Genomic DNA, 57,671 nt, shown 5'->3' with positions numbered 1-57,671 from the left:
CAATTCACGAATCGGTACATCGCTGCGCTCATAGATGCCTTGCGGCTGCATCACTTCGACTAAAGCTGAGACAATCGCTTCGCGATGCACATCCATCCCTAGCGTTAGAATCTGCACGACAAGTACGTCTGCAAATCGATCCACAATCAAACCCGGCAAGAAATCGGCTTCACCATAGACAAGACGATAGGCGTTCGCTTCGCCAAGGAAACGTTCCCGATGAGCTAGACAATGTGTGAATTGCTTCACGAAAAACGCATGGTCCATCGCTTCCAAGGGCTGATAGGACACGACACGCACGGTGATCGTCGATGCTGGGTTATAATAACCAACCGCGAGGAACTTGCCTTTTTCGCTGACGACTTGTACGAGATCACCTGGCTTCGCTTCACCCTCCACCCGATCAATTTCATTATTAAAAATCCAAGGATGACCTTGTTCTACTCTTTTCTTGCGATTCTTCTGTAATATGACTGATGCCATTCGTTTGTTTTCTCCTCTCCCAGACAAAGATGCTTGTCATGGTCGTCCTATTCTGTTCATACCATTATAGAGTGGTTATTCCTATCCTTCTTTAAAGGAGTATTCTTATGTTCATATCGATTATTTTTCCGCTCTGTTACGGGTTTTCCTTGTTCCTCTTCGGCATGAAGCTGATGGAACTGGCGCTTCATCTCTGGGCTGGGCCTTATCTCACCAAAGCCATCGCCGTCTCGACCAAAACGCCGCTTCGCGGCTTATTATTCAGCACAGGTGTAACCGCACTCCTGCAGAGCAGTACAGCGATTACCGTCATCACAATTGGTCTTGTGAATGCCGGACTCTTGCCATTTGCAAGTTCACTCGGCATCATACTCGGCAGCAATATTGGAACTTGTCTAACGACCGAACTTATCGGTCTCAATCTGAACCAATATGCGCTACCGCTTCTGCTCGTCTCTCTTGGTATATGGGCTTTAGCTGTAACACTAGCCGAATACAAACCGCGTGCTCTTGATTCGATTGCATCCTGGATCCGAACCGCACAATACTTGTCCCTCGCCGTGGCCGGATTCTCCCTCATTCTCATCGGCATTGAGGAGATGAAATCGATCGCGCCCGCCTTACAAGCACGTGGACTATTCAACTGGTTCCTTGAACAGTCGGCGCAAAGTTTACTATGGGGACTTGCTGCAGGCGCCTGCATCACAGCCTTGATTCATAGCAGCGCAGCCATGATCGGATTAACGATGGGGCTCGCTACGATGAATGCCATTCCTGTAGAGCTTGGCATCGCCATCGTCATCGGTTCCAATATTGGGACCTGTGTAACAGCCCTTATCGCATCGCTTGGGGGCAGTCGATCCGGTCGGAACGTCGCTTGGACGCATGTGGTATTAAATGTTGGAGGTGCGATTCTCTTCTACCCTTTTCTCGCACAACTTCATACCGTATCGAGCTGGATGACGCCTGACCCAGCCGCTCAAATTGCACACGCCCAGACCATTTTCAATGTCGTGAGCTCCGTTGTCGCCCTCCCGCTATGCTACTTGCCCGTATGGCGTCGCATGCGAGCAGAATTTTAATCGAAGGGTTTAGTAGCTTCCACCTTCAGCAGGCTTGTCCCCCATTACAATCTGTATCCCTGCACTCGCGCCAATCCGCGTTGCTCCGGCTTCAATCATACGCAACGCGGTTTCTTGGTCCCGAACGCCACCAGACGCCTTCACGCCAATATGCGGCGATACATGCGCGCGCATTAAGCGTATATCTTCAACCGTAGCACCGCCCTTGCCAAAACCTGTCGAGGTCTTCACAAAATGCGCTCCAGCCTGCTCGGAGCATCTGCAAGCAGAAATTTTCTCATCATCGGTTAGGATGCCTGTCTCAAAAATCACTTTGACAATCGCTTTGCCTTGCACCATACGAACAACGTGGGCAATATCCTCTTGCACAGCATCAAGCTTACCAGCTTTGAGCAGACCAATCTGCAAGACCATATCAATCTCGGTTGCGCCGTCTTCCACCGCTTTCGCTGCTTCAAAAGCCTTCACGATACTCGAGTTCGCGCCAAGCGGGAATCCGACAACCGCTGCGATATGAACGTTCGATCCTTCGAGCAATTCACGGCATTTCGCAACCCATCGGCCATTGACACAAACGCTATAAAATTGATATTTCTTCGCTTCTTCACACAGCTGGATGATCTCTGTCTCATTGGCATCAGATTTTAATAGCGTATGATCGATATATTGCGCTAATTGTTCCGCATTTGTCATGAGAAATCCACCTCGGCCTGTAAGTACTCTAACGCTTTTCGCAAAATGCTATCGTTATTATCGTATCCTTGCTGTTTCTGTTGTAACCATGCCTCTTGCGGGGCGAACCAGGATACGCCGTTGATCTCTTCGACTTGCGCTTGAAGATCCCCCTCTAACGCCTCCACAACATAGTAATGCACGATTTTCTCCGTCTCCCCATGAACAGCGTGTGTATACGTATAGGAAATTTGATCGATAGGCGCCACAATACGCCCGATCATGCCTGTCTCTTCTTGGATTTCTCGTAGAGCCGTCTCTTCCACCGTCTCACCTGGCTCCATCTTACCCTTAGCCAGCGAAATCTTGCCGAACCGATCTCGAATTAATTGAATTTCTAATCCTTCGGGGCTTTTGCGGTAGACGACACCGCCTGCGCTAATCTCTTGCATGGCATAACTTCCTCTCTCGTTTCTTTATCTAAGATAAACTTTGGCCTCCCCCTAAATCCCCCTCCAGTGGAGGGGGACCCCAAGGGCTACGCCCTCTGGACTCCCAAAAGGGGCGAAGGAGGTACTGTTATATGTATCTACATCCTTTTAACGAATGAGCGCTTTCGTCCTTAACCTATTTGACCCTGCGGGCAAACAGGTTAAGGGCACGCTGTACTGTGCACGGACCTTGCTACTGAGCTTACTTTTTACTTTGATATTCTTCTTTGTTATTTTTGGAGTGATGAGGACCGAGAAGCCGCTATTTGGGCCAAAACATGTGATTCACGCGATAATACGGACACTTGAGACGCTATTCACGAGATAAACGGGCCAATATAGTTATTTCCTAGGCAATAAGCGCACTTGAGTCCATATAATGATCATAACTTACCTGTTACGAACAAATAACGGATTCTGTGTCCATCATCGATCTTTATTCTCTGCTCTACTAGTTATTTTACCCTGAATTAAGTACACACGCCATAAAGCGTGTTTAGCCGAGGTTCCCGGAGGGAATCTCGGCTAAACGAAAGCGATCCTTGCACATATTGACTCACAACCACAACCCTAAATCCCACGCTCAATTTCGGGACTCAGAGTGCTAGCCTTCTAGGGTCCCCCTGTGAGCTTTCCGAAGGAAAGCTGGCATCGTAAGCATAAGGGGGAGGGGGATTTAGGGGGTGGTAAAAAAGCATTTCTATGGAATAGGGGGATACAAGGAGGGATTACCCTACTTGTTGCTCCTCGATGACACGCAAGAGCGTACCCATGCACTCATTCACTCCCGCTTCCGTGACCTTCACGCGGCACAGCTTGCCGATCAAGGACTCGTCACCCTCAAAGATTACTTGCAGGTAGTTATCGGAGTAACCCATGACTTTACCTGTTCCTGGAGCACCTTTATAGTCACGCTCAGGGATAATATCAAGAACTTGGCCGACGAATTGCTCGGCATACGCTAATTGCATTTTCTCAGATAAGTCGATCAGTTCATGCACCCGTGCATGCTTCACTTCGTCATCCACTTGATCTTCCATTCGCGCAGCAGGTGTACCTGTACGCTTGGAGTAAGGGAAGACGTGCATCTCGGAGAATTTAATCTTCTCCATGAACTCGTACCCTTTACGGAACTGCTCGTCCGTCTCGCCAGGGAAACCAACAATCACGTCCGTCGTAATCGCAACATCCGGCATGACTTCTTGAATGCGCTCGATTTTCGTCGCGAACTCTTCAACCGTATATTTACGGCGCATGCGTTTCAGCACATCGTTTTCGCCTGCTTGAAGCGGAATATGCAAGTGACGACACATTTTCGAAGATTTCTTAAGCACTTCCAGCACTTCGTCCGTGATCTGGCTTGCTTCGATCGAACTGATACGGATCCGTTCCAGTCCTTCGACTTTATCCAGATCCCAAAGCAGATTTGCCAGACGGTAGTTCTCTAAGTCATCCCCATATCCGCCCGTATGAATCCCCGTGAGTACGATTTCTTTATAACCTGCAGCGACCAATTGCTTCGCTTGTTCAACGACGCTCTCCGGCGCACGGCTGCGAGACAATCCGCGGGACCATGGAATGATACAGAAGGTACAGAAGTTGTTGCAGCCCTCTTGAATTTTGAGGAACGCACGTGTACGCTCCGCGAAATCCGGCACATCCAATTCTTCGAACTCGCGTGTCTTCATAATATTGCGAACCGCATTTATCGGCTGACGCTCTTGTTGAAGCTGCTCGATATACGGCATGATTTTATCACGATCTTGCGTCCCGATCACGAGATCCACACCCGGAATATCCAGGATTTCTGCAGGTGAAGTCTGCGCATAGCAGCCTGTTACCGCAATGATGGCATCCGGATTCCGGCGTACCGCACGGCGAATAATTTGACGACTCTTCTTATCGCCCGTATTCGTTACGGTACATGTATTAATGAGGTATACGTCAGCAGTCTGTGTCTCGAAATCGACTTGTTCATAGCCTTCATTCTTGAACAACTGCCAGATTGCTTCCGTATCATAGAAGTTAACTTTACAGCCCAGGGTGTAAAATGCTACAGATGGCATTCTCTACACGCCTCCCATCTCTCCAGATTCATACAAAAGGCACGTGAGACCGACCATCGCGGCCGTCTCCGTGCGTAATATTCGTCTTCCAAGCCCAACAGACTTCGCACCGGCCGATTCCGCAGCCTCCATCTCTTGAACGGTAAAACCGCCTTCGGGACCGACCATCACCAGCACCTGTGCAGCACGGTTCCGGTCCATACCAGCAATGAACGGCTGTACGACATCACGTAGTTGAAGTCCTTCTTCCTTCTCATAGCAGAACAACACCAAATCGTACGAAGCTATCCGTGCAAGCATCTGCTTCCATGTGCTCGTCGATTCGACTTCAGGCACACGATTGCGATGCGCTTGCTCTGCAGCTTCCTTCGCAATTTTGCCCCAGCGTTCAATCCGTTTCGCTTCTTTCTTCGCATCGTATTGAACGATCGTACGCTCTGAAATGTAAGGAATGAACCGCACCGCGCCAATCTCTGTACACTTCTGAATGACCGTCTCCATCTTGTCGCCCTTTGGTAGACTTTGAGCAACCGTCACTTGCAGCCACGGCTCTTGGGTTAGTGCGATTCGCTCCACGATCACCGCTGTTACGCCGCTCGCTTCAATATCTGTAATTTCCACCAAGGCTTCTTGACTGGCACCGTCACTTACAATAAACTTCTCGCCAACGCGAGCACGCATAACTTTACTAATATGATGGGCATCATCGCCTGTAATCATAACCGAATGTTCGCCAAATTGCTCCGGCACTATAAAATATCTCTGCATATCTCATCGTTCCTAATTTCATATTTCGAAATGAACCAAAACATATCATACCTCTTTTACCCCGTAAAATCTACATCTGATCGAATTTACCAAGGATTAACCGAGTCCGATGACTTTGGCCCAAAATTTAATAAAACTTAAATACATCGGGCTGATCAGATCAAACAACGGCTTAATCGTAACCGCACGAACCGGCGGAAGAAATACGATGAGCATGAAAATAAATATCGACCACTTCTCAAACTGCTGAAGTTTGATCCGAATGCCTCTCGGCGCAAGGTCCTCGATAATCCGGTACCCGTCTAGCGGCGGAAGAGGAATCAAATTGAAGAGGAACAACAGAATATTATAATTGATCAAATATTTGAAGAAAATATCAATTGCTTCCCCAACACGTTCATTCGCAAAATCCCCCATCACATGGTACTTCAGCAAGACGATATACACAAGCGCACCGATAAAGGCGACTAAAAGATTGCTCAGCGGACCTACAGCCGAGACAACAATCCCCATCGCACGCGGGTTACGGAAATTCTCGCGGTTCACCGGCACAGGACGAGCCCAACCAAATCCAGCAATCAAGAACAATAACGTTCCGAATACATCCAGATGCCTACTCGGATTCAGTGTGACGCGGCCAAGAAGCTTCGCTGTCGGATCACCGAATACATTTGCAAAATAAGCATGCGCAAATTCATGCACTGTAAAAGAAATTAATAATACGAGCAAGACAAAGGGTAAATGTTCAACAGGAAAAACAATCAGTTTATCCAAAAAATCCATCCGTCACCTACAACTTTCTCGCTACGAAGGCTACCCAGTCATCCTCGCGATAGCGATCTACGATTGTGAATTTGGCCGCAAGCAGCGCTTGCTCCACCACTTCTTCTTTATTCTTATAAATGCCAGAAGTAATATAAGTGCCGCCTTCCGCTAAGGCATTGTATACATCATCAATGAACAGCAAGATTACTTCTGCAAGAATATTCGCAACCACAATCTGTACCGGAAGCGTCACGCCAAGTGGTGTGGACTCATTCTCTTCCTGGTTCCGATTAATCACTTGAAGCAAGTCACTAAGGTGAACGGTTATCTCATTCTCCAACTGATTCAATTGCGTATTCTCTTCAGCAATCGTGACCGCTACAGGATCAAGATCCAGTGCAAGGACATGCTTCGCACCTAACTTCACCGCACCGATGGCGAGGATCCCAGATCCCGTTCCAACATCGATAATTTCTTCTCCGCCCTGAATGACGGACTCTAGCGCACGTAGACACAATGATGTCGTTGGATGTGTACCCGTACCGAAAGCCATTCCCGGGTCAATTTCGATAATATGTTCGCCCGGTCCTGCTTCATAAGGCTCCCAGGTCGGCTTAATCGTTAACTTCTCCGATACGCGAATCGGTTTGAAGTATTGCTTCCAGGCATTTGCCCACTCTTCTTCGTTGACGACTCGTGTGTCCATGGTGTAAGACCCTGGATCAATGTCAAAGGTACGTAGCTCCTCAATACGCGGAGTAATCTCTGCTACCAGATCGCCTGGATTCGATACATCTGCGAAATATCCTTTGATCACCGCTTCTCCCTCAGGAATGTCATTGAACGGCTTATCGTATAGCTGCCCGTAGGTCGTATCTCTTTCTCTATTCAAGGAACCCGTTTCTTCGATGGAGACCCCGTCTGCTCCCATCTCATGCAAAAAGTTCGAAATCATTTCTACCGCTTCTTCTGTTGTATGTATCGTTAATTCATGCCATAACATTAATCGTACGTCCTCCCAAAAAAATCATTTACGATCTATTGTACTATAAGGAGACTTTTTTCACAAAAAAGAAATGACGTACAAGCTTCATCCGCCTGTACGCCCTATTCCACCTTTCAATCTCCTATTTGGATCCCGCAAGCTTCATAGCATCAATCAGAGACATCTTCTTATCCGTCTCTTCATGAATGAGATAACTATCTTGGACATGGTCGATGAATAACACACCGTTCAAATGGTCGATCTCATGCTGGATACAACGAGCAAGGAATCCCGAGGCTTCGAGCTCTACTGTCTCGCCTTCACGGTTCATGGTGGTGATCTTCACTTCATTGTAGCGTTTCACAATCCCAATATATCTTGGCAGTGACAAGCAGCCTTCATAACCTACTTGCTCGCCCGACTTCTCGATGATTTCCGGATTAATGAGTTCATAAAATGTATCATCAATATTCATAACAATGACTCTACGCAGCATTCCAATTTGCGGCGCTGCTAGTCCTGCTCCATACTCGGAATCCAACAATGTCGCCTTCATATCATCCAATAGACGAATGATTTTGGCATTGATTTCAGTTATCGGCTTAGCTACTTTACGTAGTACCGGATCCCCAAATGGAACGATGTCTTTCACTTGCATTACATGTTTCCTCCCCAATGAACATTTGTATCCCCTCAATATACTATATGCAAAATGCAAATGACAAGAACAAGCATAAACGACCTCGTCGTCCTTGTAAGGACGGGAAGCGTTTTAGCGAGAAATATAAGAACAGTTTATTCGTGAAACATATAAATACTTATATTTTGAAAAAGCATCCCATCTACAATGTAGATGGAGATGCTCTCACGATATTCAAGCTATTGTAACGATCCGCCTGCGGCTTCAATGACCATCTTGGCTTGATGATAGACGGAATCCGGTACGACTGCCGAGAGTTGAAATTGACGCGAAGCTTCGTTCATCGCATTATATCCTGCTGCATACAAACCTGTCATCATGGAAGTGGAATACGACATCATCGACATCGTGCTCAGATTCCCCAAGTTGAACCAAGCTGGATCTCCGTTATAACCTAGAAATCCCCCATCCCCTGCCGTATTCTCGTTAATAGCCGTATTCTCAATTCGAAGAGCGCGCAGTTTGTTCTGCGCCGCCTCTGCGTCCGCGGATCTGGTGAAATTTGCCTTAATCTCTATCGTCTGCATATCTACATCACCTTCACGAATTCTCTTGACGCGCATCTGCGGCTTCGGCGCGTGCTAGAGCATCCAGATCTGCCTGATCTGCTTCATCCATAGCGAATTCGACATCCTCATTCTTCGCAATGGGTAAGTTGTTCGCTTTCTTTTGGTTTTCTCGATGGTTGTCCATTTCGAGTCACTCCTTCTATAGGTTTCTGCAGCTATAGGATCGGCGTAATCGATAGAACCTATTCGTGCGAAGACGACAAAGAGCCTGAATAGCACGGTGATCCGTTACTATTCAGGCTCTATATTTCAGCTAGCTTGATTTTAGAGCATCAATCTCCACGAAATGCTTTCTTCATGCGATCGAAGAAGGACTGCTGCTGTTCATGCGTATTCTCACCATTTAAGCCTGCGAATTGACGCAGCAATTCACGCTGCTCGTCGGTCAACTTCGTCGGTGTCACAACAACGACTTTCACATGCTGATCACCTTGACCGATACCACGTAGACGTGGAACCCCTTTGCCTTTCAAGCGGAAGTAAGTACCTGTCTGCGTACCCGCAGGAATCTTCAGCTTCACTTTCTCCGTTAACGTTGGGATCTCAATTTCATCACCAAGCGCTGCCTGAGCAAAAGTCAGCGGAATTTCGCAATAAATATCGTCGTTCTCACGCTCAAAGAACTCATGCGATTTCACACGAATGACAATGTACAGATCGCCTGCTGGACCGCCGCGTAGGCCGCCTTCACCTTCGCCAGACATCCGCAATTGCGCGCCGTCATCGACACCCGCAGGAATTTTAACATGAATCTTACGCTGCTTCTTCACTTTACCTTGCCCGTTACATGTCGAGCAGCGCTCACGAATAATTTGTCCTTTACCGCCGCAAGTCTGACAAGCGCGGCGATTCACCATACGACCAAATGGCGTATTCTGAACCACTTCTTGTTGACCCGTACCATGACACGTCGAACATGTATCTGGCTTCGTACCCGGCTTCGCACCCGATCCGTGGCAAGTATCACAATTTTCCGTACGAGGAATCGTAATATCGGTTTCTTTACCGAATACCGCTTCCTTGAATTCAATCGTCATGGAATATTGAAGATCGTTACCGCGCTGAGGCGCATTCGGATCTCTTCTTCCACCGCCGCCGCCGAAGAACATATCGAAGATATCTCCGAACCCGCCGCTGAAATCCGCACCGCCGCCGCCAAATCCTTGATTTGGATCGACATGACCATATTGATCATATGTGGCACGTTTCTGATCGTCGCTTAACACTTCGTAAGCTTCTTTCACTTCTTTGAACTTGTCTTCGGCATCCGCAGCCTTGTTCACGTCTGGATGATATTGCCTTGCTAGCTTTCGATAAGCTTTCTTGACATCGTCATCAGACGCCCCCTTATCTACACCGAGAACCTCATAATAATCCCGCTTATTCGCCACTATTCCACCCCCATGCTGGTATACATTGTACTGTGTTCGACAACAAAAGGAAAGTCAAAGGGAGGGAAATCCCCTCTCTTTGACTTGTTGTTTCACAATGTGAAACGTTCATCGCTCACGAACGATTACTTTTTCTCGTTGTCGTCAACAACTTCGTAATCTGCATCCACGACGTTGTCTCTGCCTGGAGCTGCACCTTCTTGCGCCGCACCTTCAGCACCTTGCCCCGCTTGCGCTGCTTGCTCATACAACTTCACAGAAAGCTGTTGCACGATTTCAGTCAAAGCTTCTGTTGTGGATTTAATTTCTTCCAAATTATCTGTTGCAAGCGCAGCTGTTACTTTTTCTTTCGCAGCATTGGCTTTATCGATCTCCGCTTGATCTACTTTGTCGCCAAGATCTTTGATCGTCTTGTCAACTTGGTATACCAATTGGTCCGCGTTGTTCTTCGCTTCAACCAATTCCTTACGGTTACGGTCTTCTTCAGCATGCAATTCTGCATCCTTCATCATACGTTCTACTTCTTCATCGCTCAAGCCGCTGGAGGAAGTAATCGTAATTTTTTGTGTTTTGTTCGTGCCTTTATCGGTAGCCGATACGTTAACGATCCCGTTCGCATCGATATCAAATGTAACTTCGATTTGCGGTACGCCGCGTGGTGCCAAAGGAATTTCACCTAAGGTAAAGCGACCCAACGTTTTGTTGCCTGCTGCCATCGAACGCTCACCTTGCAAGACGTGAATTTCAACGCTTGGTTGGTTATCTGCGTATGTGGAGTACACTTGGGATTTGCTTGTAGGAATCGTTGTGTTACGCTCGATCATTTTCGTGAACACGCCGCCTGCTGTTTCGATACCAAGGGACAATGGTGTTACGTCTAGCAATACAACGTCTTTCACATCGCCAGTCAATACACCCGCTTGAACCGCAGCACCAAGTGCAACCACTTCATCTGGGTTAACGCCTTTGTGAGGATCTTTACCAATTAATCTCTTAACCGCTTCTTGAACCGCTGGAATACGCGTCGATCCACCAACCAATACAACACGGTTGATTTCGTTAGCAGACAATCCTGCATCACTCAACGCTTGACGTGTAGGGCCTAAAGTACGCTCTACAAGATTTGCAGAGATCTCTTCGAATTTCGCACGAGTCAAGTTAAGCTCTAAATGCTGAGGTACGCCATCAACAACCGTGATGAACGGCAAGGAGATTGTTGTCGTAAGAACGCCAGACAATTCTTTCTTCGCTTTTTCCGCAGCATCTTTCAGACGTTGTACAGCAGCTTTATCTTTGCTTAGGTCAATGCTATGCTCTTTCTTGAATTCAGCTACAAGATAGTCGATGATCACTTGGTCGAAGTCGTCACCACCAAGACTGTTGTCACCACTTGTTGCTTTAACTTCGAAGAAGCCATCACCAAGCTCAAGGATCGATACGTCAAATGTACCGCCACCAAGGTCAAATACAAGGATTGTATGATCTTCTGTCTTCTCCATACCATATGCAAGCGCTGCTGCTGTTGGCTCATTGACGATACGAAGCACTTCAAGACCTGCGATTTTACCCGCGTCTTTCGTTGCTTGACGTTGACTGTCATTGAAGTAAGCTGGAACCGTGATAACCGCTTGGGTTACCGTTTGACCCAGGTAAGCTTCTGCATCAGCTTTCAACTTTTGCAAGATGATAGCGGAGATTTCTTGTGGTGTGTAATCTTTGCCATCGATGGTTTCTTTGTGGTTCGTACCCATGTGACGTTTGATGGAGCTGATTGTACGATCTGGATTCGTGATCGCTTGACGTTTCGCTGTCTCACCAACGATACGCTCGCCGTCTTTCTTGAAGCCGACAACGGATGGTGTTGTACGGTTACCTTCTGGATTCGGGATGACGACAGCTTCGCCACCTTCCATTACTGCTACACAAGAGTTTGTTGTTCCTAAGTCAATACCAATTACTTTACTCATCGTAAGTATTCCTCCTCAAATTCGTTCCTGACGGATTCATTTATTCAAAAACCGCTGTGATGCGGATATTACATGCTCACTTTAACCATCGCAGGGCGAAGAACTTTGTCTTTCAACATGTAGCCCTTCTGAACTTCCTCCACGACAATACCTTCCTCATACTCATCAGACTCCACTTGCATTATCGCTTGATGGTATTCTGGATTAAATGGTTGACCCACGGCATTCATCTGTTGCAGACCTTCTTGGTCCAGCACTTGGGATAATTGACGGAAGATCATTTGCACACCCTTAGAAAAGGATTCGAAATCTTGATTTTCACCACTTACTTGAATGGCGCGTTCGAAGTTGTCCAGTACCGGGACAAGCTGCTCAACAACTTTCAAGGATGCGTATTTCGCGAGTTCTTCTCTTTCCTTCACCGTCCGGCGACGGAAATTATCGAAATCTGCTTGTGCTCTTAAGTATCTATTATTGTTCTCTTCCGCAAGTTCGGTAAGTCGCTGAATTTCTAATTCTACCTCTGATTGTGGTGCAGCCTGAGCTGTCTCTTGATCTGCCTCTGTATGTGATGACATCGTTTCTTCATGATGATCTGTCATGTTCTGTTCATCCCTCACTTCAGTCGTATTCTCTCTCTCTTCCACGATTCGTTCACCTCCTTAACATAGACTAGCGCATTTTGATTACGGTATGGATTCTTAGAATCGCAGCCGCAACCTCGCCCGCCGCATGAATAGCATGTATTTTGACATTCGCAGGATCAATAATGCCTTGCTGGATATAATCAATAAATGCCCCGGAATCGCAATCCATCCCCATCGCGTCTGTTCCGTATTCCTGCTGTGCGGATCTTGCTTGCTCGATCTTCTCTAATGGATTAAATCCTGCATTCTGAATGATCTGTGACATCGGTTTATGCAGTGCCGCAGCTACGGCGACAACGCCGAAGGATTCCATCCCTCTCAAGGATTCCCGGAATCGTCCCAGTTCATAAGAGATGGCAAGCTCTGTCGTTCCTCCACCCGGAAGAATCCCGCCTCGGACTGCAGTCTGTACGGCTGAAGCCGCATCTGCAGCGATCCTCGCACGTTCCCCGACGACTTCAGCCGTACTCGCACCAATAATAATGGAGACTGCCGATTCACAAGCCACGCGGACACGTTCGAGCCGCTCATCATATTGGACAAGCTCGGAGTAGCCAAGGACCTGCTTCAACTGCTCCTCCTGTTTATGTAATGCGGCACGTTTGATCGGAATGGACCCTGTAGACTTGCAAATCCGACGAATTTCTTCCCGGCTTACGCGCTGCACCACCATCATATTATGGTCCGCACAGAATTGTTCGGCATCCGGATGGATCCCTCGCTCCAATACGATCAGAGCGACATCCAATCTGGACAAGCATTCGAGCTGCTGCATGAATCGAGCACGATGCTCCATGTATTGCCCGAATCCAGCTTCTGTCGTGAGCAGCTCTTCATCGAGCTGTTCAGGCTCCAGTGCATCTTGCAGGACCAAAATCCGCGCATGCCTGCGTTCAACGGAACCATGCCGATAAATCGGCTGCTGCCTTAACAGTAGTCCATGCCATACTTCGCTGGTTGCCTTCTCATGCGCAAATACGGATTCCGACAAGCTATAATCTTGATCGAGCAATCGTTCCATCCCTACACGGGCAGCAGCTTCCATCACGAAGTCTACGATGTCTTGGTGCTCGCGCCCTGCGATGAACGCTGTCTGACGAAGCAATGGATCGTCGATCCCTGTAATCCGAATTGCACGTTGCTCTAGCTCCTGCTTCACCCAGGCGATCCCTTGCTGCATCCCCGTAACAACCTTCGAAGCTGGTACGCCCCGAAGCACTTGAGCAACACCTTCTTGCACAAGCGCTCCCGCGAGCACCGTAGCCGTTGTGGTACCATCACCGACAACCCGCTGCTGTGAGCGGGCCACTTGGATGAGCAGCTTCGCCGCAGGATGCGTCACATCCATCTTCTCCAGGATTGTGACGCCGTCATTCGTAATAATGACTTCTCCTTGCGGACTAACCAGCATCGCATCCAGTCCTTTCGGACCGAGCGTCCCTTCTACTGATGAGCATATCGCACGAATCGCATTCGCATTATTGATAAGCGTCGCATGACGCTCATCGCCCTCTAGCAGATTTGAATTGCCTTGCGTCATGCTTCACAGATCCTCTCTAGTCGTACCCACGCGAGTTACGTCTTATTTATACCAACGCTCAAGCACAGGGGTTAAATTCTTGCTTAAGAAATCCAATAATCCAATGACTTTTCCGTATTCCATTCGCGTAGGACCAAGAATTCCAATCGTCCCTACGGCTTGCCCTTCAATCGAATAGGTTGCTGTAATGAGACTGCAATTATTAATCGCCTGATGATTATTCTCGGTGCCAATTCGCACCTGAATCCCGTTCTGCGCTGAAGAAATCATCTTCAGAAGCGTCGGTGTCTCATCGAGCAAATCCAGAATCGTCTTCACTTTATCGACATCCTTGAATTCCGGCTGCGTCAACATATTCGTTGCGCCGCTCAAGAAGACACGATTCTCAGATTCCCCTTCAAGCACATTCTCGACAATGCCCATGAGCTCTTCATAATGATTGACATGACGCTTCATCTCGTCGCCAACCTCGCTGAACAGCTGCGATTTTAATTTATATAGAGGCACACCCGCTAATTTGTGGTTCAGCAGATGAACCATTTGTTCCAATTCGGTTGGCGATACACCTTCCGGTAAGGTCACCGTTTTATTCTCCACATGCCCTGTGTTCGTCACAATGATCGCGACCGCAGTCGTCTCCGTAAGCGGCAGCAATTGAAAATGCCGAAGCGATGTGTTGAACATTTCTGGCCCTAAAACAATCGATGTATAATTCGTCATATTCGCCAGAATCGTGGCGGCATGCTGGATGACTTGCTCCGTAGCCGTTAACTTTTCCGCGAAAAAATGCTTCATCTGCATCAAATCATACGGCTGCAATGTACCAAACTGTATAAGATGATCAACATAATAGCGATAACCCTTATGAGATGGAATCCGCCCCGCCGACGTATGCGGTTGTTCCAGAAATCCAAGCTCTTCCAAGTCAGACATTTCGTTGCGAATCGTCGCAGGACTATATGTGACTTCCCCGCGTTTCGAAATACTGCGGGATCCAACGGGCTCGGCAGAACGAATATAATCATCTACAATCGCACTCAATATCATTCGTTGACGCTCCGTTAACATGCTAACCCCTCCCGTTATCGATGATTCCGATCTCGTTAGCACTCCTCTCGAACGAGTGCTAAACGTTAATACAAAAATACCAAACTGACAAGATGATTGTCAAGTCAGTTCAGCATCTTTATCACACGAGTTGACGCCCATTTTACCATCCGATTAAGGATTCACACAACAAAACCACCTGAAGAGGTGGTTTGAATGTCGATACATTTTTCATGGATATTTAATTCAACATTTTGAGTACGGCGATCTCATCACAGCAATGAAGCTTCTTGCAATGGATGCAATCTTTCCAGACCTTCTCCGGGAAGATTTCTTTCTGTACCACTTCAAATCCGTTCTTCTGAAAGAAATTCACTTCATATGTGAGTGCCATGACCTTCGGAATGTCTAGCTGTCTTGCTTCCTCTATAAGATAATCGACCATTTTCGAGCCGATGCCTTGACCTTTGTGACCATCCGATATCCCTAAGGACCGAATCTCAACCAAATCTTGACCGAGTCTGCAGAGCGATCCGCAACCCACAATATCTCCTTCAAGCTCTGCAACGATGAACCATTCCAGCTGATCCACCAGTATCTCACGCGTGCGCGGCAGCATGATTCCTTTCTCTGCATAACCTTTGATCAATTCGTACAATGTTTCTATATCTTCTGTAGTCGCTTTTCTGCATACCGCAGGCATCGCGTTCTCCCCCTTACGACATCCTGGATGTATTTATTATCCTGTCAAATTCTGATAAGAATAAATATACATCAGGAGGTATAAATACGCAAGAAGGAAAATTCCATATTTTATATTAGAAAACACGAACCTTATGATTTAGCTTTCGATAAACTCTGCAAACACATCATTTCCGAATAGTACGCCGCGGTCACTTAGCTTATAACCATCCGTTGTCGCTTCGATCAATCCAGCTTGAAGCAGCTTGTTCAACTGAGGCGCATACACGTCATCCAGATCAACACCAAACTGCTCAGTGAAGTGTGTACGTGTAACACCCTGCATCATACGTAGTCCCACCATCATGAAATCTTCCATCGCTTCATTCGCATTGACAGCAAATTGGTCAAGTCTCGGAAGACCTTTGTGCGATGCATCATTATAGGCTTGGACGCCTTTAATATTCACATGACGCTGGCGGTTGACATACCCGTGCGCACCTGCACCTATGCCGTAATAACTCTCATTCAGCCAATACTTCATGTTATGCCGACTTGCCTTACCCGGTTTCGCGAAATTGCTAATCTCATACTGCTCATAGCCCGCTTCTTTCATTCGCTTCATTAAGAGAAGATACATCTCAAGCTCGATATCCTCATCTGGAAGAGGCAGCTGATTCTTCTGGTACATCGTATGGAACAGCGTGTTCTCTTCCACTTTCAAGCTATAGATCGAATAATGAGGAAGGTCCAATGCGAGCGCCTTCGTGATGCTGTCATCCAGCATTTCTAGCGTCTGATTCGGCAGTCCGAACATCAAATCGATCGACATATTATCAAAACCCGCCGCACGTGCATTCTCAATACTACGATAGACATCATCTGTATTATGAATACGGCCAATCTCCGATAAAAGCTGGTTGTTGAACGATTGCACGCCGAAGCTGATCCGATTGACCCCGCCAGCATGCATGACGCGCAGCTTCTCCAGATCGGTCGTCCCTGGGTTTGCTTCCATGGAGAATTCGAGATTCGGATGCATGCTTGGAAAAGCCTGATGAACCGACGCTAGAAAATACGCCATCTGCTCAGGTGTTAATACCGTCGGGGTTCCACCCCCCACGAAGATCGTCTCGATCACACCGGGCGGCTGCATCTCGGTCGTAAGTGCCATCTCCGCTTCCATAGCCTCTAAGTATTCCATAACCGGCTGGCCTTTGAGCACATAAGAATTGAAATCACAATAGAAGCATTTATTGGTACAAAAAGGAATGTGGATATATAAAGCTTTAGGTGCAGCGAGCTGCACCTTTGCTGAGGGAATCGTTGTCATGTGGATTCACCTTCCTTTCATTTCATTGCTTTCATTTGAACTTGCAAAAAGGGAAGCACGAGGCTCCCCTTCATCCTTACGATCTATTCGTCGATTCGAAGAACGGCCATGAACGCTTCCTGCGGCACTTCAACGCTACCGACCTGCTTCATCCGTTTCTTACCTTCTTTTTGTTTGTCGAGCAATTTCCGTTTACGTGAGATATCGCCCCCATAACATTTGGCAAGGACGTTCTTACGCATCGCTTTAACCGTCTCACGGGCAACAATCTTGGTTCCTACAGAAGCTTGAATTGGTACCTCGAACATTTGTCTTGGAATCAACTCGCGCAATTTCTCACAAATGATACGTCCGCGATTATAAGCACGGTCTCTGTGAACGATGAAGGACAAAGCATCCACTTGTTCACTATTCAACATAATATCCATCTTCACCAGGTTCGATTTACGGTAGCCAGAAACTTCATAGTCGAAGGAGGCATACCCTTTCGTACTTGATTTCAATTGGTCAAAGAAATCGTAGACGATCTCAGCCAGTGGCATATCATACGTAATCGTCACACGGTTCGAGTCGAGGTATTCCATATTGATGAATTCCCCGCGTTTACCCTGACATAGCTCCATGATCGCACCAACATAATCATTCGGTACGATAATTGCCGCTTTGACGTATGGCTCTTCAACGAAATCAATCCGACCGACCTCAGGATAGTTGGATGGATTATCGATATTGATGACATCCCCGTTCGTTAATGTGACTCGGTAGATAACGCTCGGTGCTGTAGTGATAAGCGGAATATTGAATTCGCGCTCGATCCGCTCTTGGATGATCTCCATGTGGAGCAGCCCCAAGAATCCGCATCGGAATCCAAAGCCCAGCGCACTCGAAGTCTCTGGTTCGAATCTAAGCGATGCATCGTTCAGTTCCAGCTTCTCAAGCGCTTCGCGCAGATCTGTATAATCCGAAGATTCGATTGGGTATAGACCGCAATAGACCATCGGATTAATTCGACGGTAGCCCGGCAATGGTTCTGGTGCTGGGTTCTTCGCATCCGTAACTGTATCCCCGACACGCGTGTCTTTCACGTTCTTGATGCCTGCGACGACAAAGCCTACATCACCTACGGCAAGCTCATCCACAATTCCCATCCGCGGCATAAATGCACCGACCTCAATGACTTCGAAGGTCTTGTCCGTCGCCATGAACTTGATCTTGGAGCCCGCACGAATGGAGCCATCGAGCACCCGAACATAGACGATAACGCCTTTGTACGCATCATAATGAGAATCGAAAATCAATGCTCTTAGCGGTTGATCCGGATCACCTGTTGGTGCTGGAACCTTCTGTACCACTTGCTCCAGAATTTCTTTAATGCCGATGCCAGCCTTTGCAGAAGCATGTACCGCTTCACTCGCATCCAAGCCGATCACTTCTTCGATCTCTTCTTTTACCCGATCTGGATCTGCACTTGGCAAGTCAATCTTATTAATCACCGGCAAAATCTCGAGGTTGTTATCAAGCGCAAGATACACGTTCGCCAGTGTCTGCGCTTCAATCCCTTGGGCCGCATCAACAACAAGCAATGCACCTTCACAAGCTGCCAAGCTGCGCGACACTTCATACGTAAAGTCGACGTGTCCCGGTGTATCGATCAAGTTCAAAATATACGTCTCGCCGTCGTCTGCTTTGTAGGCAAGTCTTACGGCCTGCAGTTTAATGGTGATTCCGCGTTCACGCTCTAGATCCATTTGGTCAAGGACCTGCGCTTGCATTTCGCGTTGAGTTAACGCGCCTGTATATTCCAAGATTCGATCCGCCAGGGTTGATTTCCCGTGGTCGATATGTGCGATAATACTAAAGTTTCTAATTTTCTCTTGTCTTGCCCGAATGTCCGTCATTCCTTACCCCCACTACGAAGCCAAAATGTTTTCAATTTACTCATTATAGCAGTTGTGTGAAAACCCTTCAATGGTGGGGGGGAAATCCTCAACTGGTAATCGAGCTAAACAAGGATACGACCCATTCAATTCCTTTATGGGACACGGATTCAAGAACACCGCCCGTCGTGCTGGCTAATCGATCTACTGCCGGTTCCTTCCGGTTATTCATCGCTGACGCGTCCTGCTGAGGTGTATGCACTCCATCTAGAACGCCATCTTTGACGATGGTCTGCTGGACGGGACGTTCCTTCTTATCCGTAACCCGTTCCTGAGCAGCATTCTCCTCTGCCTGTTCTGTCGAATCCAGCGGCTGCTGGACCGTCCAAGCCGGTGGATTATTCTGAAGTTCGGCCGGACCTTGAATCCGTTCAATTCCCGATGAAGCAAGATTCAGACCGAGCATCACCCCGACCGCGACCATAGCAACCATAACAAAGACTCTCCGTTGAAAAATGGACATTGAGAACGCCTCCCTTTGTTCCTCTATTTAGCCTTTGCCCCCGAGCGACCGCTCGCAGGGGCATTCACTTTCTCTGCATTCCGATACGTATCCGCAATAAGCTGTGCGAGTACATCTGCCGTGCGGTAGCTCTCTTCAAGTGTGTTATCTACACCGCCAATCTCAATCAGGAAGCTGTTCGGGGAGAGGGATTGATTGTACTCTCCATTGCCGTTAGCTGAAGTTTTTCCCCATACCCCCCTGGAAATGCCGGGATAATCCTTCTCGAGCTTATCGTGAATTTTGCTGGCAAAAGCTTCGTTTTGACGCCAATTTTTGTTCCCATGACCAATAATGAAGAAGACTTGCGCATAATCTTTGCCATTGATTTTCACCGTTGTCTTCTCTCGTTTCTGTGAGTCACGATGGATATCGAAGAAATATTGCAGTTCTTGATTCTGTGCCATCGCTTCTTTCACCGTTGCACGGGAATATTTATAGGAATAATTCCAACTGTATGATTTCATCGTCGTCATATAGTCTGTCGAAGAATGCATAGCACCGACGCCGAGTTTTTCGAGTGTATTCGCCAATCGTTCACCGACGAGTGTAATATTCTTTTTCGCAGATGAAGGTTCTTTGACTGTCTCTCCTAAGACGGGATTCCAAGATTCGCGATTGTGAGAGTGATAGATGAATACGACCTTTTTCCCTGTTACGGCCTGCTTGGGATCATTTCCCGCCTTGCCGATATCTGTATCCTTCACAGGAACCTTCTCTGGGATCGCCGGAACGTCCTTCTTCGGAATGTCCACAGTAGGCGCAGGCAAATCATTCGGATGCACCTCATCCTTCGGTAACGCTGCATCATGATAATCTTCTGGTCCCGTCATGGTGTCATTCCCCACCCCAATGCGCAGCGGAACGGCATCATCTCGGCCAAGTCCTGGCATCTCATGCGATAGCATGCTCTTCGGGTCCATCGGATTCACATTCGTGAGCATCTGGAAAAGAAATGCACCGATCTTCTGCTTTGATAGAATCGGCTCCTCTGATGTGCTTTTCATATGCGGAATCTCCATTCCTATCATATCCAGAAAAAAGTGACTTGAAACCGCAGCAGCAAATCCCTTCATAGAAGTCGTCGGTGACGTATTGACCTGCTTATGCAGCATCGTCCCGAGTCCTAGCAATATAAAAAAGAGCATCGAGCAAATGGTTAGGACCGCAAAGGTTCTGCCCGTGACGAGCATCTGCATCATCCGCCGCTTTAATTTAGGAATATGTATCGTCTGGAATGTCGTGGTCTTCATCGTATCTCCTCCTGTAAATCTAGCGATAATTAAGCCTATGAGGAGAATCTAGCAAGTAGAACCAAAATCGAATCCATAGGTTTGAAAAAGTAGAGAGGGGATGTGAAAGACTAATAGAAATGAATTGATTACAAGGAAGGGGCATCTCACTCCAGCCGCTTCTTGTCCGCCATTTGCTTTTGATTGGACAAAAGGATGCAAATGGCTACCAAAGAGCGGACGTAAACTCCTACGTGAGATGCCCCTTTCCCCTTTCATATTCATTTCAAAGGCTTTCAACATATACCTCTCCCCTTTTGCAATCGGGTGGATTCGATTTTGGAGGGAGGAGGAGGGAAGGGGAGTAGGGGGCTTAGTGCGTATATGCCCCGACGTTGTCTTTATCTACGGCTTTGTGCAGCGCTGCGTTGAGCCCACTTGCGATAATGTTCGCGATATCCTCGATGAACTCATCGATTTCTTTCGGCGTTACGATCAGATCGTGGCCGAGCGGCTGTAATACTTCTTTCACGAGCATCAACCGGTCGTTCTCTGGGATATCGTCGAGCATACCCATGATTTCCTTCGTCTTGTTCGTCTCTTGTTGGAAATGCGCACGCATCATCTCAATGGCATTATTCACGATGGTGGAAGCATAACAGACAGTCGGTACGCCAATTGCAATGCACGGGATGCCAAGAATTTCTTTTGTTAATCCTCTACGTTTATTGCCGATCCCGGACCCCGGGTGGATCCCGATGTCTGCAATCTGAATCGTCGTGTTTACGCGTTCAAGCGCTTTGGAGGCTAGAGCATCGATCGCAATCACCAGATCCGGTTTGATTTTATCGATAATCCCTTGGACAATTTCACTTGATTCAATCCCTGTAATTCCGAGTACGCCCGGAGCAACCGCACTCACCGGCCGATATCCAGGGCTTATTTGATCCGGGGTTAATTCAAAATAGTGCCGCGTAATCATCGTGTTCTCGACGACGAGCGGACCAAGGGAGTCCGGCGTGACATTCCAGTTGCCCAGACCGACAATCAGCACTTTATCCATTTCCTTGATTCCTAATTTCGTCAAGAAGGCAGCGAACTCTTGGGCGAATTTCGTCGCGACACGATCCTGCAGATCGGTGTCTTTGTTGCGAAGTTCCGGTACTTCGAGCGTAATATAGTGGCCTTGAACACGCCCAAGCGCTCTAGAGCCCGCTTCGCTCTCGACATCAATTCGCGTCACTTTGATCCCGCGATCCTCATCAATTTGTTCGAGCACGCCAGGAATTTGAGATCCATGAATGGCCGTCGCCATTTCCTTTGCTTCTAACGCCAGATCCGTTCGCACAGAGTATTGCTGCAAGTCTAATTTATCGTTCATCGATATTCTCCTCATCAGGTATTTTCTCCTAGTGTGCGAGTTGCAGCCATTGATTATTCAACCCGCTGTAAGACATGTCAGGATTCTTTCCTTGATTTTTAATAACCTGCATGATAGAATGTTTTAAGTTGTGGAATCTCTTTTGGATTCTAGTTATTGTAGGTAGTGATGCCTTACAGGAGGTGAATGCAATGCCAAACATTAAATCCGCTGTTAAACGTGTAAAAACAAACGAAAAACGTCGTTTACTTAACGCTTCTCAAAAATCCGCTCTTCGTACAGCTGTTAAAGCTGCTGATGTAGCTGTAGCTGGTAACGAAGTTGAAGCTGCTAAAAGTGCAATTCAAGTTGCTTCCAAAAAGCTGGACAAAGCTGTAACTAAAGGCTTAATCCATAAAAATGCAGCAGCTCGTAAGAAATCTCGCTTAGCGAAAAAATTAAACGCTCTTTCCGCACAAGCGTAAGGAAGCGAAGAAAAAAGTCCTCGAGAATTTATTCTCAAGGACTTTTTTGTATTATATCAAGATGCTGCAAGCCGCAGAAGGAATAACTCTAAGCCAAGCACCTTATCTCTTCGGCCTGTCTTAATCTCATAATCCAATTCCGCAATGCTGGATAATATCGCAGCAAGCCGTTCAGCTTCGAACTTCCGGGCTTGCTCACTAGCTAACTTGACGGCATAAGGATGCAGCCCAACTTGGGATGCAATCTGCTGCTGCGAATAGCTTTGTCTTGTCAATTCCTTCACTTGTAACATGATGCGGAACTGTCTAGCGATCAGCGCAATAATCTTAATCGGCTCTTCTCGCTGCTTCAGCAGATCATAGAGGATCGATAACGCACGATCCACACGAAGGTTCGCAATCTCCTCGATTAAAGCGAATATGTTCTGCTCTGTGTTCCGCACAACCAGTTCCTTCACGACCTGCACTTCGATCGTTCCACCAGTACCGACGTAGAGGCTCAGCTTGCGAATCTCGGCTGCTAACGTCTGCAGGTGTGTACCAGCATGATTCACGAGCACATCAGCGACCTGAGGTGCCATTCGGCTTCCATTCTTCTCCGCTTCCTTCTCCACCCATTTCAGCAGCTCCTCCGCGCTTAAAGGCATGAATGAGATAACGGCCCCCTTGTCCTTGATCGCCTTCACAACTTTCTTCCGTTCATCCAGTTTCTCGCCTTGTATCATAAATACAATGACACTGTATTCGGCAGGACTATTCAAATAAGACATCAAATTCTCGACGCGATGCTCAATTTTACCGGACTCTTTGCCGCCAGCCATGAATATAGAAGGATCGCGGACCACAATCAATTTGCGCGGGACAAGGAAAGGCAGTGTTTGCGCTTCATCGATGACCGTATCGATCGGCACCTCACCAAGATCATATTTACTTAGCGCGAAGTCTCGATGCTCTTCTTCGATCAACTTATTAATAAGCGTCTGAACGAACTCTTCCATTCTATATTTTTCGGTCCCGTAGCAGACATAGACCGGCTGAATGTTTCCTTTATGAATATCTCTTATTGCTGTTTTGGCATCCAAGCTTGTTCCCCCTCTAGAAATAACCCCACACGAAAACTTTATAAATTCTATACTAACAAAAAAGGCCACCCCCCGCAAAGGGGATGACCACCAACTAGACACAACAACAAAGAGATTACACTGAACCTCCAGCATAATCCCTCTGTCCCACAGCATCTATATAAACATTCGCGAAGAAGTCCGGTTCTCCTTAGCGAACGGTCATACGACGCAAGGGGCGCCGCTGACTTCATGTTTGTATAGTATACGACGGCCGCAGCAATGTGTGCGTACGTTTGAAATAAAAATCATGATTTAGACTTTTTGCCTTTTTCTTGTTGTTTTTCTTTATCTTTCGCTTTCACTTTCACTTGGATCACTTGTTCCTCACCCATTTGTCCATCCGCTTTGCGCGGGGTGAACGTATAGGTTAACGTTTTGTTATCCTCTGCCCATAATGGATTCGAGAACACACCATTCGTAAGCTTCTGTTGATATACCACTTTATCCTTGGCATTGTAGATCATGAACTTATTCTTCTCAAATATAGCTCGATATGCTCCGTTCGATGTCGCCACTTCCGCTCGAGAATCTGGATTCGCTGTATCATACTCGACCACAGCTAAGAAGTTATTTCCACCCTTATCCCCAGCATCGGATTTCAAGCTGCGAGGTTCACCAGACGCAATCTCAACTGTCACGGGCTGTCCGTCCTCTAGGGCCGCATCGTTAGAAGTATCCTTATCCTTGCGCTGCGTGTCTCCCGCAGCACCATCTTCTTGCTCTTGTTTCGCTAGAGAGGTTGGAGGATTTGTTTGGTTACTTGCATCTGAACCCTCGTTACTCGATTTGTAGTTTACCGCAGTCTTCGAATCACCCGTTCCTTGGTTCGAAGAAGCGCCGCCATTTGATTCTGTGTTCCCTTGATGGGCCTTCGTTGGATCATCGGCTGAACCCGATTTAGCCCCTTCACTTGCAGGCGCTTCTTTTGAAGCCATGTCTGCAGATTCGGTATCCGGTTTCACCGTTCCACCTTGTTCCCCACCTGTCTTAACATCTTGTGAGACAGCCTTGTCTGGTGTACCCGAAGTTTGACTGGTTGAAGGAGACGAAGCATCAATCTGCATCTCAACCTTCTGATCCGCTGCTGCTGATTCTTGCGAACTCATTAATTCCATATCTGCTTGTTGAGCGGTGTCCGGTTTGTATGTGACCATGAATAGACCTACGATGATACCAGCCGCCACCACGCCGCCAATGGATCGGAAGGAGAGACGTTCCCAGAAACGCGGCTTCATCGGGACAACCTTCTGTGGCGATTTCTCAGGCATCAACGGATGTTCACGCTCTCGATCGATTTGATCGAGCTGTGGCATAATGGCATCGACAAGGCTATATTTCGGCATGACTTTCGGCATATTCTCGAGTTCAGCAGATAGGTGTCTAAGGCGTTCGAACATTTCGGAACAATCCGAACATTGCTTCAGATGCTCCATCAGGTGAGCGGATTCCAACTCGTTAAGATCGGCATCCAAATATCTATTCATTAATTCCATCACCTCTGGACAATTCATCATCGAACACCACCCTTCTGATAATCTTGAAGTAAGCTTTGTAACTGTTGTCTTGCCCTAAATAAATACGATTTCACCGTATTCAAAGGCAAGTTAAGTGAATCTGCTATTTCATTGTAGGAGAAATCTTGTAAATACCTCAGTACGACGACCGCACGATGGTGTTCTGGAAGCTTTTCGATCGCCTCTTGAATGTCCTTGGCGACATATGTAGACAGAACCTCACGTTCCACATTGTCGTCCCCCCTGAACACGAGTTCATGTTCCTCAATAGAGACCGATGGCTTTGTGCGTCGAAATTTATCAATACAAATATTCGTTACAATGCGTTGCACCCAAGTCTTGAACTGAGCTTTCTCTTCATAAGAGTTAATTTTCGTATAGATACGGATTAATGCCTCCTGAGAAGCGTCCATAGCATCCTGCTCATTATTTAGAATATAATAGGCTGTCCGGTATACATGGGTTTCAATATTGCGCAATAGAGTTATGAGTGCGTCGCGATCGCCCGACTGAGCAGCTCTAATGAGTTGTTGCTCTACCACTACTAGGATCCTCCTCTCTTGCAACATTACAGACGGCACAATGCCTCAATTTGTTGCAATGTTGCTTCGATAATTCTGAATTAAAATTTGGTAATCTTTATTTCGTCACGAGGGCAAAGACTAGAGTCTTGTCTAAGGATATCAGAAAATGATAGGCGCGACCACTTTACATGGGGTTCTTGTGGCGAACTCGAATCCCCGCATCCGTCACTTCCATCTGAATTTCGCCTTGTTGATCCGTACGAAATACTTGAATACGGTTCATGTCCAATCGCTCCATAACAATAGGGCTTGGGTGTCCATACAGGTTCTTCTCCCCTACGGAAATAACTGCTGCTTGTGGTTTCCAGTACTTAAGCCAAGTGTCAGAGGATGACGTTTTACTACCGTGGTGCGCGATCTTGAGCACATCAATCCCTTGGCTTCCAACGACGCGAGATCCACCCGGCTTCGATGCCAATTGATCCAGGATCTGCTGCTCAACTCGAACTCCCATATCGCCAGTAAATAAGAACGTCGATTGTTTCATATGTAATAAGAAGGAGACCGAGACATCGTTTTGTTCATCCATCTTCGTTATACGCTGATTATTCATGAATGTTGCGGAGGGAGACAGGAATGTAAGCGAAGTCCCAGCGTCCATCTGCAAGGTTGCGGGTACTCCTGCGGCATATAGTGGAATGCCAAGTCCAATTGCGGTCTGGAACAGCTTAGATATCGGTTGATTCTCCTTCAACGTTCCATTAAATAGAAAAGCATGGACAGGAATTTCTTCTAACACCGCTTGCAGTCCGCCTGCATGATCTTGATCCTCATGGGTCATGATTAATAAATCTAATTGTTGCACCCCTCTTTGCTTCAAGAGCGGGACCAGCGTCTTGCGTCCTACCTCATAGGGATCCTGCCTGGTCTTCCAGCCATCTCCTGGCTTGCTGAACCGCACCGTTCCTCCGCCATCGATGAGAATGTATTTACCAGTCGGTGTGCGGACCAGTATACTGTCGCCCTGACCGACGTCAATAAATTGAACATGACCGTCTTGCTTATAGAACATAGGATTGTAGGCATAGAAAAGCGTAAGTGCTATAACCAGAAGGAATGAAATTCGCCGAACTATTGTACGTGCTTCGTTTCTTCCTCTTGGTTGAAGATGCTTCAATATCGATTCGGATGGCATCAAAGGTGCTGTTTCTTCTTCGGATACCCATTGCGGAATCCTCTGTGCACCTGGTCGGACTTTCCCAAGATGAGCAATACCAAGCCCAATAAGCCCGTAATAGAGCAATATCCACCAAATGGGAGGAGAAGGCCAGATCATTAATAATTCACGGGAAGCATTGAACCATTCTATCAGATGAAATGTCCATCCATTTAACCATTCGGTCGGCCATACGAGAAGCTTCGCTGCGTTGATATGCATATAACTAACCGCTAGGGCAAATGTCCCAAGCGGTAAGATGATGAGACTGATAAATGGTACTAGCACAAAATTAGCTATCAATGAAAGCCATGAAACTTGGTTAAAATAATAGATGGTCAGAGGAAACGATACGATTTGTGCAACGAGTGTAATCGACAAGAGGCTAGCAATACCCTTCGATCGGATTGGCAGCAATCGTTGAAGTGGCGGAACCCACAGGATCAGCCCAACGGTCACAATAAACGAGAGCTGAAAGCTAACATCCAGCACTTGATAAGGATTCCAGAGCAGCATCAGAAATGCCGTGAGGCTGAGAATATGCAATCCATCCTTAAGCCATTGCCTCCTAAGCGCGTAGAGCGAGATCATCGCCATGATTCCCGCACGAATGACAGACGGTGAAGCGCCAGACAGCAATACATACGGCGGAATGAGACCAATAACGATGAGCAGGCTCGTCTCCCTCGTCAAGCGAAGCCGTTGGAACAGCCACAGGAAGAACCCTACATAGACAGCAACGTGGGTCCCCGAAATCGCAAGAATGTGTGTAAGACCGAGCTTCGAGAACTCACGGAATTTCTCAGGATCAAGATCCCCGCTATCCCCAATAACAAGTCCCTTCATATAGCCATCATGCGGCGCAGCGAAGATCCTGGACATCTGGTTCCCTAATTGCGCTCTCAGCTGATCATTGATCCGTAGTAACGTCTGCTCGTTCCACCCCGGAGGCGCTGTGATTTGAATAGAACTAACCCCTTTCGTACGGAGTGAGTAATGGATATGCTTCAATCGAAGATACGCACGGTAATCGAAGCTTCCGAAATTCCGGGCCGTTGCAGGTCGGCTCAGCGCCCCCGTCATTCGCAGCGCATCCCCGCGCTGCCAGGAGCCTGCTGCATTTTGCTGCGCCTGTTCCATGAGTTGAACTTGCACCATCACTTTCTCATCAAGTACTCGCTGCTCCGCCTTCCCTTCCAACGTCATTTGTCTTATTCGAAGAACAAAGCTTACCCGATCCCCGTCGACTTCAACTTTGGAATCAATTACACCTGTCACTTGCACACCTTCAAGGACTGTTTCAGCCCCAAACCGTTCTGCAATCTCGGCAATTTGGCTCGTATTTCGCAGATCAGTATAGACATAATTCAGCATGCCGAATACAACCGCTGCAGCACACAGCACCGCAAGCTTGATGGATGCCGCCCGCATCAACAGAAGAAGCGGGACGCCGATGAACAGCAACCCGCAACCGATCATAATTAAGAGAGTCCCTTGCCACATACTAGAGAGTCCTGTACCGAGCACAAAACAGCTTGCAAGCCAGACCAGTGGCCGCCTTTGAATCATTTCCATTCATCCTTTCTAGAGGTAGTTCAAAAAGTCATCTTTTGCTCACGATGTGTTTCAGGGTAGTTAATTCGACATCGAATCTCGCGTTCACCCTTGAAGAGTATATGCTTACGGAGTATGTTTCCTCTGGAAACATTTTAGGTACTCATTTAGGTTTTGTCTAAACTCCGTTCCTCCTGAAAGTTTTTCAAAGAAAAACGCTCTCCGGAAGCATAGGCCTTCGGGTTCTCGCAACCTAAGCACACGCTTACGAAGCAAGTTTTCTACGAAAACTCTTAGGTGCTGAAAAGCCACTTTTTGAACAAATAATTATACGCAACAAAAAAACCTCTAACCATCCACCTGATTCGCTCAGGCTGATGAATAGAGGTTCCTCCTCATTTTTGCATCACATATTTCGATTAATTGGATACTTGCATGATCGTATCCTGTGGTGGTTGATAGCCTTCCAAATGTCGGAATACAATTCCTTTGGTCTTCATCATCGTAATGACTTTCTCGCTATCCTTCGGATATGGGCGGTGGTACACGATTTCCACAACACCACTGTTCGCGAGCATATTCGCACAGGTCCAGCAAGGCTGATCTGTTACATAAACAACTGAGCCTTCCCGATCGATACGATCCGTAAACAATAGCAGGTTCTGCTCCGCATGTATGGTCCGTACGCAGCGCTGCTTCTTGATCATCTCTTCACGGCCATCGATGACCTTCAGTTCATATTCTTCAGCAATCATACATCCCGCTTCTTCACAATCAGGCACGCCCATTGGGGCACCATTGTAAGCTGTACCGAGCAGCTTCTTCCCTTGTACCAGCACTGCGCCGACATGGCGTCTTGGACAGCGGGAGCGCGTTGAAACCATGTAAGCAATATCCATAAAATAAGTGTCCCAATCTTTACGCATGTTCGTCTCATCTCCAGCGGGTATTCTATAGGAACATTGTAGCATTTTTTCATGCCAATGCATAATTCCATTCGATGACAGTTAGGTTATAAAGCTAGCTTCGACGCCATTTTGGCGTAAATTTTCGGACCGATCCCTTTCACATTTCGCAGTCCTTCAATCGAGCTGAATTTCCCATGCTGTTCGCGATACGCGATAATCGCCTTCGCCTTACTCTCCCCAATGCCAGGCAGTTCCATCAACTGTTCCATCGTTGCCGTATTGATATGAATGAATCCCGAAAGATTCTCTTGGGAGGCACCTGCTCCCGTACTGGGTCCGGCCCCTGTCGTAACCGTGTTCGTCACAGGAAGCGCTAGATCCGTCTCTTCCGGCTTCTGTTTCTCGTTTGCAACTTGTTCTGACACAACTGTGGATTTGACAATTGGCTTCTCAGGTTCGACAGCTAACGCCTGTGACATCGGCTCGTTCAGCTTGGTCCATCCTGGAATCCCCGTAATCGATGTCGAACGTATCCAAGCAAATACCAAAATACCTATACCAATGCATAAACTACTAAACAAAAACCAACTTTTTCGGCCTAATACGGGTTGTCCGTACGGTTCCATTCGGTCACCTTCTTCATTATATATTCAATAAATCCGCATGTTGGTCAAACCGTATTGCATATATTGTGAAAAATGTTGTGCTTAGGGATAGTCATAAAGGAGGAATTGAAATGAAAGTAGGATTCATCGGAACGGGGAGTATGGGCAGGACGCTGATCGAATCGTTCATTGAATCCGGTGCACTTGAACCGGGGCAAATTATCGCCAGTAATCGAACCATGCAGAAGGTTCATCAATTGGCTTCTCAATATCCGGGGTTGCAGATTGCTTCTTCCAATACCGAGACGGTGATTGGGAGTGACATCATATTTCTATGCGTTAAACCGTCGCAATTTAAGAGAATCACAGAGGAGATTGAATCGGTGGTCACCGATCATCAAATTATCGTCTCCATTACGAGTCCGGTACAAATTCGACATCTCGAAGATCATTTGCGATGTAAAATCGCCAAAGTCATTCCGAGTATTACCAATTCTGTACTCAGCGGAGCTACCTTATGTACGTACGGTAGTCGGATAAAAGGAGAAGACCGGCTGCTCCTGGAGGATTTACTGCAATCCATTAGTCGTCCCGTGTTGATTGAAGAACAAAACACACGGATAACTTCGGATTTTTCCAGCTGCGGACCGGCCTTCATTGCTTTTTTCCTAAATAAATGGATTGATGCGGCGGTTGAAACGACGGGCATTGATCGGGAACAAGCGACGTGCCTCGCTAGCGAGATGGTACTCGGTACAGGCAAGCTGCTCACCGAGGGAGGACTCACCCCTGAACAAATTCAGACACGTGTCTCCGTTCCCGGCGGGATCACGGCCGAAGCTATTCGTCTCATGGACCAAGAGCTTCAAGGCGTGTTCCATCAATTAATCCGTACCACACATGACAAGTACAATGAAGATCTCGACAAACTAAATGATCTCTTCCACCTGCCAGAGGTTAACCGACAACAATATTAACGAGCTTTCCTTTGACAGCAATGACTTTACGAACGGACTTTCCAGCCATCGCAGCTTGCACGCTGGACTGTTCCATCGCTTTTGCTTGCATGCCTGCTTCATCTAGATCTTTGCCAATCATGATGCGCTCTACGATTTTACCATTCACTTGAACGACGATCTCGACTTCTGCGTCGACGGTCAATGCTTCATCATACGTTGGCCATGCTACGTAGGAGATGCCGCCGGAATGTCCAAAGCGCTCCCACAGTTCTTCCGACATATGCGGTGCAAGTGGGGACAACATTTGGATGAAGTTCTCCATCGCTTGGCGCGGAAGCTCTTCCGCTTTGTATGCATCATTAATGAAAATCATCAATTGGCTAATCGCTGTGTTGAAGCGTAACCCTTCGAAATCCTCGGTTACCTTCTTCACGGTGCGATGCCATGTGCGCTTGAAGGCTTCGCTGCCTTCGCCATCAACGATCTTCGGATTCAGCTGACCATCTTCGGTAATCATCAAACGCCATACGCGAGCCAAGAAGCGATAAGAACCTTCTACACCGCTCGTATTCCATGGTTTCGTCGCTTCTAGCGGTCCCATGAACATTTCATACATCCGCAACGTATCTGCACCGAACTCGTTCACGATTTCATCCGGATTGATAACATTACCACGGGATTTACTCATTTTCTCATTGTTCGTTCCAAGGATCATCCCTTGGTTCACCAGCTTATGGAACGGCTCCTTCGTATCTACGATACCCAGATCATAGAGAACCTTGTGCCAGAAACGTGCGTACAGCAAGTGGAGAACCGCATGCTCTGCACCGCCGATGTACAAGTCTACTGGCAACCAAGCTTGCTGTTTGTCTTTGGAACACAACTCGTCATTATTCTTCGGATCGATGAAACGAAGGTAATACCAGCAGCTGCCCGCCCATTGTGGCATCGTGTTCGTCTCGCGACGTGCCTTCATTCCTGTCTCAGGATCAATCGTGTTCACCCACTCTGTCACGTTCGCAAGTGGAGATTCTCCTGTACCCGAAGGTTTGATATTCTCCACATCCGGCAGAAGAAGCGGCAATTGATCCTCAGGGATCGTCTTCATGCTGCCGTCTTCAAGATGGATCACCGGAATTGGCTCGCCCCAATAACGTTGGCGGCTGAATAACCAGTCGCGTAGACGGTAGGTGGTTTTGCCTTGTCCTTTACCGCACTCTTCAAGCCACTCGATCATTTTCGCCATAGCTTCTTCTTTGTTCAATCCGTCTAGGAATCCAGAGTTTACGCGTACGCCTTCTCCAGCATAAGCTTCCTCTTGAACATTTCCGCCTTGAACGACTTCAATAATCGGCAAGTCGAACGTCTTCGCGAACTCCCAGTCACGCTCATCATGTGCTGGCACCGCCATAATCGCACCGGAGCCATAGCCCGCAAGTACATAATCCGCGATCCAGATTGGCACTTTCACGCCATTAACTGGGTTGATGGCATATGCACCTGTAAATACGCCCGTCTTCTCTTTCGCAAGATCCGTACGCTCCAAATCGCTCTTATGCGCCGCTTTATCTTGATAAGCCTTCACGGCATCCGTTTGTTCCGCTGTCGTGATCGCAGCAACCAGTTCATGTTCAGGAGCAAGCACGCAATATGTAGCGCCGAACAATGTATCTGGACGCGTCGTGAATACAGTCAATTGACCCTCATGACCATCGATCGCAAAATTCACTTCTGCACCCTTCGATTTTCCAATCCAGTTGCGCTGCATGTCTTTAATGCTCTCTGCCCAGTCCAGCTCTTCCAGGTCATCTAGCAGACGATCCGCATAAGCTGTGATCTTAAGCATCCATTGACGCATCGGTTTGCGAATAACTGGAAATCCGCCGCGCTCACTTTTGCCATCGATAACCTCTTCGTTCGAAAGCACGGTTCCGAGCTCTTCACACCAGTTCACCGGTACTTCAGCCACATAAGCAAGACCCATCTTATACAATTGGATGAAAATCCATTGCGTCCACTTGTAATATTCAGGATCCGTCGTACTGATCTCACGATCCCAATCATACGAGAACCCTAATGATTTAATCTGACGGCGGAAGTTATTAATATTCTTCACGGTAATATCGCGTGGATGCTCACCCGTATTCAAGGCGTGCTGTTCCGCTGGCAAGCCGAATGCATCCCATCCCATCGGATGAAGTACGTTGTACCCTTGCATCCGCTTATAACGCGATACGATATCCGTTGCCGTGTAGCCTTCCGGATGTCCTACGTGCAGACCTGCACCCGACGGATAAGGGAACATATCCAGTGCGTAGAATTTCTTTTTGCTGGAATCATCATTTGTTTTGAATGTCTTGAACTCATCCCAATGCTTCTGCCATTTCGGTTCGATCAGGAACGGGTTATACCCTTGTGATTGCTGAATTTCTTGTGTCATGAATCATTCATCCTCCTACATTATCTAGCGCAATTTGCATCAAAAAAACCTCTCATCCATAGCGAAAAAATGTCGCTAGGGACGAGAGGCTATCTCCCGTGGTACCACCCTAGTTAGCCCTCGGCATGCTTTGCCAAGTTGCTCCCTCAATGCCCTTAACGCGGGCTAGACGATACGATTTGATCCGATCGGAGTTGATCGTATGACTCAGAGGCGAGTAGTTTTTGACGAACCATCGGCTTGCACCACCCGCCGACTCTCTGACAGATTTCGATCAAAACGTATAATCCTCATCATAGTCTTCTTCCATATCCTACTTACTTAATACTGCTCATTATAAAAAAAGGACATCACTCATGTCAAGGCTGCTCCGCTATTTCACCGCGATATAGAACAAACGCCCTGTCTCATTCGTCGGAGCTTCCCACGTAAAGTCCCCGAATATATGAACTTCTGTGAAACCTACGGCCTTAAGCTGTTCCGTCATCCACGTCGGATCATACGCCCGCTCAATATGTACCTCTTCAAAGCGTTGGAAGAGATCCTGCGTGGCTGGAGCACCTGCCTGGCGTGCAAAAATCGTCAGATGATGTTCGATTTCACACCGCTCGGCATCCAGATCACAAGTCCATAAGTAAGCAACATTGTCTTCATTATAGATAAATGGCTGCTCTGCTTCATATTGCTCGAACTGCCGCGGATGATGTACGTCAAATAAGAATGTACCGCCTGGCTTAATCGCATTATAGGCACGGCGCAATGTCTCTACAATATCTTCTTCTTCGAGCAGATAATTCAGACAATCACAGAAAGATATGACCGAATCTACTGGAGCAGGCAGTTCTAAATCTCGCATATCTTGCTCAATGAGACGCACTTTCCCTTCACGAAGCAATCGGCTGCCTACCGTAGAGCTCTCAAGCTTCTGCTGGGCAACCGCGAGCATATCCGAGGAGAGATCGATACCTGTGACATGATACCCTTCACTAGCCAGCGGAATCATCAGGCTACCGGTTCCACAGCCTAGGTCAACAATCGTCTTCGGTTTTCCGAACCGAGCCCACGCTTCATGTGCGAACGCCAGCCATTCCGGATAAGGCATGTCCGCCATGAGTTCATCATAGACATAGGCGAATTGTGCGTAAGACGTCGTCATTTGGACTCCGTCTTGGACGGTTCAGCGCCATCTACTGGCTTCAACTGTGTCCAATTGTCTTTCTGTGTGATAAGTCCTTCCCGCATCAGCTTGCCAAGCGCCCGCTTAAATGCAGCCTTACTAATGCCAAAGCGCTGCTTGATAATGTCCGGTGGCGTCTGATCGGAATAAGGCATTGCGCCATTCGGTCGTTCCTTCAAAAACGTGAGGAGACGATCCGCATCTAGATCGCGTCCGACCTCTTTGCGAGCCGCCATCGAAAGATTCACGCGACCATCTTCACGGACGAAGCTGACTCTCGCTTGCACGCGTTCACCAAGTCGAAGCATCTGCAGACGCTCCGAGCTGTGAATCATGCCGATGACGCCGAAACCAAGAACACCGCCATCGACAAGAACGAAGGTCCCCATTTGAAGCGTCTTGTAGACGGTACCTTCCACCCATTGATTAAGCCATGAACTTGGCGCATGGAATGCGAGCGGTGCAAGTTCTCGCTCACCTGCCAGCTTGGCTCTCAAGCGGCCTTGCTTGTCGTGCTCCATGATGACGAATACTTTATCTCCAACTTTCGGATGCAGCTCTTTGAGCTCGGGAAGCTCCCGAATCGGTAGCAGCAGCTGACGACCGAGTCCCATCTCGAGGAAACATCCGAGCCTTGGATGAACATCAGCGACTTCCAGCATCGCCATATCGCCGAGCGTCAGATAAGGCTTCTTCATGGTCGCAGCTAATCGGTCTTCCGTATCGTAGAAAATGAATACTTCGATCATCATGCCCGGCTCTATTTTACCAATAATCTCAGAGTAATGAAGGAGAACGTCCTGCTCCCCGTTCGTTAGAAAAAAGCCGTAAGGTGAAACCTCACGGTCGATTGGTAAATGGACTGTCGTTCCTGCAATGAGACTCATAGATTCACAACTTTCGCATCCGACCAGAGACGTTCGATATTATAATATTCACGCTCGTCCCGGTGGAAAATATGCACGATCACATCGCCAAGGTCCATCAGTACCCAACGTGCAGAATCTGTACCTTCAATACCTCGAATGAGGCCGCCCTTTTCTTGGACGCGTTTGCGAATTTCTGTCATGATGGCATTCACTTGGGTATCGGAATTACCATGGCAAATAACGAAATAGTCAGCAATTAAGGAAATGCCTTGTAAATCGAGTGCAACGATATTCATTGCTTTTTTATCTTCTGCCGCAGCAACGGCAAGGTTTAATATTTCTTTGGATTGAACGGGCATGCGTCAACCTCCCAATTGTTGAATTAAATCATTTCTCGCATCAATCGTGAGCGGGAAAATCCGTTTTCTTCTGGATAGTAATAGTTCTATCGTCGAGTCGAACCCTGCAATTAAGCCTTCTTCTAAGCTATGGTTGGCTAACTGACGAATATTATTCACTCCTGGAAAATCTCTTCCAGGTTCGATATAGTCTGCGAGGCAGACGATTTTATCCATTAATGTCATTTGAACACGACCGGATGTATGATATCTGATCGCATCAAGCACTTCCACATCCATAATGCCGAACTCTTGCTCTGCCACAAAAGCGCCTACCGGCGCATGCCACAACTGCTTGTCATGTTCAAGTAGGATGGCAGGCAGCTGCTCTTCACGAATAATACGTTCCATTCGGTCTGTTGACCAATATTTCGCCACATCATGTAAAATCGCCGCGAGCTCTGCCCGAGTCGGATCACCTCCGAATCGCACTGCAAGCTCGATGGAAGTCTGCATGACACCTAAAGTGTGCGCCCAGCGCTTCTCCGGCATTTGTCCACGTACTGCTTCAATAATGGCCTCACGGCTTCGATTCATATAGATCATTCCTTTGAATGAATTCATGAACACGATCCGGTACACGATACCGGACCGACATGCCCTGGCTGACCCGCTCGCGAATCGTCGTTGAAGATAGTTCGAAGAGCGGCACCTCTAGCATGGTCACTTGATCCCGAATATGAGCAGGGAGATTATCCAATTGCAGCAACGTCCCAGGTCGCTGTACACCAACGAAGTCAATACGGGCTGCGAGTTCGTCAATCCGATGCCACTTCGGCAAATAATTCACCATGTCAGCCCCCATCAAGAACGAGAAGGCATGATCAGAGAATCTACGCTGCAATTCTTCAATCGTATCGATGGTGTAGGATACGCCACCGCGTTCCATTTCGATATCCGTGACTTGAAATAATGAATTCCCTTCGATCGCAAGTCGGATCATCTCGAGCCTCTGCAGCCCCGTCGCGAGTGGCTGACGAGACTTATGCGGAGGATCTGCGGCTGGCATGAACCATACGGCGTCGAACCGCAAGGCCTCACACGTATGTTCTGCCAAGAGTAGATGCCCGAAATGAATGGGATCGAAAGTCCCTCCAAATAAACCGACCTTCACCATGTGACTTGTCGCCTCTATTCCAGAGCCTTAAGGGAGCTCGATTTGCTTATGTTCGCGGGATTCCTTATACAAGACGATCGTCTTCCCAATCACTTGCACAAGCTCCGAGTTCGAGCCTTCAGCAAGATCACGAGCGACTTCATCACGATCATCCGTGTTATTGTTCAAGATCGATATTTTAATCAACTCACGCGTCTCAATCGCTTCGTCGATATGGCGGATCAATTGATCATTAACGCCACCTTTACCGACTTGAAAAATCGGGTTCAAATGATGGGCGAGTGAGCGTAAATAGCGTTTTTGTTTTCCTGTTAACATGCGTGTGATAAACCTCCAATTTTTACTTTGAGCTGCTTCTTACTTCAGGGATTGCAGTACAGCTTGCCGCATCACTTCGACAGGCGCAGCCCGACCTGTCCAATATTCAAATGCATATGCGCCTTGATAGACGAACATGCCGAGGCCGCAATGGGTACGACTACCACGTAACCGAGCCTCCCGCAAGATCGCCGTCTCAAGTGGATTATAGATCAAATCGCTAACGATCAAATCGGTGCGAAATCCTTCTAAAGAAAGAGGAGACGCATCCACATGAGGGAACATGCCTACCGACGTTGTATTAATCACAATATCGACATTGGAGCGTATATCTAATATCCGTTCTAGTTCAATTGCCTGAACATTCCCGTACGACTGCAAATCCGCCGCTAATTCAACGGCACGTTCGACCGTTCGATTCGCGATCCAGATGACCTCGGGTGATTCTTGTGTTAACGCATAGACGATACCACGAGCCGCACCGCCAGCGCCAATGACTAAAATTCGCTTGCCGCGCAAATCGGATTCCGCTTCTTCGCGAAGCGATCTAACATAACCAATCCCGTCCGTATTATAGCCGATCAGCTTCCCATTGTCATTGACAATTGTATTCACGGCGCCAATTACCCGCGCGCCTTTATCGACTTCATCCAATAATGGCATAACATCCAACTTGTGTGGAATGGTTACATTAATGCCGCGATAACCTAACGCACGCACACCGCGAATGGCATCCTCGAGCTTGTCCGGCAAGACATGCATCGCTGTGTATACGCCATCCAATCCTAAGGCTTGAAGGGCACTGTTATGCATTAACGGGGATTTGGATTGACGAATGGGATCGCCAATAACCCCGAGCAGCATGGTCTCACTACTAATTCGATTTACGAGATGATCCCCCATCAATTCCGTCTCTCCTCTATCCAAGCGGCAAATCACGCCGCAAATTCCCATGATTTTATATCATTGCATCCCGCGATAGAACTTTGACACCCTTCGGTGCATGAATATTCACCAGCGCACCAGCATCCGAATTCACTTTAATCCAGCCTAGACCGGAGATGAACAAATCTGTCTTGCTGCCTTTCGCTACACGAATCTGATGCTTCGACCAAGCCGGCAGGTCGTCGATATGATCCTGGTTCGGCGGAGTAAGCATTACACCGCGATGTTCTGCATACAATTCATCTGCCCGTTCAAGCTTGGTGCGATGGATCTTCAATCCATTCGACACAAAACAGGTAAAGGACTGACGTTCCCCTTGTACGAAATCAAATCGAGCCATGGCACCGAAGAACAAAGACTGGCCTTCATTAAGCTGGAATACCGTCGGCTTGAGCGGTCGATCTGGCATAATTGCACCCAAATCTTTACGATGCACAAGCTCTGTGAGGCGTGATGGATACACAATGCCTGGCGTATCGATGATGAATTTCCCGTCATCGAGTGGAATTTTCACAAGATCCAACGTCGTACCTGGGAAGCGTGATGTGGTCAATTCCCGCTCCATATCACTATAGTCACGAATCAGGCGATTAATGAGGGTTGATTTACCTACATTGGTGGCACCGACAACGTAGATATCACGTCCGCGGCGATATTCTGAAACTTTGTCAATCAATCGTTCGAAGCCTTGATTCTTCTTCGCACTGCACAAGACTACATCGATGACTTTGATGCCATGTTCTTTGGCGCGTTTCTGTACCCAATTCGTTAATCGATTCCAGTTCGTTACGATAGGCAGCAAGTCGATTTTATTCACGACGAGCAACACAGGATTATTGCCCACGAACCGTTGAAGGCTTGAGATTAAGCTGCCGTCAAAATCGAATAAATCAACGATATGAATGACAAGCGCATCATTCGTTGAAGCTCCCACCTGACTTAGCAGACGAAGGAAGTCATCCTGCTCCAGTGTAACGGAAGCCGCATCATTATAATTTTTAATCCGGAAGCAACGCTGGCATATCACGGGTTCCCGTTCTAATGCCTGCTGCGGGATATATCCCGGAACTTCCGGCCGTTCTGTCTGTAATTTCACACCGCAGCCTTCGCACGAGGTTACCGCGCCCTGCTCTCGTTGTTGTTCTGTCATTGCTTTTCCTCCTCGTGCCAAAGACCCTTGTTCCGTAATCTTCGCAATATCAATTTTTCCATCCGACGATTGAAGCGTGTCATGAATCCCTCATCATGAATCGCAATCGGTTGAACAAGAATGGTAAATAAACCCGATCGGTTGCCCCCGAGTACGTCCGTCATCATCTGGTCCCCAATGACAACCGTCTGCGCCGCCGATAGCTTCATAAGGGTTAGCGCTCTCTGGAACGGTCTAATCCTTGGTTTACGCGCTGCGTGCACGAATGGAATCTGGAGGGGGTTCGTAAATTTGGATACCCGTCCTTCATCATTATTGGATACAATGATGATCTGAAACCCGAACTCCTTCGCACCTTCAAGCCAAGTGATCAATTCTGGCGTCGCGTACGGTTCCTTCGCCCCAACAAGCGTATTATCTAAATCGGTAATAATTCCCCGATATCCCTTCGCGTATAACGATTCAAGATCAATATCGTATACGGTGTTTACCCGAAGCTTGGGTATAAACTTCTCTAACAAATACGTCACCTCTGTTTCATACGACAAACTATACCATATTCTTTGTTTTTCGTGCAAAAAATTGCCGCCCATGTCTTTTTAACATCGAGCGGCAAGATCCTGTGAAATTATAAGCGTTCCAAAAGCTTCTTCATCTCCACTTGTGCTCTGGACCAATCTTGCTCGGTCACTTGCTTCGTGCTGTATTTGGCTTGTTCGAACAATGCGAGCAAGCCGCTCCACGCCCCCCGAAGGGCCTCCTTCTCCTGTTCCCACCTAGCCACACTCTCACGCAGCGTCTCGTGTTCTTCACGGCGAAGTCCCTTACGCCTACAATGTCGAATCCAATGTTCGGTCAATACGATGAGCTTCTGATCGCTTGAAGGCCTGCGCCCCGCGAGCATAGCCCGCCACCAGATTGTCCCTAATAACCGGCATTTCCATACCAGGAACCACAGCGCGAAGATGAGGATGATGAATAATGTTCCATAAATAGCGAGCGGTGAAACAGCCCCCGAATTGCCTCGGTTCGTCACTTCTTCGGTCATTTTCTCCTCTTCTGTTACAGGAAGTATAGACGCTTGCTGCTCTTCCTCTTGTAATGTGACAGGAATTGAAAACCCAGGTGTCGCCTCAAACGGTACCCAACCGAAGCCTTCGAAGTAAACCTCCGCCCATGAATGGGCATCCGCATTACTCACATAATAGGTTCCTTCTTCACGCTGCATCTCTTCCTGCTTCGCATAGGAAGAGATCTCATCGGATCGAGGTCCTGCCTTGGCACCGGTCGTATACCCCTTCACCCACCTTGCAGGGATCCCTAATGATCTCGTCATGACAACGAGCGATGTCGAGAAGTAATCGCAGTACCCTTCTTTCATATCGAACAAGAAGCTATCAACGAAATCGCCACTCACCTTGCGTGATAAATCAGGCTCATTCGTATATTTGAATTCACCGGAAGTTAGATAGGTTTTGAGTGCTTTGATCCGATCATAATCATTCGTCAGGCCGGCAGTAATTGATCTCGCCAGCTCCTGCACACGGGCAGGGAGTTCATGAGGCAGCTGCAAGTCAACGGCTTGGGCCGCAGATAACGTTCGTCCCGAATTGCTACCAAAACTACGCAACTCTTGTTCATCGATTTGCGGTATCTGAGACACAATCGTATATTGCTTCGGATACGAAGGAGCTGCGGTATCCGCCCACGTCAATGTGGAGGTATCCGGATCCCAACGGAGATTCGACAAGCTGCCTTCGCCTCCAAGCTGTGTCACCTGCCCAATCGGATACGCGCCGAACAGTACCGGATATGGCTCAGCCCGTGTGATGGTCACCGTTGCCGTTAACTCAGCTGTCTTCGAGAACTTCATACCTTCCGAATCCAGCGGTCTATTTAACGTTACAAATGCCAGGTCCGTGTTCTTCTTCTTAGGCGGGCTCTCCCACCCTTTCCCTGTGTAGATCGAGCGCGTTTCTCCACGCCAATAACTCTTCCGATTGGTCGTGATCTGCATCACATTACTGTAATCGAAAGTAAACCCGCTGCCCAGTTCGCTGTCATCCCGACCATACCCTGATCGATATATACCAACCTGGATCTTCTCTCCATCCTTTGCATTATAGAAGACCGGTACAGCTTCACCTTTCCAAGTCTTCCATAACGTATATGGATCTGTTACCAACGGAGCTGTGGAGGGCATACTGACCCCCACCAAGAAAATAACGGAAAGCAAGAGCCCCACGGTCGTAAGCAAACGCAGCGGATAGGAAGCTAAATGCCGCCATCCTTCCGGATATTTATCCCTTAACACAACACAATGATCGGTGATTAACCACGCGAGACCAAGCAGCATCGTCCAAGCAACGGCGAGCCATAAGTTCATTTCTGTAAATGAATCCAATATAGCCAGTCCAATCATTTGAAGGACGATGAGCGCAACGATCCGCACGCGGCTTCGCACCCATACCATGATAAGCTCCAATAAAATCCAAGTCCCAAGCGCAAATAAAATATAAGGAAACAGGCTCTTGAAGAATAAGATCGTGTTCTCAACCATATCCTCCGGTTGCTCGGCGTACAAATGATAGGCGCGAAGCACTTGATAGTGAATCAGCAACATAACCAAAACGATAAAGACACGGCGAATCCACGGACGAAGCGGAATGAAGAAATGAACTGCAACTGCACTGATCATGGTGAGACGAACAATCTCCATCGTCTCCTCCCACCAAATCGTCTCGAGTGGTCCGAACCATTGCCACAGCATGGCTGCCGCGTATAATATCATCAATTGACGGAGTCCGTCTATCCTAAGATTTCGAAATACTACTCGCAGCCACTTGCCCATTAGCCCACCCTCCTAACACCACAGGAAGTTCTTGCAATTGTCGAATTGAATAGGCTGGAATGCCCCTGGACATCAGGAATGCACTCCAATTGTCTTGCGATGCACCGTCCGGATCCGTTAAATGAATATGACTCACGCCCATCTGCTTCTGCTGAAGGAAACTAAAAAGTCGCAGCACCTTGTCATTCGCACTCGGACTAATTAATACATAGAAGCTGCCTTGAACAGACTTTGAACCCATTTGCTGCAACCTAACACTTAGATCCTGATAGCCATCTGCCTCTGTCTCCATAAGATGGTCATTCATAAGCCTCTGCTGATGTGCTGTACTGCCTGCCTCAAATGTCTCCACGGTTTTCCCAAGCGAAATAAGTCCTAATGGTATATGCCGTTCGCGCCCGTAAGCTAACAGCGAAGCTGCGACGGAAATAGCAAGCTCGAATTGTTCTTCCGTGTAATAATGACGCTGCGTTCGATCTAAAATCAGCATCATAGAGGGCAAAGACTCTCGTTCAAATTCTTTGGACTTCCAGTGCCCCGTCTTCGCGGTTGCATTCCAATGAATCCGTGATATGCGGTCGCCATAGATGTACTCCCGCACGCCATTGATTTGCGTCGTTTCTTTCGTCGATCTCTGGATGAAAGCATTCCTCCCGAAGCCTTGTTCGCGAGAATCGAATATTTTCCACTTCGGAATACGGACGGTATGGGGAAGCACGGAGAACTGCGTCGGTACCGTAATCGCAGCTTTATGCTGGAACAATCCTATGACATCTTCCATCGCGCATTCCGATTCTCCGAAGCTATAGAAGCCACGCCGAAGATTCGATAAGTTATAACGCATCACACATTGCCGATTCCAATCGGGGAGGACTAATGATTCGAACGTCTTCGTCTCCCCGTGCCTTCGGACCAACTGATCGCGAAGCAAGACGTAAGGCGTAATCCCAATCGGCTGTACTTTAATGGTTAATTGGGCCTCGATCGAATCCCCTGCATGAAAAACTAGCCGATGCTCCCCCTCATAGAGCAGTTCCCGCTTCCCTGTCGATTTGGATATCCCGCTCCATCTGCCAATCCATAGATATAGACATAAGACAGACATCATGGCGAGCAGCATGAAGGAGGTCTTCCCCCCTTGAAAGAGAAAGAAGAGCAGACAAACACACCAAATCGTGACGATCATCCAGAACCTGAGTGAGTACTCAGACTTCCCGCTTCGGCGGAGGTTAAACCGAGACGCAAATGGCTTCATTCGCATGCATCATCGCTCCATTCTTACGGGAGCATCCACCTGTTTCAATACTTGCTCGATAAAAGACTGCGGCGACACCCCTTCCATACGCGCTTCCGGACGAAGGGTAATGCGGTGTGCAAGGATATGCGGGGCAAGCTGCTTCAGGTCATCAGGCAGAACATAGTCCCGACCATGAAGGAATGCGAAGGCTTTGGCAGCGGACATAAAAGACACCGATGCACGCGGGCTTGCACCGAGTAAGGATAAGGCATGATCCCGAGTTTTGCGTACAATCTGAACGAGATAATCGCCGACGGCCGGATCGATATGCACATTTCGAACTTCCGCTTGAAGTGTTGATAATTGATCGAGATCTGTGACGCTCTGCACCGTATCGATTGGTTGTCCATACTGGTGCGAGTACAGCAGCTGCTTCTCTGTCGCTGCATCTGGATAACCCAGCGAGATACGCATCATAAATCGATCTAACTGCGCTTCGGGCAGCATATACGTCCCATCAAATTCGATTGGGTTCTGCGTCGCGAAGAGCATGAACGGTTGTGGCAGCGCATAGCTCTCGCCGTCAACGGTCACATACCTTTCTTCCATGGCTTCCAGAAGTGCAGATTGCGTCTTCGTCGTCGCACGGTTGATTTCATCTACCAATAATATATTCGTGAAAACCGGACCATTGCGGAATACGAATTGCTCCTCACCCGGGTGGAATATCGACACGCCGGTGATATCACTCGGCAATAAATCAGGATGGCATTGAATGCGTCTGAATTGACCATCTAGCGTTTTCGCTAAGGCTTTGATTAATTGCGTTTTTCCTGTACCCGGCACATCTTCCACAAGCACGTGCCCTCCTGCGAGTACGGCAGTAAGGAGCAGCTTAATCTCTAGGCTTTTGCCGAGAATGCATCCTTCTAGCTGGGTCTGAATCGCTGAAATCGAGTGCGTATACGAGTTCATATTCATGGCGCAACAACCCTTTCATCATCTGATAAAATATTCCATTTAATTTATTTTACATGATGAATAATAAGGCGTATATAGTAGAGTTTTACAGCGTTAGATGTTGTTTCCCACAAAGAACCCCACAAAGTGATGTTTTTGCGTTGAAAGCGATTCAGGTACTTTGCGGGAGCACAAAAATAAAAATAGACAAAGAGTGTCGTGACGAATGATTCATCACTTCTCTTTGCCTATTTCATAAATAACACACGCCCATCAGCCTTTTGGCTTCACGATGAGCGAAGCCAGGAACGAAAATATAATCGCAGACGATATCCCCGCACTAGTCACTTCGAAGATCCCTGTGATTACACCGATCCAGCCGTCTCGCTTAAGCTCCGTCATTGCACCGTGAACAAGGGCATTCCCGAAGCTGGTAATCGGTACCGTCGCGCCTGCGCCTGCAAAATCAATCAGTGGTTCATACCAACCAAATCCATCCAGCACAGCGCCTGCAACGACCAATGTCGTCATTGTATGTGCCGGCGTTAATTTGAACACATCAAACATCAATTGCCCGATCACGCAGATCAGCCCCCCAATAACAAAGGCCCATAGAAACTGCACGATTCATCCCTCCAGACTTCCTCAACCTACTGCATACTGCACTAACAATTACATTATGAGTTATTCGAGGTCTGGTTATGCGAACCATGCAGATATTCATCTGGATTGAACCGGCGAAGCATCGATAGCTTAGGCAGAAGGAACAGAATAAAGACAAGTAGAATCACGCCCATCCCGATCACTGCGGCTTGAATCGGCACTTTGGTACTCAAATACAAATAAATGAACAATCCAATAATCGTTAAGGAGTTCTCCACCAAATTCTGAACAGCAATCGTCTTGCCTGCACCGACTAAATCTTTACCGACCGTCTGTAGAATGGTATTCATTGGAATGAGGAAAATCCCCCCGAATACACCAATGAAAAATAACATGATCACCGCAAGAATCAAATTATGCATAAAGGCAGTAATCAATACGCAGAACACCATCAAAAATCCAAAATAATACGATAAGTACATTTTACCTACAGGGATTAGTTTCGGCATGAGGACGGAACCGAGTACGACGCCAATCGCGGTACTGCCGATAATCATCGATTGCTGGTCGGTATTCGTAATGCCAAGATTTGCCGGAATCCACGCGACGAGCGCAATCCGAAGCACCGCAGCCGTTAGCCAGAAAGCTCCTGTCGCAATAAGTGAAAATTGAGCCTGCGGATGACGGAACAATGTTCGCGTATCCTGAAAGAATCTTCTTGCTGCAGCCATGTACTGGATTTGTGAATTTCCCGGATTCTTCGGAATAAGGAACGTAAGCCCAAAGGACAACCCATAGACAACAAAACAAGTGATCAGACCCAGTAGATCTGAATATTCCGCAAGGAAACCACCGATAACCGTACCCAAGAGGATCGCTAGAATCGTTGTACCTTCCACCTTCGAATTGGCGCGAAGCAGCTCGTCCTCTGTGGAGGTAAGCTCCGTCAGAATCCCATACTTTGCAGGGGAATAGATCACCGCTCCAATCCCAAGAATCGCATAACAAAAGATCGGATGAAGTCCGAAGATCAGCAGCAGAATGGCCGCTGCCTTGAATAGATTACCGACCATGAGCACGCCAGACTTTGCGTTACGGTCTGCAAAAGAGCCGACGAATGGCGCCAAGATCAGGAAGACCGCTAGAAATCCAATCTGTATGTAGGTGACCGCTTGATCTGGGTTCTCCAGACCTTGCCGCTTCAGCATGCCGATAATGATGAAGAAATTCAAATTATCGGAGAAAGCGCTCATAAACTGGGTCAATACCACCGAATTGACTGGATTCAGCCAACGTCGTGGTGAACGAGCAGAGTCTCGTGTGTGAACCATCGTATAATTTCTCCTTTATTCATGTTCCTATTTTTTACTATTGAGAAATATAACATAACCCTGTTTATCTGACTACGAATTCTACCTTACGATATTGTAAGGAAGTACCAATCTTCGGAACAAATACGCCACCACGCCTTGCATGGAAAAAGAAAAAAAGCTAACCTCGAAGGTCAACTAAATGACGATCGGGTTAGCTTATTTTTTTGAGAACTATCCTTCGACTAAATCTACCGCGCTTGCATTCGCTACCACTTGCTCCGGATTCTTGCAGCCCGGAATAACAGCTGTCACCGCAGGGTGCTTCAAGCACCAAGCTAACGCCCATTGTGCCATATCAACGCCCTCAGGCACCTCGTCCCGCTTAATACGCGCTACCTCTTCGAGCTTGCGTCTAACCATGTCCGCATCATGACGGTGGCGTACGTCCGTAGCATCGAATACAGCACCTGGCTTGTATTTGCCACTCAGATAACCACTCGCTAACGGAACACGTGCGAGCACGCCCAGATCCTGCTCTTGGCACGACGGGAAGACCCGATTCTCTGGTGTACGATCGAGACGATTATACACGACTTGAATCGCTTGGGAATTGACTTGCGAGGAAGCCGCCGTCTGGTGCAGGTTATCATTGCTGCCGATGGATGTACCTAAATGTCTGATTTTGCCCGCTTGGATCTGCTTATCGAGTACCGTCCACAGCGCATCGTTATCGAATGCTGTATCCGGTCCGGAGTGGAATTGATAGAGATCAATATACTCCGTCTGCAAAGCCTTAAGCGATGCGTCGAGCTGCTTCACAACATCATCCGCACCATATGTATCCGTGCGCGTGAAGCGTTCGTGGAAATGGTGCCCGAACTTCGTCGCGATTACCCAATCCTCACGATTTCGGCGCGCGATATAATTCCCAATGAACTGCTCCGAGAGATGATCTCCATAGCATTCTGCTGTATCAATTAGATTGATGCCTAATTCTTTTCCTTTATCAAGGATCGCATCCACTTCATCTTGTGTGAACTGCTGCCCCCACTCACCGCCGAACTGCCAAGTCCCAAGACCGACCACGGATATATTCAACTCTGTCTTGCCTAATCTGCGATATTTCACTACGATCGCTCCTTTATTTCATTATGTAGTCTAGATATATTTCAAGCATACACTTCTCCGAACGATTATGCCACCGACAATGATTAAGCTAGCGTAAGATCCATATTCACAGAAAGTAGAGAACTTATCCGTTTCGAAAACAACATCAAAAAATATATTGACTTTCTTTTTTATCGCAACTATACTAAGTACATAGAAATTATTAAGTAACAAACAAAAATATATTAACGAGTCGAAAGGAATTGAAACAACATGACTAAAACATTATTCCAAGCTATTGAAGACAGACGTTCCGTATACGGTATTTCGAAAGAAGCTGTTGTATCCGATGCTCGCATTCAAGAAATCGTTGAGTTTGCTGTCAAACATACACCATCTTCGTTCAACTCCCAAAGCGCACGTGTTGTTGTACTCTTAAACGAACAGCATAATAAACTGTGGGATATCACGAAAGAAACGCTTCGCAAAATCGTTCCTGCTGATCAATTCGAGCCAACAGCACAGAAAATGGAAGCTTTCCGCAGCGGTTATGGTACGGTATTGTATTTCGAAGACAACACGGTCATCGAAGGACTTCAAAGCAATTTTGCAGCGTATGCAGACCGTTTCCCTACATGGGCTCAACAATCGAACGGTATGCTTCAACTTGTGATCTGGACAGCACTTGAAGAAGAAGGCTTCGGCGCAACGCTTCAACACTACAACCCATTGATCGATGAGCAAGTGCAGCAAGAATGGAACATTCCTGCGAGCTGGCAATTGGTTGCTCAAATGCCATTCGGTAAGCCAGTAGGCGAAGTGGGCGAGAAACAATTCCAACCTCTTGACGCTCGCGTGAAAGTATTCAACTAATCCATCATAGGAAAGCCGACCGGGGCCTGCATCAGCAGTGTCCAAGGTCGGCTTTTTAGATTCTACTACTACCTATTCAATAATTTTCGATGCGATCGCAGCTAAGTCTTTGATGTCAATGACATTGTCGCCATTGATATCCATCTTCTTCACCTGTGCCCAATCTGGACTGGATGATGTTTTGCCGTAATGAGCCGCCACCATCGCCAAATCTCCGATACTAACCTTGCCATCGCCATTCACATCACCCGGCTTCGTCGTGATAACCGATGCTTTGAATGTGTCCAGCGCCTGCTGCAAGGCTTGAATTGCCGCAGCCACTTGGTCCACGGTTGCACTTGCGTTATTCGCGACCGCTTGAGCCGCTTTAATGGCCGTTAGTAATTTCGCCTTCGAACCTGCTGGGTACTGACCGATTTGCGTACCTTCTACGGCCGCATCGTAAGCCGCTTGCGCCGTACGAATCAGGTTATTCAGCTCTGTTTTATCACTTGGAGCTGGGTTCACTTGGATGGCCAACGAGGACACGGCAATGTTTGATTCCGCTCCCACATGGTCCGCCAATGTTGCATTGCTAATCGATATCGTTCCTTCCGTCATTTGCGATACTTTTTTCGCTTTGAAGGTCAACTCCAGCAATTGCTTATCTCCAGTAATCGCGTGACCCGGACCTTCACTCGCCAGAATGAACCGCAGCTTGCCTGGGGTATCTTTGCCCGTCTGAAGAAGATTCACTCCATCTTCCAAAGACTTCGCCGACACGAATTCCATCACGTTTGCATCATAATTCATCCCTAAATCTTGGGCATACACGCTCTGCGTGACATTTTCGACGCCAAGCTGCAGCTTGAACTCTCTATCACCTTGAACCGTATCGTCACCGCCGAGAACAGCTGTAGGTTCCTTCGGAATCGCGGTTGAAGTAACAATGAATTCACGCACAATGACCCAATATTCCTGCGTTCCCGTCACACGAATGCGAACGAATCTTGCCTTCTGATTATCCAGCGGAACGCTGATCTCCGACTTCTCCTCTAACGTCGCAAGCTGTGTCCAGTTGGCTCCATCGACCGAATATTCCAGCACACCGTGATGGACATAGTCGTTCACGCTGCCGCTCTTGCTCATTAATACCTGAACTTTGGACACCTTGCGCACCTCATTCAGATCCACCCCAATGACATCATTGATTGCCGGGGAATTGTTGCTCCAGAAGTACGTATTCAGATTGCCATCGAGCATTTTGGCTGGGCTATTCGTCTGATAGGTACCCATCGTCGTAATCGGGAACGGTGTGGATGTGCCTACACCTAGCCATGTATCGTTTTCGCGAATCGCACGAGATAAATAATCTTCGAAGACCTGGTTCGCTTTGGCCTTTGTAATCGCATTGATCTGCGTTCTTACATTGTTCAGCGCCGTACGATGCTCAGCCGACTGCTGCTTGTTGTTCCGTTTCTGAGACAACAGCATTTGCGTCGCTTCTACGCCCGCTTGACCGTACAGCTCATATTTGTCCAGATAGAACTTCGTTTCGTCGATGAAATCCGGGTTGTTCAGGCCGCTGCGGAGTGTAGCAGGTGCTTGCTGCAGCTTCGTAAATTCTGCAATTAGCTGGTTCGCTGCATTGGTAATGCTTCCTCCCCCAATAAAGACCGTCCATAAATTATCGATTTGCGGCTTAATCGTTAATGATTCTTTCGCATTGAGCGGAGAGGAATAATTGTTCTCTGCGAAAATGCGGAGTGCGTCAGCAACCTCACCACCGAAGCGTTTCAAGCTCAGCTGCCACGCTGTCTCTGGATTATACGCCGCTGGATTCCACAAATAATCGGCAATTGTGAAAATCGCAATTTTGGACGCTTCTGCTTCATTCATTGGATTCGTCGTTAGACCAATAATGCCATGATCAGCAAGCTCTGCATCCCGATTGTAGAGCGGGCCTAAGTACAACCGATCCCGTGCATAATCATTTACCGGGAAGTTATCCCAGATCAACAGATCATGCTTATAAATTGCATTCGCCTTATCCGCATCGGATGCCGAAATGCCCGCTGGAACAACAGCCGATCCTGTCCATTGGACGATAATGCTCGGATCCACCAAGGCAGCAAATCGGTTAATATAAGCAGTCGCCGTAATATTCGCATAATCCGTTGGGACGGTAATCAGACGATGAGCACCTGCGTGCTTATCAATGAATTCCGTCTTGAATCGATTGAGCAGAAAGGCTTGCGCAGCAGCTACAGGATTCGTGTCGCTGTTGAATTTAGTCCTGTCGGCATTACAACGTAATGTCTTATCGATATCGTCCAAGAAAATCGCGAACGAGCGAACACCAACATCCCACATCGCTTGCGCTTTGGTCGTCAGTGCCCCAAAATCTGCATCATCGGAGAAGCAGACGCTATTTCCTGGCGAGATGGCAAAGACAAGTTCCACATGATTCTCCTTCGATCGCTGAACGAGCTCGGCAATTTCTGCTAACTTCGCAGCCGGATAGGCTTCACGCCATTTATCCCGGTGATAAGGATCATCTTTGGGCGCATAAATGTACATATTCATTTTTTGCTGGCCATAGAAATCGATTTGGCGAAGACGATCTTGATGGGACCACGGGTCGCCATAGAATCCTTCAATCGAACCACGCCAAGCCATTTTCGGCCAATCGCGAATGGTTACGGACGGAATGCGATAAGCGCCGTCCTTCGCTGTAATCAGCTGACGAAGCGTCTGTGCCGCATAGAAGGTGCCTAGCGTTGTCTTCCCGGCGAGCACGATTTTTGGCTTGCCTGATGCATCCGTGCCGGAAGCCAGGACATACCCCTCATCCTTCAAATCATCCGGTCCCGCAGCCCCAAGAGATTGCAGAGCAGCCGTTGTCGCTTGATTCTCCGAAGGTCCTCCAACCCATACATTGACGGGTGAATTCGGAACCGCAGAATCCTGGACACGATTGATATTCTGCACGCCAGCCTTCCGCAGTATCTCTTCGACGCTCTGGACCGTAGCCGGGTCCGATGTACTGCCTGTTACGATACCCACCTCAGACGGAATGACGAATCCATCCCCTGTCGATTGAATGGATTGCGGTATGGGCGAAATTTCAGGCAATTGGGATGCTTCTGCGGCGGAAACCTTTGAGCCTTGCATCGTAAACATCGGTATGGCAAGTGCGAGTGCAAGCACGAAAGAAATCGAACGAGACCTGGTCTTCTTATTCTTATTTGACTTCGCATTGTTCATGAACAGAGCACCTCTCTATCAATTCATTGTGTCATGCCATCATGATCGATCTATGATGAGCTATTCTTCCCCCTTTCCACGTCACGAAAAACGCAAAAAGCACGAACCAAAGAGTGACCTCTTTAAGCTCGTGCCCGGCTTCATCCGGTTACACGCTTGGACAGGCGTATTTCGTTATCGATATGTAGATACCCACTTCTCGATCGAAATCTTAAGACCAAGACCATGTACCGAAATATGTAACGCTTACAGTCTTCAATGTTAAAGTAATCAAGATTTGAAATCATTTCAATACATTCGACAAAGGTTCTTATGGATCAACATCTTATCTGCTTTTTCACGTGCAAATCAGAATTTATTCCGCTGCAACCTCGAACGGCCATCGCGTTAATTCCACGTTCATCGTCTCGCCCAAATAAATCATGTCATACTCGCCTGGGGGAAGTTCGATATGCTCGAACGTCAATACCCCATCCGGCTGCTGTATCGTATTCGTCAAGATCGAAGCGATCGGTTCGATTTGGCGAACTTCATTCGGCACAGCCCCTCTTGGGAATATACCAAACGCATCCTTATTGAGTGAACCTGTATAACTGACTCGAATCGCCTCTCCGACGAGGTAACTGCGCTTATCTAGCTGCATGGTTGGGTTGCTGAGTGTCAGATCCGGATCCGTCTCAGGATCAATCATAGGGATTTGTGGCGGTAGTGAAATGCTGTACTCTGCTTCGCTAACCCATGCTCCATTCGCAAAATCCCTACCTCTGAGCAGCACCCTGTCATCATAAACTTCCACGTAGTATCCCTGCGAACCATCCTTATGCTCATCCTCATCCGTCCATAGGTAGGCCGTCGATGGAACGTTGAACAATGTCGCATATTTGGCATGATACATCGTATCCTTAGCGCCTAGCTCCCAATGGGTATGTCCCGTGAACAGGATGGATTGCGGATACTTCGATAGAATCGTCTTCAACTCGCGATCCTGCCGAATGCCATGCCAACCAAATCGCGTCTGTGCACCTGCGACCGTGTTCATCATCGGTTCATGCACGAAAATGAAGATCGGCTTATCCGTTACCGCATTCTCCGCTATTTTCTGTTCGAACCAAGCAAGCTGCTCTTCGGATAGATAGGCACAATCTTTCAAGGGCTTTTCTGTCCCTAGGAAAATAAAATGATAACCCTTAATCCAGAAATCATAATACAGCTGTTCGATTCCCGTTGCTTCTCTAAAACTCGCCATCCGTTCCTCAAAATCAGCCCACCGAACGTCGTGATTTCCCGTTGTAAAATACATCGGCGGTAAACCTTCTTTGTTGCGATCCCAAATCTCTGCCATTGTCTTAAATTGACCGGGTAGACCACGATCAGTCACATCGCCCACATGCATAATGCCGTCACTATCCGGTGCTGTCTTCCGTATATCCTTGAGCGCTCGATCGAAGTTAATAGAATAGATATCGTTCGGATCCTCAGCAACATGCGTGTCAGAAATCACTTGAAAATGAATGTTCGGTTTCATCCTAATCCTCTCTCCTCCTAAATGCTCATCCGTATATCTCACCATAGGTGAGCGGCATTATGGCTCATGCCTCCATTTTATACCAATGGGACAATCATGATAACCCATAAACACGACATTGGATGAAGAAAGTTTTTGTAGCAAATCGAAGGTTTTGTCGAATATAGTCAAATGCGAAAAAATCCCCTCCGGCCAACAGCATGAAGTCTACTTCACTGTCAACCATAAGGGGATTCTCTTGTCCGCTTCGGACGATTTCATGACTTATAAATTAGCATCAAGCGAAGAATCTTCCTGTGGGATCGTTGCCGTATGTGTCATATGCGGGCTTGTTGGCTTTTCGCCTAACGTTTGTTGATCCACTTCTAATATCCAGCTTTTTATCGCTTGACTGATCTCGGCAGCGGCTTTGGTTGGGAGCTGATGCTTCTCTTGCTGCAACATCAGCAATTTCCATTGCCGAAGATGATGCTGCAATATTTTACGGTAACGGTTATAGCCTTTGTCTTTTGCCCCATATAGCAATAAGACAGGAGAGCTGATCATCACAAGCTGATTCGTGCAGTTGTAGTTCAGAGCGGATCGGTAATACTCATGAATATTCTGCATGTTGCCTCTTTCTGAATCCTGTAGCAGGTGACGAAATGTATGGACCTGGTCGGAATTCCCCCACGCAATCCCCCACATCAACAGACGAAACGTCGGCCGCCATGCAGATAGTCCCATCGCGAGCTTAATCCGGCTTCGGAGTACAATATCGCTGACCTCGGACATCGCGCTAATCAAGATGCCGCCTGCAAAACGATCCGGATAATCAAGCATGGCTTTTAATGCAACGCCTCCTCCGGTCGAGTACCCGGATACATAAGCTTGATGGATCTGCAGGTGGTCTAGCAATCGGACGATATCCTGGACAATTAATTCGTAAGTGACCGGCACGGGGGACGCGTGACTTCTGCCATGTCCTCGAATATCGAAGGTGATAATCTGAAATTGATCGGACAAATACGCTTGCTGGTATTTGAAATTCGCGCTAGTCAACAGCGGGGGATGGATAAATACGATCGGTATGCCTTGTCCGGATACTTCGTAATATAGCATGGTGCCGTTAATGTTCTGAAGAGGCATCTCGTAATAGCTCCTTTAGGCAACAGAATGAACGATTCTGATATATTATGCGTTATGACGGATTGGAAAATTCTTATATGCCATCGATATTTACATCAACCTGTTTGCCTGTTCGTCTTGATTCATAGATAGTTCTCATCGATCGCAATAGAAAAAAAGAATCTCGCCAATTGCGACGAGATTCCCGCATATCCATCTTACTTACCGAATCACCTGCGCCAGCTCCGTGAAAATCACACCTAGCGCATAGGCTCCCGCATCCGGGTACCCGATACTGCGTTCACCCACCGTACCCGCTCTTCCCATCCGAGCCACGATCGTCTCGGTGTTCTTCGCGCCTTGGACCGCGGCTTCGGCCGCTTTTACAGTTGCGGTCTTAAAATCCTCGCCCTGTCTCGTGCTCTCCTGCCAGGATTCTGCATACGGAACGAGTGCATCGATTAAAGTCTTATCGCCCACGACAGCGCCGCGTCCGAATGATCTTGCTCCCGTGTCTTGAATACCTTTAACGACGGCCGCCATCATGTCCGCGAACGCTTCAATGGACAAGGTCTGCTTGTCGCCCACCTGTCTACTTGCTGCCCGGAAGGCCGATCCCCAGATCGGACCGGATGCGCCGCCACAATGCTCCATAATGATGAGCGAGCATGCATCCAAGAAGCTTCCAATACTACCGCTGCTATACGCCAGAATATCCTTCCACTCCGTCTTCAGCTGCTTGAACCCTTTGGCAACACTCATCCCAAAATCTCCGTCACCTGCATGGGCATCCAACTCGCAGAAAGGGACCTCATTTTCAATAATGATCTCACTCATCTGATCGATGAGATACACCATGTTCTGGAGCGAGAGTTGGTTATGTGTCATCGTCGCCCAAGCTGGGTCGCTCTCGTTCTTATAAGATACGCGGGTTTCTGCTGCATCTGGTCGATGCACAACTTCTGTGTACTCCACGGCTTCAAACGGCTCATGTACGCTTAACACCGGTGTATCGCATGGTGCCGATAGCCACTGCTTCAGCGTTGCATCGAGCTTCATCAGGGTCACCGATGCGCCTGCCATATCGATACTCGTCATATAATTGCCGACAAAACCTTTGAAGATCTTAACACCCTTCGCCGTCAATTCACGTGTCACCGAATTATTGAGCAGATACAATTCTTGAAGCGGCGTAGCACCGAACCCATTAATGAGCACCGCCACTTCCTGCTCGGCTCCCTCACCCATTTGCAAATTCGCAAGCAATGCCGTCACCATGCGATGCGCCAGCTCATCCGCAGTGATAATGCGCTCGCGACGGATCCCCGGTTCACCATGAATGCCCACGCCGTACTCCATTTCCCCCTCTTCGAGTTGGAAGGTCGGGGTGCCTTTTGCCGGAACGGTACAAGAGGTATATGCAAACCCAATACTGCGAACGTTATCGATCGCATGCTGTGCCGCTTCTTTCACTTCCTGCAAAGATAAGCCCGCTTCCGCCACAGCTCCTGCAACTTTATGAACCAGAACGGTTCCTGCAACCCCTCTTCTTCCCACCGTATAGAGGCTATCTTCGACTGCGATATCATCATCGACTTTGACATAATCAACTTGAATCCCATCTTCACCCGCAAGATGCGCAGCATTTTTGAAATTCATAATATCGCCGCTGTAATTTTTAATGATTAGCAGCGTCCCTTTGCTGCTCGCCGAGTTACGAATCGCTTGATAGACCTGAATCTGCGAAGGCGAAGCGAACACGTCACCGCATACCGCGACATCGAGCATCCCTTTCCCGACGAATCCAGCATGCGCGGGTTCATGTCCACTGCCTCCGCCACTGATTAAGGTGACCTTCTCACGATTCGGAGATTTCTTCGAGATGATTTTATACTTGCTGTCAAAAGCAAGATTCGGATGCGCAAGCACAAGTCCGTTACACATTTCCCGAACAAGCGTCTCGGGTTGGTTAATGATTTTCTTCATGTTATTCGCCTCGATTCCGTTTGTATTCACGTCCAATCTGATCGGCAACTCGAATCGCCGCCGCCACCGCTTCCACCGTAATCGGGAATGGCATCGAATGAATGGATTCTTCTGCAATACATGCTTTCTCGGCCAGCTGCAACAATTCCTGCTGCGTCACCTCGTCTACGCCGATGTCAGCTAAACAAATCGGTAAACCTATAGAAGCACAGAACGCGAGCACTTCATCGATTTCCGCTTGATCCGCATTTTCCAGCACCAATTGCGCAAGCGTACTGAAGGCAACTTTTTCCCCGTGGTAGTAGTGATGCGTTCCTTCGAGCATCGTTAATCCGTTATGAATGGCATGGGCTGCCGCCAACCCGCCGCTCTCGAACCCGAGTCCCGACAACAGAATGTTCGTCTCAATAATATTCTCAAGGGCCGTCGTAACGACGTTCTGATCACAGGATAGTTTGGCTTTCACACCATCTTCTAATAACGTCTCGTAGCATAATTTTGCAAGAGCCAATGCTGTCTTCGTTCCTTTTGCTTCGCTGCATGCCCCTTCACGAACGCCGCATGGCAAGCCCGCATTCACGTTCGAATAGGACTTCGCCGTTGCTCTGGCTTCAAAATAGGTCGACAGCGCATCCCCCATTCCCGCCACAAGAAATCTTGTCGGCGCGTTCGCGATCACCGTCGTATCGATCATGACCACGCTAGGGCTTTGCTTGAAATACGCATAGTCATCGAATGCGCCTTCTGGTGTATAGAGCACGGCCGAATGACTCGTCGGCGCATCGGTCGCTGCAATGGTCGGTACGATGATCAACGCTTCTCCTTCGGCAACGCATTTCGCCGTATCAATCGCTTTTCCCCCGCCTAATCCGATCGTACAAGAACATTGATGTTCCTTCGCCAAAGCTTGCAGACGTGCCACTTCTTGTCTCGAACACTCGCCTTGGAAATCGCTTTCAACGAGCGTGATGTCATATTGTTGACTTGTAAAAGCAAGCTTATCTTTCACACGCGCTACATCATCAGGGTGGGCAATCAATAAGGCAGATTCTCCAAATGTCCGTACAAAATAACCAAGGTTCCGAAGCTCATCTTCCCCTTGAACATATTTGGTTGGGCTAATAAACGCTCTTCTCATAACGAATTCCTCCCTAGTTGAATATAGCTCTATTATAGGCTTGTCCCGCAGGAGATACATGGTAAGATCCTCGCGAATTCAAGCGTTTTCAGATCGAATTATTTTGTCATTCTCCTGTAAAATAGTAGAATCATGTCCTAGTGCCCCCAAAATCACGTATAATAGAGGCAAATCAGAATACGATGAATGCGGTGAAAATACGAT

Annotated in this window: 53 protein-coding genes and 1 other annotated feature (2 of these 54 cut by a window edge); of the genes, 5 read left to right on the top strand and 48 right to left on the bottom strand. The window is 47.8% G+C overall.

The annotated features are described in order from the left end of the window. Window positions 1-483, bottom strand: partial view of a class I SAM-dependent rRNA methyltransferase gene (locus tag ACFQZR_RS02435; RefSeq protein WP_379342546.1) — the start only. The gene continues 882 nt to the left of window position 1, outside the view; only the first 483 of its 1,365 coding nucleotides appear in the window; it begins with the start codon at window positions 481-483; its stop codon lies beyond the left edge, outside the window. Between the two features lie 107 nt (window positions 484-590). On the opposite strand from ACFQZR_RS02435, the gene ACFQZR_RS02430 reads away from it, so the two are divergent. After that, the gene (locus tag ACFQZR_RS02430) at window positions 591-1,565 is read left to right on the top strand and encodes a Na/Pi cotransporter family protein (RefSeq protein WP_379342544.1); all 975 of its coding nucleotides are present in this window, start codon (window positions 591-593) and stop codon (window positions 1,563-1,565) included. 9 nt (window positions 1,566-1,574) lie between these two features. Here ACFQZR_RS02430 and deoC read toward each other — a convergent pair whose 3' ends face one another. The 20 genes from deoC to gpr form a co-directional block, all read right to left on the bottom strand. Further along, window positions 1,575-2,258, bottom strand: coding sequence for a deoxyribose-phosphate aldolase (deoC, locus tag ACFQZR_RS02425; protein WP_379342542.1), 684 nt, complete (start codon window positions 2,256-2,258; stop codon window positions 1,575-1,577). Continuing rightward, the gene (locus ACFQZR_RS02420) at window positions 2,255-2,689 is read right to left on the bottom strand and encodes an NUDIX hydrolase (protein WP_379342540.1); all 435 of its coding nucleotides are present in this window, start codon (window positions 2,687-2,689) and stop codon (window positions 2,255-2,257) included. The genes deoC and ACFQZR_RS02420 overlap by 4 nt, the downstream gene beginning before the upstream one ends. A 767-nt stretch (window positions 2,690-3,456) precedes the next feature. Continuing rightward, window positions 3,457-4,794: a tRNA (N(6)-L-threonylcarbamoyladenosine(37)-C(2))-methylthiotransferase MtaB gene (mtaB, locus tag ACFQZR_RS02415; protein ID WP_379342538.1), complete on the bottom strand. Its 1,338-nt coding sequence runs from the start codon at window positions 4,792-4,794 to the stop codon at window positions 3,457-3,459. A 3-nt stretch (window positions 4,795-4,797) separates the two neighbouring features. Continuing rightward, window positions 4,798-5,562, bottom strand: a complete 765-nt coding sequence (locus tag ACFQZR_RS02410) for an RsmE family RNA methyltransferase (RefSeq protein ID WP_379342536.1) — start codon at window positions 5,560-5,562, stop codon at window positions 4,798-4,800. Window positions 5,563-5,658: 96 nt separating this feature from the next. Continuing rightward, window positions 5,659-6,345, bottom strand: coding sequence for a site-2 protease family protein (locus ACFQZR_RS02405; RefSeq protein ID WP_379342534.1), 687 nt, complete (start codon window positions 6,343-6,345; stop codon window positions 5,659-5,661). 7 nt (window positions 6,346-6,352) lie between these two features. Continuing rightward, a complete protein-coding gene (prmA, locus tag ACFQZR_RS02400) occupies window positions 6,353-7,330 on the bottom strand; it encodes a 50S ribosomal protein L11 methyltransferase (protein WP_379342532.1) in 978 nt (325 codons plus the stop codon). A 124-nt stretch (window positions 7,331-7,454) separates the two neighbouring features. Further along, entirely contained in the window at window positions 7,455-7,970 is a 516-nt protein-coding gene (def, locus tag ACFQZR_RS02395; protein ID WP_379342530.1) for a peptide deformylase, read from the bottom strand. A gap of 221 nt (window positions 7,971-8,191) precedes the next feature. Further along, window positions 8,192-8,575 (bottom strand): hypothetical protein, encoded by a 384-nt coding sequence (locus tag ACFQZR_RS02390; protein WP_379342528.1) that lies wholly within the window; start codon window positions 8,573-8,575, stop codon window positions 8,192-8,194. Continuing rightward, a complete protein-coding gene (locus ACFQZR_RS02385) occupies window positions 8,553-8,705 on the bottom strand; it encodes a YfhD family protein (protein WP_379342526.1) in 153 nt (50 codons plus the stop codon). The genes ACFQZR_RS02390 and ACFQZR_RS02385 overlap by 23 nt, the downstream gene beginning before the upstream one ends. 148 nt (window positions 8,706-8,853) lie before the next feature. Continuing rightward, window positions 8,854-9,972: a molecular chaperone DnaJ gene (gene dnaJ / locus ACFQZR_RS02380; RefSeq protein ID WP_379342524.1), complete on the bottom strand. Its 1,119-nt coding sequence runs from the start codon at window positions 9,970-9,972 to the stop codon at window positions 8,854-8,856. Between the two features lie 125 nt (window positions 9,973-10,097). Then, window positions 10,098-11,939 carry a molecular chaperone DnaK gene (gene dnaK / locus ACFQZR_RS02375; RefSeq protein ID WP_379342521.1) on the bottom strand — a complete coding sequence of 614 codons (1,842 nt, stop codon included), beginning with the start codon at window positions 11,937-11,939 and terminating at the stop codon, window positions 10,098-10,100. 68 nt (window positions 11,940-12,007) lie between these two features. Beyond that, complete coding sequence (gene grpE, locus ACFQZR_RS02370; protein WP_379342519.1) at window positions 12,008-12,586, bottom strand: nucleotide exchange factor GrpE; 579 nt, start codon at window positions 12,584-12,586, stop codon at window positions 12,008-12,010. 25 nt (window positions 12,587-12,611) lie between these two features. After that, on the bottom strand, window positions 12,612-14,126 hold the full coding sequence (locus ACFQZR_RS02365; protein ID WP_379342517.1) for a TCP-1/cpn60 chaperonin family protein: 1,515 nt from the start codon (window positions 14,124-14,126) through the stop codon (window positions 12,612-12,614). Window positions 14,127-14,168: 42 nt separating this feature from the next. Beyond that, on the bottom strand, window positions 14,169-15,194 hold the full coding sequence (gene hrcA, locus ACFQZR_RS02360; protein WP_379342515.1) for a heat-inducible transcriptional repressor HrcA: 1,026 nt from the start codon (window positions 15,192-15,194) through the stop codon (window positions 14,169-14,171). A gap of 220 nt (window positions 15,195-15,414) precedes the next feature. Next, complete coding sequence (locus ACFQZR_RS02355; RefSeq protein WP_379342513.1) at window positions 15,415-15,876, bottom strand: N-acetyltransferase; 462 nt, start codon at window positions 15,874-15,876, stop codon at window positions 15,415-15,417. Window positions 15,877-16,014: 138 nt separating this feature from the next. Next, window positions 16,015-17,187, bottom strand: coding sequence for a radical SAM family heme chaperone HemW (gene hemW / locus ACFQZR_RS02350; protein WP_379342511.1), 1,173 nt, complete (start codon window positions 17,185-17,187; stop codon window positions 16,015-16,017). An 83-nt stretch (window positions 17,188-17,270) separates the two neighbouring features. Continuing rightward, the gene (gene lepA, locus ACFQZR_RS02345; protein WP_379342508.1) at window positions 17,271-19,085 is read right to left on the bottom strand and encodes a translation elongation factor 4; all 1,815 of its coding nucleotides are present in this window, start codon (window positions 19,083-19,085) and stop codon (window positions 17,271-17,273) included. A gap of 88 nt (window positions 19,086-19,173) precedes the next feature. After that, a complete protein-coding gene (locus tag ACFQZR_RS02340) occupies window positions 19,174-19,587 on the bottom strand; it encodes a DUF3679 domain-containing protein (RefSeq protein WP_379342506.1) in 414 nt (137 codons plus the stop codon). Between the two features lie 23 nt (window positions 19,588-19,610). Next, the gene (spoIIP, locus tag ACFQZR_RS02335; protein WP_379342504.1) at window positions 19,611-20,879 is read right to left on the bottom strand and encodes a stage II sporulation protein P; all 1,269 of its coding nucleotides are present in this window, start codon (window positions 20,877-20,879) and stop codon (window positions 19,611-19,613) included. A 352-nt stretch (window positions 20,880-21,231) separates the two neighbouring features. Beyond that, window positions 21,232-22,239, bottom strand: coding sequence for a GPR endopeptidase (gene gpr / locus ACFQZR_RS02330; RefSeq protein ID WP_379342502.1), 1,008 nt, complete (start codon window positions 22,237-22,239; stop codon window positions 21,232-21,234). 191 nt (window positions 22,240-22,430) lie between these two features. Between gpr and rpsT the strand changes: the two genes are divergently transcribed. Beyond that, window positions 22,431-22,703, top strand: coding sequence for a 30S ribosomal protein S20 (rpsT, locus tag ACFQZR_RS02325; protein WP_018756772.1), 273 nt, complete (start codon window positions 22,431-22,433; stop codon window positions 22,701-22,703). 56 nt (window positions 22,704-22,759) lie between these two features. On the opposite strand, the gene holA is transcribed toward rpsT, so the two are convergent. The 6 genes from holA to ACFQZR_RS02295 form a co-directional block, all read right to left on the bottom strand. Further along, window positions 22,760-23,785, bottom strand: a complete 1,026-nt coding sequence (gene holA, locus ACFQZR_RS02320; protein ID WP_379342500.1) for a DNA polymerase III subunit delta — start codon at window positions 23,783-23,785, stop codon at window positions 22,760-22,762. Between the two features lie 287 nt (window positions 23,786-24,072). Continuing rightward, the gene (locus ACFQZR_RS02315) at window positions 24,073-25,320 is read right to left on the bottom strand and encodes a zf-HC2 domain-containing protein (RefSeq protein WP_379343765.1); all 1,248 of its coding nucleotides are present in this window, start codon (window positions 25,318-25,320) and stop codon (window positions 24,073-24,075) included. 17 nt (window positions 25,321-25,337) lie between these two features. Then, on the bottom strand, window positions 25,338-25,883 hold the full coding sequence (locus ACFQZR_RS02310; RefSeq protein ID WP_018756776.1) for an RNA polymerase sigma factor: 546 nt from the start codon (window positions 25,881-25,883) through the stop codon (window positions 25,338-25,340). A gap of 166 nt (window positions 25,884-26,049) precedes the next feature. After that, window positions 26,050-28,650 carry a DNA internalization-related competence protein ComEC/Rec2 gene (locus ACFQZR_RS02305; protein WP_379342497.1) on the bottom strand — a complete coding sequence of 867 codons (2,601 nt, stop codon included), beginning with the start codon at window positions 28,648-28,650 and terminating at the stop codon, window positions 26,050-26,052. 404 nt (window positions 28,651-29,054) lie between these two features. After that, window positions 29,055-29,561, bottom strand: a complete 507-nt coding sequence (locus ACFQZR_RS02300; protein ID WP_379342495.1) for a deoxycytidylate deaminase — start codon at window positions 29,559-29,561, stop codon at window positions 29,055-29,057. Between the two features lie 86 nt (window positions 29,562-29,647). Continuing rightward, entirely contained in the window at window positions 29,648-30,169 is a 522-nt protein-coding gene (locus ACFQZR_RS02295; protein WP_379342493.1) for a ComEA family DNA-binding protein, read from the bottom strand. Window positions 30,170-30,279: 110 nt separating this feature from the next. On the opposite strand from ACFQZR_RS02295, the gene comER reads away from it, so the two are divergent. Next, on the top strand, window positions 30,280-31,125 hold the full coding sequence (comER, locus tag ACFQZR_RS02290) for a late competence protein ComER (RefSeq protein WP_379342491.1): 846 nt from the start codon (window positions 30,280-30,282) through the stop codon (window positions 31,123-31,125). On the opposite strand, the gene leuS is transcribed toward comER, so the two are convergent. The 16 genes from leuS to ACFQZR_RS02210 form a co-directional block, all read right to left on the bottom strand. Further along, window positions 31,106-33,547, bottom strand: a complete 2,442-nt coding sequence (leuS, locus tag ACFQZR_RS02285) for a leucine--tRNA ligase (protein ID WP_379342489.1) — start codon at window positions 33,545-33,547, stop codon at window positions 31,106-31,108. The genes comER and leuS overlap by 20 nt on opposite strands. A gap of 74 nt (window positions 33,548-33,621) precedes the next feature. After that, window positions 33,622-33,853 (bottom strand) — a binding site (T-box leader). 67 nt (window positions 33,854-33,920) lie between these two features. Next, the gene (locus tag ACFQZR_RS02280; RefSeq protein WP_379342487.1) at window positions 33,921-34,703 is read right to left on the bottom strand and encodes a class I SAM-dependent DNA methyltransferase; all 783 of its coding nucleotides are present in this window, start codon (window positions 34,701-34,703) and stop codon (window positions 33,921-33,923) included. Then, the gene (locus ACFQZR_RS02275) at window positions 34,700-35,611 is read right to left on the bottom strand and encodes a CvfB family protein (RefSeq protein WP_379342485.1); all 912 of its coding nucleotides are present in this window, start codon (window positions 35,609-35,611) and stop codon (window positions 34,700-34,702) included. The genes ACFQZR_RS02280 and ACFQZR_RS02275 overlap by 4 nt, the downstream gene beginning before the upstream one ends. Further along, the gene (gene rsfS / locus ACFQZR_RS02270; RefSeq protein ID WP_018756784.1) at window positions 35,608-35,952 is read right to left on the bottom strand and encodes a ribosome silencing factor; all 345 of its coding nucleotides are present in this window, start codon (window positions 35,950-35,952) and stop codon (window positions 35,608-35,610) included. Before rsfS ends, ACFQZR_RS02275 begins: the two co-directional genes overlap by 4 nt. A gap of 3 nt (window positions 35,953-35,955) precedes the next feature. Then, a complete protein-coding gene (gene yqeK / locus ACFQZR_RS02265) occupies window positions 35,956-36,528 on the bottom strand; it encodes a bis(5'-nucleosyl)-tetraphosphatase (symmetrical) YqeK (protein WP_379343763.1) in 573 nt (190 codons plus the stop codon). After that, a complete protein-coding gene (locus tag ACFQZR_RS02260) occupies window positions 36,512-37,105 on the bottom strand; it encodes a nicotinate-nucleotide adenylyltransferase (RefSeq protein WP_379343761.1) in 594 nt (197 codons plus the stop codon). Before ACFQZR_RS02260 ends, yqeK begins: the two co-directional genes overlap by 17 nt. Before the next feature lie 30 nt (window positions 37,106-37,135). Then, window positions 37,136-37,426 carry a ribosome assembly RNA-binding protein YhbY gene (gene yhbY / locus ACFQZR_RS02255; protein WP_379342483.1) on the bottom strand — a complete coding sequence of 97 codons (291 nt, stop codon included), beginning with the start codon at window positions 37,424-37,426 and terminating at the stop codon, window positions 37,136-37,138. 39 nt (window positions 37,427-37,465) lie between these two features. After that, window positions 37,466-38,329: a shikimate dehydrogenase gene (gene aroE, locus ACFQZR_RS02250; RefSeq protein ID WP_379342481.1), complete on the bottom strand. Its 864-nt coding sequence runs from the start codon at window positions 38,327-38,329 to the stop codon at window positions 37,466-37,468. Window positions 38,330-38,384: 55 nt separating this feature from the next. Further along, entirely contained in the window at window positions 38,385-39,521 is a 1,137-nt protein-coding gene (gene yqeH, locus ACFQZR_RS02245) for a ribosome biogenesis GTPase YqeH (RefSeq protein ID WP_379342479.1), read from the bottom strand. After that, window positions 39,518-40,042 (bottom strand): YqeG family HAD IIIA-type phosphatase, encoded by a 525-nt coding sequence (locus ACFQZR_RS02240; RefSeq protein ID WP_379343759.1) that lies wholly within the window; start codon window positions 40,040-40,042, stop codon window positions 39,518-39,520. The genes yqeH and ACFQZR_RS02240 overlap by 4 nt, the downstream gene beginning before the upstream one ends. Window positions 40,043-40,149: 107 nt before the next feature. Further along, window positions 40,150-42,372 (bottom strand): transglutaminase TgpA family protein, encoded by a 2,223-nt coding sequence (locus tag ACFQZR_RS02235; protein ID WP_379342477.1) that lies wholly within the window; start codon window positions 42,370-42,372, stop codon window positions 40,150-40,152. After that, the gene (locus ACFQZR_RS02230; RefSeq protein WP_379342475.1) at window positions 42,335-43,633 is read right to left on the bottom strand and encodes a DUF58 domain-containing protein; all 1,299 of its coding nucleotides are present in this window, start codon (window positions 43,631-43,633) and stop codon (window positions 42,335-42,337) included. Before ACFQZR_RS02230 ends, ACFQZR_RS02235 begins: the two co-directional genes overlap by 38 nt. 3 nt (window positions 43,634-43,636) lie before the next feature. Next, complete coding sequence (locus ACFQZR_RS02225; protein WP_314584686.1) at window positions 43,637-44,590, bottom strand: AAA family ATPase; 954 nt, start codon at window positions 44,588-44,590, stop codon at window positions 43,637-43,639. A gap of 252 nt (window positions 44,591-44,842) precedes the next feature. Beyond that, window positions 44,843-45,193 carry a stage V sporulation protein AE gene (spoVAE, locus tag ACFQZR_RS02220; protein ID WP_379342473.1) on the bottom strand — a complete coding sequence of 117 codons (351 nt, stop codon included), beginning with the start codon at window positions 45,191-45,193 and terminating at the stop codon, window positions 44,843-44,845. A 53-nt stretch (window positions 45,194-45,246) separates the two neighbouring features. Then, window positions 45,247-46,503: a lysophospholipid transporter LplT gene (gene lplT / locus ACFQZR_RS02215; protein WP_379342471.1), complete on the bottom strand. Its 1,257-nt coding sequence runs from the start codon at window positions 46,501-46,503 to the stop codon at window positions 45,247-45,249. A 213-nt stretch (window positions 46,504-46,716) separates the two neighbouring features. After that, entirely contained in the window at window positions 46,717-47,613 is an 897-nt protein-coding gene (locus ACFQZR_RS02210) for an aldo/keto reductase (RefSeq protein ID WP_379342469.1), read from the bottom strand. A gap of 252 nt (window positions 47,614-47,865) precedes the next feature. On the opposite strand from ACFQZR_RS02210, the gene ACFQZR_RS02205 reads away from it, so the two are divergent. Then, window positions 47,866-48,465, top strand: coding sequence for a nitroreductase family protein (locus ACFQZR_RS02205; RefSeq protein WP_379342467.1), 600 nt, complete (start codon window positions 47,866-47,868; stop codon window positions 48,463-48,465). 72 nt (window positions 48,466-48,537) lie between these two features. Here the strand turns inward: ACFQZR_RS02205 and ACFQZR_RS02200 are convergent, their stop codons facing one another. The 5 genes from ACFQZR_RS02200 to ACFQZR_RS02180 form a co-directional block, all read right to left on the bottom strand. Next, the gene (locus ACFQZR_RS02200; protein ID WP_379342465.1) at window positions 48,538-51,711 is read right to left on the bottom strand and encodes a beta-N-acetylglucosaminidase domain-containing protein; all 3,174 of its coding nucleotides are present in this window, start codon (window positions 51,709-51,711) and stop codon (window positions 48,538-48,540) included. A gap of 355 nt (window positions 51,712-52,066) precedes the next feature. Beyond that, window positions 52,067-53,236 carry a metallophosphoesterase family protein gene (locus ACFQZR_RS02195; RefSeq protein WP_379342463.1) on the bottom strand — a complete coding sequence of 390 codons (1,170 nt, stop codon included), beginning with the start codon at window positions 53,234-53,236 and terminating at the stop codon, window positions 52,067-52,069. A 264-nt stretch (window positions 53,237-53,500) separates the two neighbouring features. Continuing rightward, window positions 53,501-54,364, bottom strand: a complete 864-nt coding sequence (locus ACFQZR_RS02190; protein ID WP_379342461.1) for an alpha/beta fold hydrolase — start codon at window positions 54,362-54,364, stop codon at window positions 53,501-53,503. 201 nt (window positions 54,365-54,565) lie between these two features. Further along, on the bottom strand, window positions 54,566-56,329 hold the full coding sequence (gene dhaK / locus ACFQZR_RS02185; RefSeq protein ID WP_379343757.1) for a dihydroxyacetone kinase subunit DhaK: 1,764 nt from the start codon (window positions 56,327-56,329) through the stop codon (window positions 54,566-54,568). 1 nt (window position 56,330) lies between these two features. Further along, complete coding sequence (locus ACFQZR_RS02180; protein WP_379342459.1) at window positions 56,331-57,467, bottom strand: glycerol dehydrogenase; 1,137 nt, start codon at window positions 57,465-57,467, stop codon at window positions 56,331-56,333. A gap of 202 nt (window positions 57,468-57,669) precedes the next feature. On the opposite strand from ACFQZR_RS02180, the gene ACFQZR_RS02175 reads away from it, so the two are divergent. Next, a protein-coding gene (locus tag ACFQZR_RS02175; RefSeq protein ID WP_379342457.1) for a PocR ligand-binding domain-containing protein crosses the window boundary here: on the top strand, window positions 57,670-57,671 show a 2-nt sliver of it. The gene runs 1,045 nt beyond the window's last position; a 2-nt sliver of its 1,047-nt coding sequence is all that appears in the window; the start codon is cut by the window's right edge — 2 of its three bases fall inside, at window positions 57,670-57,671; its stop codon lies off the right edge, out of view.

It is taken from the genome of Paenibacillus sp. GCM10027629 (assembly GCF_042676425.1).
In the GTDB taxonomy this organism is placed as follows: Bacteria; Bacillota; Bacilli; order Paenibacillales; family Paenibacillaceae; genus Paenibacillus_K; species Paenibacillus_K terrigena.
The sequence above is the reverse complement of the archived record's forward strand: the minus strand, read 5'-3'. Positions and strand labels throughout refer to the sequence as shown.

Excerpts from the sequence above, each read along its gene's own strand:
- ACFQZR_RS02430 (WP_379342544.1), top strand. The coding sequence starts at position 591 with ATGTTCATATCGATTATTTTTCCGCTCTGTTACGGGTTTTCCTTGTTC.
- deoC (WP_379342542.1), bottom strand. The coding sequence starts at position 2,258 with ATGACAAATGCGGAACAATTAGCGCAATATATCGATCATACGCTATTA.
- ACFQZR_RS02420 (WP_379342540.1), bottom strand. The coding sequence starts at position 2,689 with ATGCAAGAGATTAGCGCAGGCGGTGTCGTCTACCGCAAAAGCCCCGAA.
- mtaB (WP_379342538.1), bottom strand. The coding sequence starts at position 4,794 with ATGCCATCTGTAGCATTTTACACCCTGGGCTGTAAAGTTAACTTCTAT.
- ACFQZR_RS02410 (WP_379342536.1), bottom strand. The coding sequence starts at position 5,562 with ATGCAGAGATATTTTATAGTGCCGGAGCAATTTGGCGAACATTCGGTT.
- ACFQZR_RS02405 (WP_379342534.1), bottom strand. The coding sequence starts at position 6,345 with ATGGATTTTTTGGATAAACTGATTGTTTTTCCTGTTGAACATTTACCC.
- prmA (WP_379342532.1), bottom strand. The coding sequence starts at position 7,330 with ATGTTATGGCATGAATTAACGATACATACAACAGAAGAAGCGGTAGAA.
- def (WP_379342530.1), bottom strand. The coding sequence starts at position 7,970 with ATGCAAGTGAAAGACATCGTTCCATTTGGGGATCCGGTACTACGTAAA.
- ACFQZR_RS02390 (WP_379342528.1), bottom strand. The coding sequence starts at position 8,575 with ATGCGCGTCAAGAGAATTCGTGAAGGTGATGTAGATATGCAGACGATA.
- ACFQZR_RS02385 (WP_379342526.1), bottom strand. The coding sequence starts at position 8,705 with ATGGACAACCATCGAGAAAACCAAAAGAAAGCGAACAACTTACCCATT.
- dnaK (WP_379342521.1), bottom strand. The coding sequence starts at position 11,939 with ATGAGTAAAGTAATTGGTATTGACTTAGGAACAACAAACTCTTGTGTA.
- ACFQZR_RS02365 (WP_379342517.1), bottom strand. The coding sequence starts at position 14,126 with ATGACGCAAGGCAATTCAAATCTGCTAGAGGGCGATGAGCGTCATGCG.
- hrcA (WP_379342515.1), bottom strand. The coding sequence starts at position 15,194 with ATGTTAACGGAGCGTCAACGAATGATATTGAGTGCGATTGTAGATGAT.
- ACFQZR_RS02355 (WP_379342513.1), bottom strand. The coding sequence starts at position 15,876 with ATGCCTGCGGTATGCAGAAAAGCGACTACAGAAGATATAGAAACATTG.
- hemW (WP_379342511.1), bottom strand. The coding sequence starts at position 17,187 with ATGACAACGATTCCCTCAGCAAAGGTGCAGCTCGCTGCACCTAAAGCT.
- lepA (WP_379342508.1), bottom strand. The coding sequence starts at position 19,085 with ATGACGGACATTCGGGCAAGACAAGAGAAAATTAGAAACTTTAGTATT.
- ACFQZR_RS02340 (WP_379342506.1), bottom strand. The coding sequence starts at position 19,587 with ATGTCCATTTTTCAACGGAGAGTCTTTGTTATGGTTGCTATGGTCGCG.
- spoIIP (WP_379342504.1), bottom strand. The coding sequence starts at position 20,879 with ATGAAGACCACGACATTCCAGACGATACATATTCCTAAATTAAAGCGG.
- gpr (WP_379342502.1), bottom strand. The coding sequence starts at position 22,239 with ATGAACGATAAATTAGACTTGCAGCAATACTCTGTGCGAACGGATCTG.
- rpsT (WP_018756772.1), top strand. The coding sequence starts at position 22,431 with ATGCCAAACATTAAATCCGCTGTTAAACGTGTAAAAACAAACGAAAAA.
- ACFQZR_RS02315 (WP_379343765.1), bottom strand. The coding sequence starts at position 25,320 with ATGGAATTAATGAATAGATATTTGGATGCCGATCTTAACGAGTTGGAA.
- ACFQZR_RS02305 (WP_379342497.1), bottom strand. The coding sequence starts at position 28,650 with ATGATTCAAAGGCGGCCACTGGTCTGGCTTGCAAGCTGTTTTGTGCTC.
- ACFQZR_RS02300 (WP_379342495.1), bottom strand. The coding sequence starts at position 29,561 with ATGCGTAAAGATTGGGACACTTATTTTATGGATATTGCTTACATGGTT.
- ACFQZR_RS02295 (WP_379342493.1), bottom strand. The coding sequence starts at position 30,169 with ATGGAACCGTACGGACAACCCGTATTAGGCCGAAAAAGTTGGTTTTTG.
- comER (WP_379342491.1), top strand. The coding sequence starts at position 30,280 with ATGAAAGTAGGATTCATCGGAACGGGGAGTATGGGCAGGACGCTGATC.
- leuS (WP_379342489.1), bottom strand. The coding sequence starts at position 33,547 with ATGACACAAGAAATTCAGCAATCACAAGGGTATAACCCGTTCCTGATC.
- ACFQZR_RS02280 (WP_379342487.1), bottom strand. The coding sequence starts at position 34,703 with ATGACGACGTCTTACGCACAATTCGCCTATGTCTATGATGAACTCATG.
- ACFQZR_RS02275 (WP_379342485.1), bottom strand. The coding sequence starts at position 35,611 with ATGAGTCTCATTGCAGGAACGACAGTCCATTTACCAATCGACCGTGAG.
- rsfS (WP_018756784.1), bottom strand. The coding sequence starts at position 35,952 with ATGCCCGTTCAATCCAAAGAAATATTAAACCTTGCCGTTGCTGCGGCA.
- yqeK (WP_379343763.1), bottom strand. The coding sequence starts at position 36,528 with ATGAATCGAAGCCGTGAGGCCATTATTGAAGCAGTACGTGGACAAATG.
- yhbY (WP_379342483.1), bottom strand. The coding sequence starts at position 37,426 with ATGTTAACAGGAAAACAAAAACGCTATTTACGCTCACTCGCCCATCAT.
- aroE (WP_379342481.1), bottom strand. The coding sequence starts at position 38,329 with ATGGGGGATCATCTCGTAAATCGAATTAGTAGTGAGACCATGCTGCTC.
- yqeH (WP_379342479.1), bottom strand. The coding sequence starts at position 39,521 with ATGACAGAACAACAACGAGAGCAGGGCGCGGTAACCTCGTGCGAAGGC.
- ACFQZR_RS02235 (WP_379342477.1), bottom strand. The coding sequence starts at position 42,372 with ATGGGCAAGTGGCTGCGAGTAGTATTTCGAAATCTTAGGATAGACGGA.
- ACFQZR_RS02230 (WP_379342475.1), bottom strand. The coding sequence starts at position 43,633 with ATGCGAATGAAGCCATTTGCGTCTCGGTTTAACCTCCGCCGAAGCGGG.
- ACFQZR_RS02225 (WP_314584686.1), bottom strand. The coding sequence starts at position 44,590 with ATGAATATGAACTCGTATACGCACTCGATTTCAGCGATTCAGACCCAG.
- lplT (WP_379342471.1), bottom strand. The coding sequence starts at position 46,503 with ATGGTTCACACACGAGACTCTGCTCGTTCACCACGACGTTGGCTGAAT.
- ACFQZR_RS02205 (WP_379342467.1), top strand. The coding sequence starts at position 47,866 with ATGACTAAAACATTATTCCAAGCTATTGAAGACAGACGTTCCGTATAC.
- ACFQZR_RS02200 (WP_379342465.1), bottom strand. The coding sequence starts at position 51,711 with ATGAACAATGCGAAGTCAAATAAGAATAAGAAGACCAGGTCTCGTTCG.
- ACFQZR_RS02195 (WP_379342463.1), bottom strand. The coding sequence starts at position 53,236 with ATGAAACCGAACATTCATTTTCAAGTGATTTCTGACACGCATGTTGCT.
- ACFQZR_RS02190 (WP_379342461.1), bottom strand. The coding sequence starts at position 54,364 with ATGCCTCTTCAGAACATTAACGGCACCATGCTATATTACGAAGTATCC.
- dhaK (WP_379343757.1), bottom strand. The coding sequence starts at position 56,329 with ATGAAGAAAATCATTAACCAACCCGAGACGCTTGTTCGGGAAATGTGT.
- ACFQZR_RS02180 (WP_379342459.1), bottom strand. The coding sequence starts at position 57,467 with ATGAGAAGAGCGTTTATTAGCCCAACCAAATATGTTCAAGGGGAAGAT.